Origin of the sequence: Enterobacter sp. GD03975 (genome assembly GCF_029838645.1) — a bacterium.
GTDB classification, from domain to species: Bacteria; Pseudomonadota; Gammaproteobacteria; order Enterobacterales; family Enterobacteriaceae; genus Enterobacter; species Enterobacter quasihormaechei.
The window spans coordinates 1-47,723 of the sequence record NZ_JAOBZC010000020.1 but is presented as its reverse complement, the minus strand read 5'-3'; the positions used below and the strand labels follow the sequence as shown (position 1 = coordinate 47,723).

Sequence of the window (47,723 nt, the reverse complement as noted above, 5' to 3'; positions counted from 1 at the left end):
AGGAAATTTAAAAAAAGTTTCTGACCGTGTTTTTTTTCACCAAAAGCGATGAGATCAAGCTACAAATTGTTCTATTTGATGTATCTGCAACCACAATCACACCTGAGATGGCATAATTAGCCGCATCAATATTTAAGGAATAAAAGCGATGCCATTAAGCGCACAACAGTTGGCAGCTCAAAAAAACCTGTCGTATGTGCTGGCAGAAAAGCTGGCCCAGCTGATCTTAGCGGGTAAATATGCCCCAGGGAGCATCCTGCCCAGCGAGATGGAACTGGGGGATCGGTTTGGCGTAAGCCGTACCGCCGTTCGCGAAGCGGTAAAAACATTAACGGCGAAAGGAATGGTGCTTCCACGCCCGCGCATTGGCACCCGCGTTATGCCTCAGGGGAACTGGAACTTTCTCGATCAGGAATTACTCACCTGGTGGATGACCGAAGATAACTTTAATCAGGTCGTTGATCACTTTCTGGTCATGCGCAGCAGTCTTGAGCCTCAGGCCTGCCTGCTTGCCGCCACGCTCGGCACGGCAGAGCAAAAAGCGCAGCTCAATACATTAATGGAAGAGATGGTGTTTCTGAAAAAGCACTTTAACCGCGAACGCTGGATAGAGGTCGATATGGCCTGGCACGAACATATCTATAATATGAGTGGAAATCCTTTCCTGACCTCCTTTGCTTCTTTATTCCATTCTGTGTACCACACTTACTTTACCTCTATCACACAAGATGAGGTGGTGAAGCTGGATCTGCATCAGGCGATAGTCGATGCCATTCAGGAGAGCGACGGGCAGCGAGCCCTGAGTGCGTGCCAGGCGTTGCTGGCCGCGCCAACCCACCAGCAGGTAAATAAATGACTGAGAAAAAAGCACGCAGTATGGCCGGATTGCCGTGGATTGCAGCCATGGCGTTCTTTATGCAGGCACTGGATGCCACTATCCTCAACACCGCCCTTCCCGCCATAGCCCAAAGCCTTAACCGCTCCCCGCTGGCGATGCAATCCGCCATCATCAGCTATACCCTGACGGTGGCGATGCTTATTCCGGTCAGCGGCTGGCTGGCCGATCGTTTCGGCACGCGTAAAGTGTTCATGCTGGCGGTGACGCTGTTCACCCTCGGTTCTCTGGCGTGCGCCCTCTCCACTTCTCTGACGGAACTGGTTATCTTCCGCGTCCTACAGGGGATAGGCGGCGCGATGATGATGCCCGTCGCGCGTCTGGCGCTCTTACGCGCCTATCCGCGCAGCGAACTGCTCCCGGTGCTCAACTTTGTGACCATGCCGGGGCTGGTTGGGCCGATACTTGGCCCGGTACTCGGCGGGGTACTGGTGACCTGGGCAAGCTGGCACTGGATCTTCCTGATTAACATTCCGATTGGTGTGGCAGGGCTGATTTACGCCCGCAAATATATGCCAAACTTCACCACGCCACGGCGCAGCTTCGATATGGGCGGCTTCTTCCTGTTTGGCCTGAGCCTGGTCCTGTTCTCCAGCGGGATGGAGCTGTTTGGCGAGAAAATCGTAGCGACGTGGCTGGCGCTGGCCGTCATCCTCAGCGGTATACTGCTGTTCCTTCTTTATATACGCCATGCGCGTCGCCACCCGACGCCGCTTATCTCTTTATCTCTCTTTAACACCCGAACGTTCTCCGTCGGGATCGCGGGCAATATAGCTTCACGTCTCGGCACGGGCTGTGTGCCTTTCCTGATGCCGCTGATGCTTCAGGTCGGTTTTGGCTATCCGGCGCTGATTGCCGGCTGCATGATGGCCCCCACGGCGATGGGCTCTATCCTGGCAAAATCGACGGTCACGCAGGTGCTGCGCTGGTTTGGCTATCGTAAGACGCTGGTTGGCGTGACGGTATTTATCGGATTGATGATTGCGCAGTTCTCCCTGCAATCTGCGGCGTTACCGATATGGATGCTGATCCTGCCGCTGTTTGTGCTGGGGATGGCTATGTCGACGCAGTTCACGTCGATGAACACGATTACGCTTGCGGATCTCACCGATGAGAACGCCAGCAGCGGCAACAGCGTACTGGCGGTGACCCAACAGCTGTCGATCAGCCTCGGGGTAGCCGTGAGCGCGGCGGTGCTGCGGTTTTATGAAGGGTTTGACGGTACGAATACCGTTGAGCAGTTCCACTATACCTTTATCACCATGGGCGCACTTACCGTGGTATCGGCGGTGGTCTTTATGTTGTTAAAGCCGAAAGACGGCCGGAACCTGATTAAAGAGCGTCACAAAGAAAAGGCTAAACCGAACCGCGTTCCATCAGAACAGGAGTAAGTTGCAAACGTTGCTGTTGCAGCGTGGGCTGCGCCATACGGTGGATCAACACGTCGATGGCCAGCTCACCCAGCTCATCCTTCGGCTGATGGATTGTGGTCAGCGGCGGCGTCATGTAGCGCGCCAGTTCGATATCATCGTAACCGACGATCGCCATATCGTCCGGAACACGTAACCCCGCCTGATACAGCGCCTGGTAAGCTCCGAATGCCATCGCATCGTTACCAATAAACACGGCCTGCGGGCGCGGCTCTTGCGCCAGCAGTTTCTGCATTGCTTCAAATCCACCATTAAATTCGAAATCGCCGGTGATGCGATAGCCATCAGGAATGGCAAGCCCTGCCCGCTCCATTGCCGAAAGATAGCCTTCCAGACGCAGGCGCGCCGGGGTTTTATCCAGCGGGCCGGTAATACAGGCAATGCGGGTATGACCTTTATCAATCAGGTGCTGGGTCGCCATATCGCCGCCCAGCAGGGAGTTATCCTGAATCAGATCGCTGGTCCCGTCGAACGGCGCCCAGTCCATCATTACCGTGGGAATAGAAGGGTAGCGCTGAATGATCTCTTTCGAGGGCTGATGCGTTTCGGTACAGAGAAGCAGCAATCCGTCGACGCGTTTTTGCATGAGCGTCTCCAGGTTACGGTTCATGCGCTGCTCATCCCCTTCGGTATTGCACAGCACCAGGCTATAGCCGCGCTCGAAGCAGCTGCGCTCCACGCCGCGCACCAGTTCAGAATAGAAAGGATTGGTACTGGCCGTGATCAGCATGCCGATGGTGCGCGTCTGGTTAAGCTTCAGGCTGCGCGCCAGCGCGGACGGTGCATAGTTGAGTTCTTTAATTGCAGCGTCAACTTTCTCCCGAATCGCCTCGCTGACGAAGCGATCGTTATTGATAACGTGGGAGACGGTCGAGGTAGAAACGCCCGCCATACGGGCGACATCTTTCATTGTGGCCAAGCATTACCCCTGCTGACTTAAGAATTCATCAATCTCTTTACGCCATGGAACAGAAGGCTGAGCGCCTTTACGCGTCACTGCAATCGCGGCGGCGGCATGCGCAAAGCGGATCGCGTCATCCATTGCTTTTCCTTCCAGCAATGCCGTTACCAGCGCACCGTTGAAGGTGTCGCCTGCGGCGATGGTATCAATGGCTTTGACCTTAAAGCCCGGTACGCGACGGCCTTCGCCATTGACGCTAGCCCACACCCCACGGCTGCCGAGGGTGATTATCACGGTTCCAATGCCTTTTTCGTGCAGCGCACGCGCCGCACGCGCCGCATCGTCATCATTTTCGACACGGATACCCGTCAGCTTTTCCGCTTCGGTTTCGTTCGGGGTGATGATATCCACCAGCGCCAGCAGTTCGTCTGTTAATACACGGGCAGGCGCAGGGTTAAGTACGACAGTGGTATGATTTTCATGCGCAATTTTCGCGGCGGCCAGCACGCTTTCAACCGGAGACTCCAGCTGCATCAGCAGGGCTTCCGCTCCGGCGATGATCCCACGCTGCGCTTCGACGCGTTCAGTCGTTAACGCGGCGTTAGCCCCCGCATGAATACCGATGACATTCTCACCTTCCGCATTGACGAAGATCAGCGCCACGCCGGTAGATTCCCCTTCAACAACGCTGACGGGTGCAGTATCGATGTTGTCGCTTGCCAGCTGTTTACGTACGCGCTCGCCGGTATCGTCATCACCCGTACAGGCGATAAACGCGATATTCGCCCCGCTGCGCCCGGCGGCAACCGCCTGGTTTGCGCCCTTACCGCCGAACGCGACCTGATACTGATTGCCGGTGACGGTTTCGCCCGGCGTGGGGAACGTTTCAAGGTTAAGAATGTGATCGGCATTGATACTGCCAAGGACGACGAGGTTGCCTGCGGTTTTCATGTATTGAGGTGTCCATCTGAGAGCGCCACCGGTATTACCCGGTGGCGTATGCCACACTTTTCTTTTATTTGGTGTCCCTCAGGCAGCCAGCGACTGCCTGAATCGCCTTTACTGCTTAATGACCAGCTTCAGGTCAACAGGGTATTTGGCCTGAACTTTTTCGCCCTTCAGCACTTTATCGGCAGTTTGCACGCCAGTCGCGCCAATCTGCTCAGGCAGCTGAGCGATGGTCGCAGCCAGTTTGCCATCATTTACTGCTTTTTCACCATCCGGCGTGCCGTCAAATCCGACAACCATCACATCTGATTTACCCGCAGTCTGGAGCGCACGCAGCGCACCGAGCGCCATTTCGTCGTTCTGTGCAAATACCGCCTGCACATCAGGATGCGCGGTCAGCAGGTTCTGCATAACGTTCAGACCCTTAGTACGGTCGAAGTCTGCCGGCTGGCTCGCCAGTACGTTAAATTTATGCGCCGCGACAGCCTGCTGGAAGCCTTCACCACGTTCACGGGCCGCGGAAGTCCCGGCGATACCCTGCAATTCGATCACTTTCGCGCCTTCACCGGCTTTCTTCGCGATGTAGTCACCGGCGATTTTTCCGCCCAGTACGTTATCAGACGCAATGTGGCTGACCACGTCGCCTTTCGTCGCCTGACGGTCCAGGGTGATCACCGGGATCTTCGCCTGGTTTGCCATCTTCACGGCGTTACCGACCGCGTCGGAATCCGTTGGGTTGATCAGCAGGATTTTCGTACCGCGTACGGTTAAGTCCTGAACGTTAGCCAGCTCTTTCGCCGGGTTGTTCTGTGAATCCAGCACCACCAGGTTGTAGCCCAGTTTGTCTGCTTCTTTCTGCGCACCGTCCTTCAGAGAGACGAAGAACGGGTTGTTCAGGGTAGAGACAACCAGCGCGATGGTATCTTTCGCCATGGCGTTAGCACTTACGGTTGCGCTCAGCGCGACAGCAGAAACCAGGGTAGCCAGTTTTTTCATGTTCATATCTAAGATGTCCTGTAGTGTCGTCAGTTACTGTTTTTTGTTGTCTACCAGTACCGCCAGCAAAATCACCACTGCCTTAACGATCATCTGGTAATAGGAGGAAACACCTAACAAATTCAAACCATTATTCAGGAAACCGAGGATCAGTGCGCCGATCAATGTCCCAACAATGCGACCTTTACCGCCCGCAAGGCTCGTACCGCCCAGAACCACCGCCGCGATGGCATCCAGCTCGTACCCCGTTCCCGCCGTTGGCTGTGCGGAAGAGAGGCGCGCCACTTCGATGATGCCCGCCAGAGAGGCCAGCAGGCCGCACAGGGAGTAAACGATAATTTTGACTTTATTGACGCTGATGCCGGACAGACGCGTGGCCGCTTCATTACCGCCCAGCGCATAAATATAACGACCCAGGCGGGTATGGTGCAGCATGTACCACGCCGCCAGGAAGACGATAGCCATGATCCAGACCGGCGTCGGGATGCCCAGCGGGCGACCGATACCGAACCAGCCAAACAGATCGGCGTTATCCGTAAACCCGGTATTCACCGGGCTGCCGTTGGTGTACACCATGGTCACGCCGCGCAGCAGCAACATCATCACCAGCGTGGCGATAAACGCCTGAACGCGACCTTTCGCTACTATCACACCGGTGACGGCGCCAATCGCTGCGCCTGCCGCCAGGGCAGCGGCAACGGCCACCAGCGCGTTAACTTCAATGCCGACAATCGACGCGGCGATCGCACCGGTGAGCGCCAGCAGGGAACCGACGGACAGATCGATACCCGAGGTCAGAATCACCAGCGTCATCCCCACCGCCATAATGGCGTTGACGGAAGTCTGCTGAAGAATATTGAACAGGTTATTGACGGTAAAAAAGTTCGGGCTCATGGTCGAGACAATCGCGATCAGCACCAGCAGGGCAATCAGCGATTTTTGTTCCATCAGCCATGCCTTTGTGAAATAGCGGCGACCAGAAACAGCCTGGGTAGTCATCTTCTTACTCCTGATTCACGCGATTAAGCTTGCCCACAGCGGCAGCCATCAGAACTTCCTGGGTGGCCTGCTCGCGAGTGAATTCACCGCCGAGATGCCCTTCATGCATGACGATAATGCGATCGCTCATGCCTAATACTTCTGGCATCTCGGAAGAGACCAGAATGATGCTCAGACCGTCGGCCTTGAACTGGTTAATCAGCTGATAGATCTCTTTTTTCGCGCCCACGTCCACGCCGCGGGTTGGCTCGTCGAGGATCAGCACTTTCGGGCGCGTCATCAGCCCGCGGGCAATCGCCACTTTCTGCTGATTCCCGCCGGACAGCAGGCCAATCGCCTGCTCCATCGACGGCGTTTTAACGTTAAAGAGACGGATAAAATCGCTGACCGCCTGCTGTTCGTCTTTGTGCTTGAGGCTGCCGCCGCTGCGGCTGAAATAGCGCAGCGCGGTCAGGGACATGTTCTCTTTCACCGACATGCCCAGCACTAAGCCGTCGCGCTTGCGGTCTTCGGAGATATAGACGATGCCGTTCGCCAGCCCGTCCTGCGGCGAGCGGGTGACCACTTCATGACCGTCAAGGGTAACGTAACCGCTGGTGCGTGGCAGTGCGCCATACAGCACTTTCATCAGTTCGGTACGGCCCGCGCCCATCAGGCCCGCGACGCCCAGGATCTCGCCCTGGCGCAGGGTAAAGGTCACATCGTTAACGCCCGGGCCGCAGAGGTTATCTACCTTCAGGCGGATCTCGCCCGGCGCTTTGTCCAGATGCGGATACTGATCTTCGAGCTTACGTCCCACCATCATTTCGATCAGCGTATCTTCGGTCAGCGTCGCCACTTCGCGCTCGGCGATAAACTGCCCGTCGCGGAAGACGGTCACGTCGTCGCAAATTTCGAAGATCTCTTTCATGCGGTGAGAGATATAGACAATGCCGCGCCCCTGCGCTTTCAGCTCGCGGATCACGCGGAACAGGGATTCGGTTTCGGTATCGGTCAGGGCGTCGGTCGGTTCATCCATAATGATGACCTTCGACTCAAAGCTCAGCACCTTCGCGATTTCCACCATCTGCTGATCGCCGATGGAGAGGTCGCCCACCAGGCGGTCGCTCTTGAAGCGCAGGTTCAGCTTCGCCAGCAATTTGTCCGCTTCGGCATACATGGTTTTCCAGTCGATTTTGCCAAACCGGTTCACGAACTCGCGGCCCAGGAAGATGTTCTCCGCAATGGTCAACTGCGGGATCAGGTTTAACTCCTGGTGAATAATGCCGATGCCCGCTTCCTGTGAGGATTTCGGGCCGCTGAAGGTGGTCTCTTTACCCAGCCATAAGAGCGAACCGGCATCGCGTTGGTAGATACCGGTCAGCACTTTCATCATGGTAGATTTGCCGGCGCCGTTTTCGCCCACCAGCGCCATTACGCGCCCGGAATAGACGTTCAGCGCCGCGCCGGAGAGGGCTTTAACGCCCGGGAACGACTTATCGATCCCTTTGAGTTGGAGTAATGCGTCCATGATGGCCTCAGAAGGTGACGCCAGCACAGAGAATGATATTCGCATACGGGGAACACTCCCCGCTGCGAATCACCGCCTGACTGTCTGCGGTTTGTTGTTTGAACTGCTCGTGCGTTGTGTAACGAATTTCTATGGTGTTTCCCTGGCGTTGTTGCAGTTGCTCAATGTGGCTGAGCAACGTTTCGTGGAGTTGCGGATTATGTTGTTTGATTTCCGCGGCGAGAATGGCCGTCTCAACCTGCATTTCCGCGGTCACCACCTCCAGTACCTGCATGAACGAGGGCACGCCCTGCGTTAACGCCATATCGATACGGGTTGTGCTGCGCGGAACCGGTAAGCCTGCATCGCAAACCACCAGCGTATCGGTATGCCCAAGACGGGAAATAACCGATGAGATTTCTGAGTTGAGTACCGTGCCTTTCTTCATTTTTTGCTCCACTAGCGAAACGTTTCGCTAAAAACAGTGTAGCCGCAAAAATGTTCAGAAAACCATCATGACGTAACGGATTTGTGATCAACGTCGAAACGTTTCGCTAAGTGAAATATTGAGGTGATTTTGGCGGATATGTTGAGGATCTGGTAGGCCGGGTAAGCACAGCGCCACCCGGCATTTTTAGAAGGACTTAAATCTCGACCTGCGTCCCCAGCTCAATCACGCGATTAGGCGGGATCTCAAACTGGTCAGGCGCACGCAGAGCGTTACGTTGCAGGATGAGATACAACTTACCGCGCAGACGTAGATACCATGGGCGCTTGCCGATGATCAGCGACTCGTGGGACATAAAGAACGACGTCTCCATCATGCGGCAGCTCAGCCCTTCCAGACCGCAGCGGTGGAATACTTCTTCTACGTTCGGCGTTTCGCGCCAGCCGTAGCTCGCCACCACGCGCCAGAAGGTTGGCGACAGTTGCTCGATCTGTACGCGGCGCACGTTGTGAACGTACGGCGCATCTTCGGTGCGCAGCGTCAGCAGGATCACGCGCTCGTGCAGCACTTTGTTGTGCTTAAGATTATGCATCAGCGCAAACGGGATCACGTTCAGCGCACGAGACATATACACCGCCGTGCCCGGCACGCGCACCGGCGGGGATTTCTCCAGCGAGGCGATCATCGCCTCCAGAGAATTACCGTGCTCATGCATACGACGCAGCAGGCGGAAACGTTCGCTCTTCCACGTCGTCATCACGATGAACATCACCAGACCCAGCGTCAGCGGCAGCCAGCCACCGGAGACAATCTTGTCGAGGTTCGCAGAGAACAGCGGCACATCGATGCAGAGGAAACCAACCAGGATCAGCCCCACGAGGAACTTATTCCAATGCCAGTTACGGTACGCCACGGTGGTGGAGAGAATAGAGGTCAACACCATCGTTCCGGTCACCGCGATACCGTACGCCGCCGCCAGGTTACTGGAGTGCTCGAAGCTGACGATAACAATCACAACCGCGAAATAGAGCAGCCAGTTGACGAACGGAATGTAGATCTGGCCTGACTCCATCTCAGAGGTATGAATAATGCGCATTGGCGAGAGATACCCCAGACGCACGGCCTGACGCGTCAGGGAGAAGACGCCGGAAATAACGGCCTGAGAGGCAATGACCGTCGCCAGCGTCGCCAGGATCAGCATCGGAACCAGCGCCCAGTCCGGCGCCAGCAGGAAGAACGGGTTTTTAATCGCTTCAGGATGGGCAAGCAGCAGCGCGCCCTGGCCGAAGTAATTCAGCACCAGTGAAGGCAGGACAACGCTAAACCAGGCGACGCGAATAGGGAGTTTCCCGAAGTGGCCCATATCCGCATACAGCGCTTCAACACCGGTAATGGAAAGCACCACCGCGCCCAGCGCTACAAACGACACCACTTTATATTCAAGGAAGAAATGAACCGCCCACATCGGGTTCAGCGCGTGCAGGACATCCGGGTTGGCAATAATGCTGCGCAAGCCCAGCGCCGCCAGGATCAGGAACCAGGCCAGCATGATAGGCGCAAACAGCTTACCCACCAGCCCGGTACCGTGTTTTTGTATGGCAAACAGCAATGTCAGCACGATAATAGCGAGTGGCACGACCCACGTATCAAGCTGCGGCGCGACAATCTCCAGCCCCTCTATGGCCGACATCACCGAAATCGCCGGCGTAATCACCACTTCCCCATAGAAGAAGCTGCCGCCAATCAGGCCGATAATGACCAGCACAGAGGTCATTCTTGCAGAGGTATTGCGCCCGGCAAGGGACATCAGGGTCAGAATACCGCCCTCGCCCGCGTTATCAGCCCGCATAACGAAGGAGAGATACTTCAGGGAGACCACCAGGATCAGCAGCCAGAAGATGAGCGAGAGAAAACCAAATACGGCGTCACGCTCTACACCAAAACCAAACTGACCGGACAGACATTCACGAAGCGTATAAAGCGGGCTGGTGCCGATATCACCGTAGACAACCCCGATCGCCGCAAGCGTTACTGCGGGTAATGATTGCTTATTATCAGTGCTCATAGACTAGTCTTTTCGTTTGAATAACAAATGTGTGCTTAGTCCCTTGGCCCACAAAAAGCGCACAGTATGCACGATTCAATGCAAAATCGTACCCCTAAATGCAGCCGCATTAATGTAGCGCAAAGAAAATAGCGCCGCACTTCAGCCTATTACCAGGCCAGACCGAAACGTCTATACTCGCTTCAATTAGCCGCCACCACGGTGAAAGGATGCAAAACTATTATGGCTCACTCACATTTATTAGCAGAAAGAATTTCCCGCCTCAGCAGCGCGCTGGAGAAAGGCCTTTACGAGCGTAGCCACGCCATTCGCCTCTGTTTACTGGCGGCGTTGAGCGGGGAAAGCGTGTTTCTGCTGGGCCCGCCGGGCATTGCCAAAAGTCTGATCGCACGCCGCCTCAAGTTCGCTTTCCAGAACGCTCGCGCGTTTGAGTATTTGATGACGCGCTTCTCCACGCCGGAAGAAGTTTTCGGCCCGCTCTCCATTCAGGCGTTAAAAGACGAGGGACGCTACGAGCGTCTGACGGCCGGCTATCTCCCGGAAGCGGAAATCGTCTTTCTTGATGAGATCTGGAAAGCCGGCCCGGCCATTCTGAACACCCTGCTGACGGCAATCAACGAACGCCGCTTCCGCAACGGCGCGAGCGAAGAGAAGATCCCCATGCGCCTGCTGGTGGCCGCGTCAAACGAATTGCCCGAAGCCGACAGCAGCCTGGAAGCGCTGTACGACCGCATGCTGATCCGCCTGTGGCTGGATAAGGTCCAGGATAAATCGAACTTTCGTTCAATGCTGGTGAGCCAGCAGGACGAAAACGAAAACCCGGTGGCAGCATCGTTACAGGTCACGGACGAGGAATATCACCAGTGGCAGGAGGATATCGGCAAGATAAAACTGCCTGATACCGTATTTGAGCTGATCTTCATGCTGCGCCAGCAGCTTGATTTACTGCCCTCCGCGCCGTACGTCTCCGACCGTCGCTGGAAAAAAGCCATTCGCCTGCTCCAGGCAAGCGCCCTGTTCAGCGGCCGCGATGCTGTTGCCCCTATCGATCTGATCCTGCTGAAAGACTGTCTGTGGCACGACGCAGAAGGGATGAATCTGATGCAGCAGCAGCTGGACGTTTTGATGACCGGACACGCGTGGGGCCAGCAGTCGATGCTCAATCAGCTGGGGGCGATTGCCCAACGTCGCCTTCAGCTCCAGCAGCAGCAAAGTGACAAAACCGCGCTGAAGGTGAACCGTCTCGGCGGGATGTTTGCCCGTAAGCCACACTACGAACTGCCCGCCGGGCTGACTGACGCCTCGCTCACGCTCCTCCTCCAGCAGCCGCTTAAGCTTCATGATATGCAGGTGGTGCACGTGACGATCGAACGCGTTGCGCTGGTTCAGTGGCTGGATAAGGGCGGTGAGATCCGCGGTAAACTCAACGGTATCGGCTTTGCACAGCCGCTGTCGCTGGAAGTCGATAGCAGCCAGCATCTGGTGATCCGCGACGTCAGCCTTCAGGGATCGCGCCTGGCGCTGCCGGGAACGGCCTCCGACAGCCTTCCGGAGGAAATCAAGCAGCAGCTCGACGCGCTGGATAACGAATGGCATCAGCAGCACACGCGCTTCAGCGAGCAGCAGAAATGCCTCTTTATTCATAGCGACTGGTTAGGCCGCATTGAAGCCAGCTTGCAGGATGTCAGCGCGCAGATCAAACAGGCGCGTCAATGCTAACGCTGGATACGCTCAACGTCATGCTGGCGGTTAGCGAGGACGGTTTAATCGAAGAGGTCGTCATTACCCTGCTCGCTTCACCGCAGCTGGCGGCCTTTTTTGAAAAATTCCCGAAGCTCAGAAAGGCAATGACGGACGATCTTCCCCGCTGGCGCGATAGCCTGCGACAGCGGTTTAAGGAGACGGAAGTCCCGCCGGAACTGACAGAGGAAGTGGCTGGTTACCAGCAGTGCCAGCGGCTTTCAACGCCGCAGTTTATTGCCCAGCTTCCGCAAACCCTGACATTGCTTGATAACGTTCATTCCCCGTTTGCCAGCCAGGCCAGAGCGCTGGTCACGGACAACCCGAGCTTTACTCCCGCCCTGCACACCCTGTTTTTACAGCGCTGGCGGCTCAGCCTTGTCGTTCAGGCCACCTCGCTCAACCAGCAACTGCTGGACGAAGAGCGCGAACAGCTGTTGAGCGAGGTTCAGGAGCGGATGACGTTAAGCGGCCAGCTAGAACAGGTGCTGGTGGAGAATGAAAACGCTGCCGGACGCCTCTGGGATATGAGTGCCGGTCAGCTAAAGCGCGGCGACTATCAGCTGATCGTCAGGTACGGCGACTTTCTGGCGCAACAGCCGGAGCTGATGAAGCTCGCGGAACAGCTTGGGCGCTCCCGGGAGGCAAAATCGGTCCCAAAGAACGATGCGCCGATGGAAACCTTCCGCACCCTGGTGCGTGAACCCTCCACCGTGCCGGAGCAGGTTGACGGGCTACAGCAAAGCGATGACATCCTGCGCCTGCTGCCCACGGAACTCAGCACGCTGGGAATGACCGAGCTGGAGTATGAATTTTATCGTCGGCTGGTGGAAAAACAGCTGCTCACCTATCGGCTGCACGGCGAAGCCTGGCGCGAGAAGATCAGCCAGCGTCCGGTGGTGCATCAGGACTTTGATGAGCAACCGCGCGGCCCGTTCATTGTTTGCGTCGATACGTCCGGATCGATGGGGGGGTTTAATGAACAGTGCGCAAAAGCGTTCTGCCTGGCCCTGATGCGCGTGGCGCTCGCCGATCGTCGTCGCTGCTACATCATGTTATTTTCCAGCGAAGTGGTCGGGTATGAACTTACCGGCTCACAGGGGCTGGAGCAGGCGATCCGCTTTTTAAGCCAACGCTTTCGCGGCGGCACCGATCTGGCCAGCTGTTTTCGCAGCATCATTGAGCGTATGCAGGGCGGCGACTGGTACGACGCGGATGCAGTGGTGATTTCCGATTTTATTGCCCAGCGGCTGCCGGACGACGTGGTGAGTAAAGTGAAGGAGATGCAGCGCGTGCACCAGCACCGCTTTCATGCCGTGGCGATGTCCGCACATGGAAAACCCGGCATCATGCGTATCTTCGATCACATCTGGCGCTTTGATACCGGATTGCGTAGCCGCCTGCTCAGACGCTGGCGACGTTAATTAAAGAAGAGAACCGACGCTTTCACGTACCTGCTGCGGCCAGACCCCACACTGCACCTGACCAATGTGGGACAGTTGCAGCAGCAGCATGGTCAGACGAGACTGGCCAATACCGCCGCCGATGGTCTGCGGCATTTCACCACGCAGCAGCGCCTGGTGCCATTCCAGTTGCAGACGATCTTCATCACCGGTCACGGCCAGCTGACGCTTCAGTGCTTCAGCATCCACGCGGATCCCCATAGAAGAGAGTTCAAACGCATCTTCCAGAACCGGGTTCCAGACCAGAATATCGCCGTTCAGTCCGGCATATTCGCTTTCGCCCACGGTGCTCCAGTCATCGTAATCCGGCGCACGGACGTCGTGACGTTTACCGTCAGACAGTTTTCCGCCAATGCCGATCAGGAATACCGCGCCCAGCGCTTTGGCGATCGCGCGTTCACGGCCTTTCGCATCCAGATCCGGATAACGGCTCAGCAATTCCTGGCTGTGAACAAAGTGGATCGTTTCCGGCAGGAACGGTGCCAGACCAAACTCTTTGCTCACGGCTGCTTCGGTTGCTTTGATCCCCGCGTAGATCGCCTCTACGGTAGATTTCAGCGTACCGACATGACGCTCGCCGTCACCCATTACGCGCTCCCAGTCCCACTGGTCAACGTAGACAGAGTGAATTGGGGAGAGACGGTCTTCATCGGGGCGAAGGGCTTTCATGTGCGTGTAAAGCCCTTCGCCCGCGCTGAAGTCGTGTTGTCCCAGGGTTTGACGCTTCCACTTCGCCAGGGAATGCACCACTTCGAACTGGGCATCTGGCAGTGTTTTCACTTTTACCTGTACCGCTTTTTCGCAACCAGACAGGTTATCCTGCGTCCCGTCACCCACGCGGCTCAGAATCGGCGCCTGAACTTCAATAAGGCCAAGCTTCTCTTCCAGCTGGCGGGAAAAATGGGATTTTACGAAACTGATCTGGCGTTGTTTTGCGATGTAAGCGGTTTTCATTATTTATACTCCTGCGTCCTGTTGGTATTGATTAAGCAACAAAAATGGCACCTTATTCAATAACCCATCAACAAAAAGCCGACTTCACTTTTGATTCGATAAAATTAGCCGCTAGAATAGAGGGAATCATCAATCTTCATAAGAAAAAGCTATGGAAAATTATCAGATCGACAATCTGGACCGCGGCATCCTGGAGGCGCTGATGGCCAATGCGCGCACCGCGTATGCCGAACTGGCGAAGCAGTTTGGCGTCAGCCCGGGGACGATTCACGTCCGCGTAGAGAAAATGAAGCAGGCCGGGATCATCACCGGCGCACGCATTGACGTCAGTCCGAAGCAGCTCGGCTACGACGTTTGCTGCTTCATTGGCATCATTCTTAAAAGTGCAAAAGATTACCCCTCCGCGCTGGAGAAGCTGAACGCGCTGGATGAAGTCACCGAGGCGTACTACACCACCGGGCACTACAGCATCTTTATTAAGGTAATGTGCCGATCCATCGATGCCCTCCAGCAGGTACTTATCAACAAGATCCAAACAATCGATGAAATTCAGTCCACCGAAACCCTGATCTCCCTGCAAAACCCGATCATGCGTACCATCCGCCCGTGATCGGGCAATTTCATTCCCACATTTTCCACAGGTAGATCCCAGCTCGTTCACAGCGTACAATGGCCGCCTCTTTATATGAGCGAGCGATCAATGGCGGACATTACTCTTATCAGCGGCAGCACCCTGGGCGGTGCGGAATACGTAGCGGAACATCTGGCTGAGAAGCTGGAAGACGCGGGCTTTTCAACGGAAACCCTGCACGGCCCGCTGCTGGAAGATCTCCCGACTGATGGGGTCTGGCTGCTGATCACCTCCACGCACGGCGCGGGCGATCTGCCGGATAACCTGCAACCTTTATATGACGAACTGCTGGAACAGCAGCCCAGTCTGTCAAACGTCCGGTTTGGTGCGATCGGGATCGGCAGCCGTGAATATGACACCTTCTGCGGTGCAATAGAGAAAGTAGAAGCCGCTGTAACCGCCTGCGGAGCAAAACAGCTGGGTGAAACCCTGAAGATCAACATCCTCGATCATGATATTCCGGAAGATCCAGCCGAGATCTGGCTCGCAGAATGGAAAAATTTACTCAAAAACGATTAAAGATCGTGCGATCAGATGTGGATAACTCTGGTTAAAAGCTCGTATTAACCCGTAGTTATCCAAAGAACAACGTTGGTTTAGTTTTTGACCTGTGGATAAAGCGGCGATCTGATCCCAGCTTATACTGTCCAGGATCACCGATCATTCACAGCAAACGATCCTTCCTAACTGCATGATCTTATTTATGGGATCGGACTTATCCACAAAGGTCTGCGATCCTAATAAGAGATCACAATAGAACAGATCTCTAAATAAAAAGATCTTCTTTTTAATAGCCCAGGATCCCAATGCTTTCTCGAAAGACTAAAGTTGAGTAGAATCCACGGCCCGGGCTTCAATCCATTTTCATACCGCTTTACGCGAGGCAGACCACCATGTTTTATCAGGATCCTTTTGACGTCATCATCATTGGCGGGGGTCATGCAGGCACTGAGGCCGCAATGGCCGCAGCGCGAATGGGTCAGCAGACCCTGCTTTTGACACACAATATCGACACGCTGGGACAAATGTCCTGTAATCCGGCGATTGGCGGCATTGGGAAAGGACACCTGGTAAAAGAAGTGGATGCACTTGGCGGCCTGATGGCGAAAGCGATCGATCATGCGGGCATTCAGTTTAGGATACTAAACGCGAGTAAAGGCCCTGCTGTCCGCGCCACTCGTGCGCAGGCAGACCGCGTGCTTTACCGTCAGGCTGTCCGCACCGCGCTGGAGAACCAGCCGAACCTGATGATCTTCCAGCAGGCGGTAGAAGATCTTATCGTGGAGAACGATCGTGTTGTCGGTGCTGTGACCCAGATGGGCCTCAAGTTCCGCGCAAAAGCGGTTGTACTGACGGTCGGGACATTCCTGGACGGCAAAATCCATATCGGTCTGGACAACTACAGCGGTGGCCGTGCTGGCGATCCGCCGTCCATTCCGCTGTCTCGTCGTCTGCGTGAGCTGCCGCTGCGCGTAAGCCGTCTGAAAACCGGTACACCGCCGCGCATTGATGCGCGCACCATCGACTTCAGCGTGCTGGCACAGCAGCACGGCGATAACCCAATGCCGGTGTTCTCGTTCATGGGCAATGCGGCACAACATCCGCAGCAGGTGCCGTGCTATATCACGCACACCAATGAGAAAACGCACGACGTGATCCGCAATAACCTCGATCGCAGCCCAATGTACGCGGGCGTGATCGAAGGGATCGGCCCGCGCTACTGCCCGTCGATCGAAGACAAGGTGATGCGCTTTGCCGATCGTAACCAGCACCAGATCTTCCTGGAGCCGGAAGGACTGACCTCTAACGAAATTTACCCGAACGGCATCTCCACCAGCCTGCCGTTCGACGTGCAGATGCAAATTGTTCGCTCAATGCAGGGCATGGAGAACGCGAGAATCGTTCGTCCTGGCTACGCCATTGAGTACGATTTCTTCGATCCGCGTGACCTGAAGCCCACCCTGGAGAGCAAATTCATCCACGGTCTGTTCTTCGCGGGCCAGATTAACGGCACCACCGGGTACGAAGAAGCCGCGGCGCAAGGGCTGCTGGCCGGTCTGAACGCCGCCCGCTTCTCCGCCGAGAAAGAGGGCTGGGCGCCGGCGCGCTCTCAGGCGTACCTGGGCGTACTGGTCGACGATCTCTGTACGCTGGGGACCAAAGAACCGTACCGCATGTTTACCTCCCGCGCGGAATATCGCCTGATGCTGCGCGAAGACAACGCCGATCTGCGTCTGACCGAAATGGGTCGAGAGCTGGGTCTGGTGGATGACGAACGCTGGGCGCGCTTCAACGAGAAGCTGGAACGCATTGAACAGGAACGTCAGCGCCTGAAAACCACCTGGGTAAACCCGCAGGCGGAAACCGCTGCCGAAGTGAACGCTCACTTAACAGCGCCGCTTTCGCGCGAAGCCAGTGGCGAAGATCTGCTGCGCCGTCCTGAAGTCACCTACGAGAATCTGGTCAAACTGACCGCGTTCGCACCGGGCCTTGAAGACGCTGAAGCGGCTGAGCAGGTCGAGATTCAGGTGAAATACGAAGGCTACATTGCGCGTCAGCAGGATGAGATCGAAAAACAGCAGCGTAATGAAAATACGCTGCTGCCGGAAATGCTGGACTATCGTCAGGTGACGGGCCTTTCCAACGAAGTGATCGCTAAGCTGAACGATCATAAACCGGTGTCGATTGGCCAGGCCTCGCGGATCTCCGGCGTCACGCCTGCCGCGATTTCAATTCTGCTGGTGTGGCTGAAAAAGCAGGGTATGCTGCGCCGCAGCGCGTAACGTTTGAACATTGCCCGGTGGCGCTGCGCTTACCGGGCCTACAGAACCCCGTAGGGCGGGTAAGCGAAGGGCCACCCGCCAGTAAGTATCTCAACAGGTATCCACCGTGCTCAATAAACTCTCTCGTCTGCTGGATGAAGCAGGTATTTCGCTCACCGATCACCAGAAAAACCAGCTGGTGGCCTATGTCGATATGCTGAATAAATGGAACAAAGCGTACAACCTGACCTCGGTGCGCGATCCCAACGAGATGCTGGTTCGCCATATTCTCGATAGCATCGTGGTGGCGCCGTACCTGAAAGGTGAACGTTTTATCGACGTTGGCACCGGTCCGGGGCTGCCGGGGATCCCGTTGTCTATTGTCCGCCCGGAGAGCCATTTCACGCTGCTGGACAGCCTGGGCAAGCGCGTGCGCTTTTTACGCCAGGTACAGCATGAGCTCAAGCTGGAAAACATCACGCCGGTGCAGAGCAGGGTAGAGGCGTTCCCGGCAGAGCCGCCGTTTGACGGCGTTATCAGCCGTGCCTTTGCATCGCTCAACGACATGGTGAGCTGGTGTAAACACCTGCCGGCGGAAAATGGCCGCTTTTATGCCCTGAAAGGGCTGGTGCCTGAAGATGAGATTCAACAGCTGCCAGCGGATTTTGCTGTTGAATCAATCGAGAAGTTACAGGTTCCTCATCTCGACGGTGAACGGCATTTGGTGATTCTTAAGCCAAACAAATTTTAAAAATTAAATAAAAAATGGGGAATTTGTGCTGTTCTTATTGTGTTAAAAAACAGCACACCCATGAGGATAATTCTGAAGTCATTTTAACCTTGTGTTCACCATGGTTTTTCTTGCGGTTAACCTGAGCTGATTCATTCACCGCAATGATAATCAACTATGAAAATATCAGTCTGCTAAAAGTGGGCTGTAGCAACCAGAATGCAATGTTAAATATTTATTAAAAATGTCAATAAAAGGTTTTTGTTGTATATAGGGCTGTTTTAGAAATAGTTGCGATTTTTTGGCTTTAAATTCATGAAGATGAAATAAAACGTTTTACGTGTTTGATAATTACCGCTTTATCGCAAATGTGCATTTTGTGATCTCGTGCACGCTTTATCGCCAACGTTTTCGCGCTGTTTGCAGTTTCGCCTGAAGGTCGACGCATTGGTCAAAAGTTGAAAAATAGCGCTGGGGAAAAATATTTAAACATTTATTCACCTTTTCGCTACTTAATGTTTGAAATCACGGGTACGCACCGTATAATTTGACCGCTTTTTGATGCTTGACTCTGAGCCTTAAAGGACGTTTTATACGACACGCGGCATACCTCGAAGGGAGCAGGAGTAAAAACGTGATGTCTGTGTCGCTCTTGAGTAGAAACGTTGCTCGTAAGCTTCTGTTCATTCAGTTTCTGGCGGTAATAGCAAGTGGACTGCTGTTTAGCCTCAAAGACCCCTTCTGGGGCATCTCCGCCGCGTGCGGAGGTTTGGCGGTTGTGCTGCCAAACGTGTTGTTTATGATTTTTGCCTGGCGTCATCAGGCGCATACACCCGCCAAAGGCCGCGTGGCCTGGTCCTTCGCTCTCGGCGAAGTGTGTAAGGTGTTGCTGACCTTTGCTCTACTGGTGATGGCGCTGGCGGTTTTGAAAGTGGTATTCATGCCGCTGATAGCAACGTGGGTTTTGGTGCTGGTGGTACAAGTTCTGGCTCCAGCTGTAATCAATAACAAAGGGTAAAAGGCATCATGGCTTCAGAAAATATGACGCCGCAGGATTACATAGGTCACCATCTGAATAACCTTCAGCTGGACCTGCGTACATTCTCGCTGGTGGATCCACATAACCCCCCGGCCACCTTCTGGACGATCAACATCGACTCCATGTTCTTCTCGGTGGTTTTGGGTCTTCTGTTCCTGGCCATGTTCCGCAGCGTTGCTAAAAAGGCGACCAGCGGTGTTCCAGGGAAATTCCAGACGTTCGTTGAGATGATCATCGGCTTCGTCCATGGCAGCGTGAAAGACATGTACCATGGTAAGAGCAAGCTGATTGCTCCGCTGGCCCTGACCGTGTTCGTTTGGGTCTTCCTGATGAACCTGATGGACCTGCTGCCAATTGACCTGCTGCCGTTCATCGGCGAGCACATCTTCGGCCTGCCTGCGCTGCGTGTTGTACCGTCTGCGGACGTGAACATCACCCTGTCGATGGCGCTGGGCGTGTTTATCCTGATTCTTTTCTACAGCATCAAAATGAAAGGCGTAAGCGGCTTTGTGAAAGAGCTTACCTTGCAGCCGTTCAACCACTGGGCGTTTATTCCGGTCAACCTGATCCTGGAAGGCGTTAGCCTGCTGTCCAAACCTGTTTCACTGGGTCTGCGACTGTTCGGCAACATGTATGCGGGTGAGCTGATTTTCATTCTGATCGCGGGTCTTCTGCCGTGGTGGTCACAGTGGATTCTGAATGTGCCATGGGCCATTTTCCACATCCTGATCATTACGCTGCAAGCCTTTATCTTCATGGTTCTGACGATCGTCTATCTGTCGATGGCGTCTGAAGAGCACTGATTTTTTACCAACACTACTACGTTTTAATTGAAACAAACTGGAGACTGTCATGGAAAACCTGAATATGGATCTGCTGTACATGGCTGCCGCTGTGATGATGGGTCTGGCGGCTATCGGTGCTGCGATCGGTATCGGCATCCTCGGGGGCAAATTCCTGGAAGGCGCTGCGCGTCAACCTGATCTGATTCCTCTGCTGCGTACTCAGTTCTTTATCGTTATGGGTCTGGTGGATGCAATCCCAATGATCGCTGTAGGTCTGGGTCTGTACGTGATGTTTGCTGTCGCGTAGTAGTTGTTTTAAAACCCCAAGCCACAGAAATTTAAGAGGTATTGTGCTGTGAACATGAACGCAACAATCCTCGGCCAGGCCATCGCGTTTATTCTCTTTGTCTGGTTCTGCATGAAGTATGTATGGCCGCCTTTAATGGCTGCCATCGAAAAACGTCAGAAAGAAATTGCTGACGGTCTGGCTTCCGCAGAACGCGCTAAGAAAGATTTGGACCTTGCACAGGCCAACGCGACAGACCAGCTGAAAAAAGCGAAAGCTGAAGCTCAGGTAATCATTGAACAGGCTAACAAACGCCGTTCTCAGATCCTGGACGAAGCCAAAGCTGAAGCAGAACAGGAACGTACTAAGATCGTGACACAGGCTCAGGCTGAAATTGAAGCTGAGCGTAAACGTGCTCGTGAAGAACTGCGTAAGCAGGTTGCGATTCTGGCTGTTGCTGGCGCCGAGAAGATCATCGAACGTTCCGTGGATGAAGCTGCTAACAGCGACATCGTGGACAAACTTGTCGCTGAACTGTAAGGAGGGAGGGGCTGATGTCTGAATTTGTTACGGTAGCTCGCCCCTACGCCAAAGCAGCTTTTGACTTTGCTGTCGAACACCAAAATGTCGATCGCTGGCAGAATATGCTGGCGTTTGCCGCTGAGGTGACGAAAAACGAACAAATGGCCGAGTTGCTTTCCGGTGCGTTAGCGCCTGAAACCCTCGCCGCGTCGTTTATCGCCGTGTGCGGAGAGCAACTGGATGCCAACGGCCAGAACCTGATTAAGGTCATGGCAGAAAATGGTCGTCTCCGTGTGCTCCCGGATGTTCTTGAGCAGTTTGAGCACTTACGTGCCCTCAGTGAAGCTACCGCTGAAGTTGAAGTAACTTCCGCAACTGAACTGAGTGATGAACAGCTTGCGAAAATCACCGCCGCGATGGAAAAACGTCTGTCACGCAAAGTTAAGCTGAATTGCAAAATCGATAAGTCTGTAATGGCAGGCGTAATCATCCGCTCGGGTGATATGGTCATTGATGGCAGCGTACGCGGCCGTCTTGAGCGCCTTGCAGACGTCTTGCAGTCTTAAGGGGACTGGAGCATGCAACTGAATTCCACCGAAATCAGCGAACTGATCAAGCAGCGCATTGCTCAGTTCAGTGTTGTGAGTGAAGCTCACAACGAAGGTACTATTGTTTCTGTAAGTGACGGTGTTATCCGCATCCACGGCCTGGCCGATTGTATGCAGGGTGAGATGATTTCCCTGCCGGGTAACCGTTACGCTATCGCACTGAACCTGGAGCGCGACTCCGTAGGTGCCGTTGTGATGGGTCCATACGCTGACCTCGCCGAAGGCATGAAGGTTAAGTGTACTGGCCGTATTTTGGAAGTGCCGGTTGGCCGTGGCCTGCTGGGTCGTGTTGTTAACACCCTGGGTGCGCCAATCGACGGTAAAGGTCCGGTTGATAACGATGGCTTCTCGCCAATCGAAGTTATCGCACCGGGCGTTATCGACCGTCAGTCCGTTGATCAGCCTGTGCAGACGGGTTATAAGTCCGTTGATGCCATGATCCCAATCGGTCGTGGTCAGCGTGAACTGATCATCGGTGACCGTCAGACCGGTAAAACCGCGATGGCAATCGACGCCATCATCAACCAGCGTGACTCCGGCATCAAATGTGTGTACGTGGCTATCGGCCAGAAAGCGTCCACCATTTCCAACGTGGTTCGTAAACTGGAAGAGCACGGCGCACTGTCTAACACCATCGTTGTGGTAGCAACCGCGTCTGAATCTGCTGCACTGCAATACCTGGCGCCATACGCCGGTTGCGCAATGGGCGAATACTTCCGTGACCGCGGTGAAGATGCACTGATCGTATACGATGACCTTTCTAAACAGGCTGTTGCGTATCGTCAGGTTTCCCTGCTGCTCCGTCGTCCACCAGGACGTGAAGCATTCCCGGGCGACGTATTCTACCTCCACTCTCGTCTGCTGGAGCGTGCTTCCCGCGTTAACGCGGAATACGTCGAGAACTTCACCAAAGGTGAAGTGAAGGGTAAAACGGGCTCTCTGACCGCGCTGCCGATCATTGAAACCCAGGCGGGTGACGTTTCTGCGTTCGTTCCGACCAACGTAATCTCCATTACCGATGGTCAGATCTTCCTGGAAACCAACCTGTTTAACTCCGGTATTCGTCCGGCAGTTAACCCGGGTATCTCCGTATCCCGTGTGGGTGGTGCTGCTCAGACCAAGATCATCAAGAAACTGTCCGGTGGTATCCGTACCGCGCTGGCACAGTATCGTGAACTGGCTGCGTTCTCTCAGTTCGCATCCGATCTGGACGAAGCAACCCGTAAACAGCTGAGCCACGGTCAGAAAGTGACCGAGCTGCTGAAGCAGAAACAGTACGCGCCAATGTCTGTTGCTCAGCAGGGCCTGGTACTGTTCGCGGCTGAACGCGGTTACCTCGAAGATGTGGAACTGGCGAAAATCGGTAGCTTCGAAGCCGCTCTGCTGGCTTACGCTGACCGTGATCACGCTCCGCTGATGCAAGAGATCAACCAGACCGGTGGCTATAACGACGAAATCGAAGGCAAGCTGAAAGCTATCCTCGATTCCTTCAAAGCAACCCAATCCTGGTAATCGTCCGGCGGCTTGTCTTAGGACAAGCCGTCTGGCATTGAGGAGAAGCTCATGGCCGGCGCAAAAGAGATACGTAGTAAGATCGCAAGCGTCCAGAACACGCAAAAGATCACTAAAGCGATGGAGATGGTCGCCGCTTCCAAAATGCGTAAATCGCAGGATCGCATGGCGGCCAGCCGTCCTTATGCAGAGACCATGCGCAAAGTGATTGGTCACCTTGCAAACGGTAATCTGGAATATAAGCACCCTTACCTGGAAGAACGCGACGTTAAGCGCGTGGGCTACCTGGTGGTGTCGACTGACCGTGGTCTGTGTGGCGGCTTGAACATTAACCTGTTCAAAAAACTGCTGGCGGATATGAAAGTCTGGTCCGATAAAGGCGTTCAGTGCGATCTGGCACTGATTGGCTCTAAAGGCGTCTCTTTCTTTAACTCCGTTGGCGGCAACATTGTCGCTCAGGTGACCGGTATGGGTGATAACCCGTCCCTGTCCGAACTGATCGGCCCGGTTAAAGTGATGTTGCAGGCCTACGATGAAGGCCGTCTGGACAGACTGTACGTTGTCAGCAACAAATTTATTAACACCATGTCTCAGGTGCCTACGCTCACTCAAATGCTGCCGTTACCGGCATCAGAAGATGACGAGCTGAAACAGAAAGCCTGGGATTACCTGTATGAACCCGATCCGAAACCGCTGCTGGATACCCTGCTGCGTCGTTACGTTGAATCTCAGGTTTATCAGGGCGTTGTAGAAAACCTGGCCAGCGAGCAGGCCGCACGAATGGTGGCGATGAAAGCCGCGACCGATAATGGCGGCAGCCTGATTAAAGAGCTGCAGTTGGTTTACAACAAAGCTCGTCAGGCCAGCATTACTCAGGAACTCACCGAGATCGTCTCGGGGGCCGCCGCGGTTTAACCAGGTTTACGAATTACGTAGAGGATTCAAGATGGCTACTGGAAAGATTGTCCAGGTAATCGGCGCCGTGGTGGACGTCGAGTTCCCTCAGGACGCCGTACCACGCGTGTACGACGCGCTTGAGGTACAGAATGGTAACGAGAGCCTGGTGCTGGAAGTTCAGCAGCAGCTCGGCGGCGGTATCGTGCGTACCATCGCCATGGGTTCTTCCGACGGTCTGCGTCGTGGTCTGGAAGTTAAAGACCTTGAGCACCCGATCGAAGTCCCGGTAGGTAAAGCAACGCTGGGTCGTATCATGAACGTATTGGGTCAGCCAATCGACATGAAAGGCGACATCGGTGAAGAAGAGCGTTGGGCTATCCACCGCGCGGCACCTTCCTACGAAGAGCTGTCCAGCTCTCAGGAACTGCTGGAAACCGGCATCAAAGTTATCGACCTGATGTGTCCGTTCGCGAAGGGCGGTAAAGTCGGTCTGTTCGGCGGTGCGGGTGTAGGTAAAACCGTAAACATGATGGAGCTGATCCGTAACATCGCGATCGAGCACTCCGGTTACTCCGTGTTTGCGGGCGTAGGTGAACGTACTCGTGAGGGTAACGACTTCTACCACGAAATGACCGACTCCAACGTTCTGGATAAAGTATCCCTGGTTTACGGCCAGATGAACGAGCCACCAGGAAACCGTCTGCGCGTTGCGCTGACTGGCCTGACAATGGCTGAGAAATTCCGTGACGAAGGCCGTGACGTTCTGCTGTTCGTTGATAACATCTATCGTTACACCCTGGCCGGTACCGAAGTATCTGCACTGCTGGGTCGTATGCCTTCAGCGGTAGGTTATCAGCCTACGCTGGCGGAAGAGATGGGTGTTCTTCAGGAACGTATCACCTCGACCAAAACCGGTTCTATCACCTCCGTTCAGGCGGTATACGTACCTGCGGATGACTTGACTGACCCATCTCCAGCCACCACCTTTGCGCACTTAGACGCAACCGTGGTACTGAGCCGTCAGATCGCGTCTCTGGGTATCTACCCGGCCGTTGACCCGCTGGATTCCACCAGCCGTCAGCTGGATCCACTGGTTGTTGGCCAGGAACACTACGACACCGCGCGTGGCGTACAGTCCCTGCTGCAACGTTACCAGGAACTGAAAGACATCATCGCCATCCTGGGTATGGATGAACTGTCTGAAGAAGACAAACTGGTGGTAGCACGTGCGCGTAAGATCCAGCGCTTCCTGTCCCAGCCGTTCTTCGTTGCGGAAGTATTCACCGGTGCGCCGGGTAAATACGTTTCCCTGAAAGACACCATCCGTGGCTTTAAAGGCATCATGGAAGGCGAATACGATCACCTGCCAGAGCAGGCGTTCTACATGGTTGGTTCCATCGAAGAAGCCGTGGAAAAAGCCAAAAAACTTTAACGCCTTAATCGGAGGGTGATATGGCAATGACTTACCACCTGGACGTCGTCAGCGCAGAGCAACAAATGTTCTCTGGTCTGGTCGAGAAAATCCAGGTAACGGGTAGTGAAGGTGAACTGGGTATTTTCCCGGGTCACGCACCGCTGCTCACCGCCATTAAGCCTGGTATGATCCGCATCGTTAAACAGTTCGGTCACGAAGAGTTTATCTATCTGTCCGGCGGCATTCTTGAAGTGCAGCCTGGCAGTGTGACCGTTCTGGCCGATACCGCTATTCGTGGCCAGGATCTCGACGAAGCGCGAGCCCTGGAATCGAAGCGTAAGGCTGAAGAGCACATTAACAGCTCTCATGGTGACGTGGATTACGCTCAGGCGTCTGCGGAGCTGGCCAAAGCGATCGCGAAACTGCGCGTTATCGAGTTGACCAAAAAAGCGATGTAACACCGGCTTGAAAAGCACAAAAGCCAGTCTGGATCCCAGGCTGGCTTTTTTTTTCGGCCTTAATTCATGATGAAAAAGATGTAGAATTTTAAGCATCAAACGTTTTTACTTCTCACACAAACTACCGTCAGGATGCGTATGTTAAACAGTGCGATGAGCGTGGTGATCCTTGCCGCAGGTAAAGGTACCCGCATGTATTCCGATCTGCCTAAGGTGCTCCACACGCTGGCAGGAAAGCCAATGGTGCAGCATGTTATTGATGCAGCTAATGAATTAGGCGCCAGCCAGGTGCATCTGGTTTATGGACACGGCGGCGATCTGCTGAAAAAAACGCTGCGTGACGACAATCTCAACTGGGTACTACAGGCAGAACAGCTGGGTACCGGTCATGCAATGCAGCAGGCTGCACCCTTCTTCTCTGATGATGAAGACATCCTGATGCTCTACGGCGACGTCCCGCTGATCTCCGTTGAAACCCTCACTCGTTTGCGTGAAGCCAAACCGCAGGGCGGCATTGGGCTGTTAACCGTCGTGCTGGACGATCCGAGTGGCTATGGCCGCATTACCCGTGAAAACGGCAACGTGACGGGGATTGTTGAGCATAAAGATGCCAGCGAAGCGCAGCGTCAGATTCAGGAGATCAACACCGGTATCCTGATTGCGAACGGTGCTGATATGAAGCGCTGGCTGTCTAAGCTGAATAACAACAACGCACAGGGTGAGTATTACATCACCGATATTATTGCGATGGCGTACCAGGAAGGGCGTGAGATTGCCGCCGTTCACCCGGCACGCATCAGCGAAACGGACGGGGTAAACAACCGTCTTCAGCTTTCCCGTCTGGAGCGCATTTACCAGTCCGAGCAGGCAGAGAAGCTGCTGCTCGCAGGCGTCATGCTGCGCGATCCGGCACGTTTCGATCTGCGCGGTACGCTGTCCCACGGGCGCGACGTTGAAATTGATACTAACGTTATCCTGGAAGGTAACGTCACGCTGGGTAACCGCGTCAAAATCGGCGCTGGCTGCGTGATTAAAAACAGCGTTATCGGCGACGACTGCGAAATCAGCCCGTACAGCGTGGTGGAAGACGCGCGTCTTGATGCGGCGTGTACCATCGGCCCGTTTGCGCGTCTGCGCCCGGGCGCTGAGCTGCTGGAAGGCGCACATGTTGGTAACTTCGTTGAAATGAAAAAAGCCCGTCTGGGTAAAGGCTCCAAAGCGGGTCATTTAACCTATCTGGGCGATGCAGAAATTGGCGACAACGTGAATATTGGTGCAGGTACCATCACCTGTAATTATGACGGTGCCAATAAGTTTAAAACCATCATCGGCGATGACGTGTTTGTGGGTTCTGACACGCAGCTGGTGGCGCCCGTCACCGTGGGTAACGGTGTGACCATTGCCGCCGGAACGACCGTCACGCGCGACGTAGCGGATAACGAGCTGGTGTTAAGCCGCGTGCCGCAGGTCAGCAAGCAGGGCTGGCAACGTCCGGTGAAGAAAAAGTAACCCTAAGGCGGGTGGCGCTGCGCTTACCCGCCCTACGATTGAGTAGGCCTGATAAGGCGTAGCCGTCATCAGGCAAACCCGGGAGAGGAGATAAAGATATATCTCCCCCCACAAGCAGTACCCATAAAAATAACCCCACTCTCTACAAGGCTCGGGGTGCCCGGAAAGGGCGTTACCCAAAGGATTTCGCGTTGTGGCAAGGCGGCAAGCGTATGAGTCCATGGGAGCTTACTTAAGTAAGTGACCGTGGCGAGTACGAGAAGCCAACGCAGCCGCAGCGTGAAAGACGCAGGGGAAATACAGGTCAGCGACAACGCAGGCATAATGCCTAAATTCGGAATCTAAATTATGTGTGGAATTGTTGGCGCAGTTGCGCAGCGTGATATTGCTGAAATCCTTCTCGAAGGTTTACGTCGTCTGGAATACCGTGGCTATGACTCTGCCGGTCTGGCTGTCGTGGATGCAGAAGGTCATATGACCCGTCTGCGCCGTCTCGGTAAAGTGCAGATGCTGGCCCAGGCCGCGGAAGAACATCCGCTGCACGGGGGAACCGGTATTGCGCACACCCGCTGGGCGACGCACGGCGAACCGTCTGAAGGTAACGCGCACCCGCATGTGTCTGAACACATCGTGGTGGTGCATAACGGCATTATCGAAAACCACGAACCGCTGCGCGAAGAACTGAAAGCGCGCGGCTATACCTTCGTCTCTGAAACCGACACCGAAGTGATTGCTCACCTCGTACACTGGGAACTGGCACAGGGCGGTACGCTGCGTGAGGCAGTGCTGCGTGCTATTCCTCAGCTGCGCGGCGCCTACGGTACGGTGATCATGGATTCTCGCGATCCATCTACCCTGCTGGCCGCGCGTTCCGGTAGCCCGATGGTTATCGGTCTGGGCATGGGCGAGAACTTTATCGCGTCCGATCAGCTGGCGCTCCTGCCGGTTACCCGTCGCTTTATCTTCCTGGAAGAGGGCGATATCGCGGAAGTGACGCGCCGCAGCGTGACCGTCTTTGATACCAAAGGCGAGCAGGTGAAGCGTCAGGAGATCGAATCCAACCTGCAATACGACGCGGGCGACAAAGGCGCTTACCGTCACTATATGCAGAAAGAGATCTACGAGCAGCCTAACGCCATTAAAAACACCCTGACCGGGCGCATTAGCCATGGCGAGGTGGATCTGAGCGAGTTGGGGGCGAACGCCAACGAGCTGCTCGGCAAGGTTGAGCATATTCAGATTGTGGCCTGCGGGACCTCATACAACTCCGGTATGGTCTCTCGCTACTGGTTTGAATCACTGGCGGGCGTGCCGTGCGATGTCGAAATCGCGTCTGAGTTCCGCTATCGTAAATCCGCTGTGCGCCGTAACAGCCTGATGATCACCCTTTCCCAGTCTGGCGAAACGGCGGATACCCTGGCGGCGCTGCGTCTGTCTAAAGAGTTGGGTTACCTGGGCTCTCTGGCCATCTGTAACGTACCGGGCTCCTCGCTGGTGCGTGAATCCGATCTGGCACTGATGACCAAAGCGGGCACCGAAATCGGCGTGGCCTCCACCAAAGCGTTTACCACGCAGCTGACCGTTCTGCTGATGCTGGTGGCGAAGCTGGCGCGTCTGAAAGGTGAAGATGCTTCCGTTGAGCATGACATCGTTCACGGTCTCCAGGCGCTGCCGAGCCGTATCGAGCAGATGCTGTCTCAGGACAAACGCATTGAGGCGCTGGCTGAAGACTTCTCTGATAAGCACCACGCTCTGTTCCTGGGCCGTGGCGATCAGTACCCTATCGCGCTGGAAGGCGCACTGAAGCTGAAAGAGATCTCCTACATCCACGCGGAAGCCTACGCGGCAGGCGAGCTGAAGCACGGCCCGCTGGCGCTGATTGACGCGGATATGCCGGTGATCGTTGTTGCACCAAACAACGAACTGCTGGAAAAACTGAAGTCTAACATCGAAGAAGTCCGCGCCCGCGGCGGCGTGCTGTACGTCTTCGCGGATAAAGACGCCGGTTTCGTCAGCAGCGACAACATGCACATCATCGAGATGCCGCATGTGGAAGAGGTGATTGCGCCGATCTTCTACACCGTTCCGCTGCAACTCCTGGCTTATCACGTGGCGCTGATCAAAGGCACCGACGTTGACCAGCCGCGTAACCTGGCGAAGTCGGTTACCGTAGAATAATCGTCCCGACACATAATGGAAAAAGCCTCGCATGAAAATGTGAGGCTTTTTTATTACGACCTAAATTTATTCCTAAAAAGTATTAAGTGTTATTTGTGTATGTTTCTGAATATGTCTTTTTAGCTAATATAAAGAAAGTTAACTTCTTATAAATCTCTAATTAATCAGCATTTATTTTATCAAGTTAATTTATTTACCTTTTCATTTAACTTGTGCTTACCTGCTCCAGATTTTGTCTGTTAATCTTAATAAAATATAATCTCATTCAGGCGAGGAATTCTTTCGCTGATATTTGTTTTATGAATGAATTAATCATGATTTAACGGAGTGGTAATGAAACGTAATTGGATTACAGGTTCTTTTGTTCTGTGCTCACTGTTTATGGCAAACCAGGCGCTCGCGTCTGATGGCGTGGTGCATTTTACCGGTGAGGTTATTGACAGCACTTGTGAAGTCACCACGGATACTATTGGCCAGACCGTTGCTCTGGGTAAAGTTAATAGATCTGCTTTTAGCACGGTAGGCACCACGGCGGCCCCCACAGAATTTAGCATTAAGCTGGAAAAATGCCCGGCCACATACACTCAGGCGGCAGCGCGTTTTGACGGCACCGAAGCCTCTGACGGCAACGGCGATTTGGCCATCGGCACCCCGATAACTGCATCGACGCCAGGCGACTATACCGGTGAGGGTACAGAGACTGCGGCGACGGGCGTGGCAATTCGTATCTATAACCGCGCTGATAATTCACAGGTTAAGCTGTACAAAGATTCCGCTTATACAACCATTGATTCAGGAAATGCTGAGCTGAAATTTATCGCGCGTTATATCGCGACTTCTGCCGATGTTACGCCAGGCACGGCTAACGCTGATTCACAGTTCACCATCGAATACATGAAGTAATCGATTTTCGCCCGGGCCTGCTGAAGTTAAAAGCGAGAGTACTGGCGAATTTTCCTTTAGCAGGCTCATTTCACGGATGAAATTATGTTGTGCAACCTTATTAAGTCGCTGTTCGTTGTTATTTGTCTTTTGAATATGTCTTCGTCTTGGGCTGGGGTCATTATCGGCGGCACCCGCGTGATTTTTAATAGCGATCGCGCTGATGAAACGTTTTCTATCTTCAATAAAGAAACAAACGTTCCCTACCTGATCCAGGTTTGGGTTGAGCCATTTGATAAAAAAGAGACTACCCCACCTCCCTTCACGGCTATTCCACCGGTTTCACGTCTGGAGCCGCAGCAGGAAAAAATCCTGCGCATTATTAAAACCAAGGGTGCGCTTCCCGAAGATCGGGAATCGGTTTTCTGGCTGAATATCAAAAATATTCCACCATCCGGGAGCAGTGCGGATAGCAACACGATGGAAATTGCCATAAAAACCCGAATCAAACTTTTCTGGCGCCCGGTGGCGCTCAATATGACGCCCGAAAAAGCGTATATGAAGGTGAAATGGCATCGCGTGGGAAACCATCTGCAAATAGAAAACCCAGCTCCAATTCATATCAACGTGATGGATGTGTTCGTCGACGGCAAAGAAGTTCCGCTCAATATGCTTAAACCCTTCGAGAAGCTAGAGCTGCCTTTACCCGCAGGTGCGGCTGGCAAAACGCTTCATTGGCGTTTTATCAATGACTACGGTGCGATTAGCGAGCCTCTGAATCTCTCCCTTTAAGTGCAAAACAAGGAATGATGCGAGATGGCCGGTTCACCTGTTCACGTTCTCTTTGCCTCCGGGGCGCTGCTCCTGCTGGCTTGCCAGCTACAGGCGAAAGAAGCCTTCTTTAACCCCGCCTTGCTGGAGATTGACCATCCGGCGGGTATCGATATTCATCAGTTCGATCGCGCAAACACGCTACCACCCGGCACGTACAAAGTGGATATCCTTATTAACGGGAAAAAACGTGAGCGGCGCGAGGTCACATTTATAGCGGATAAGCCGGAGGGGGAGATTCAGCCCTGCTTCACCCACCTGTCCAGCCAGCTGAAAGCGTTCGGTGTAAAAGCGGATGCCATCAAAGCGCTTACAAACATTGATGACGATGCCTGCGTCGCGCCGGGGCCGCTTGTTGAAGGTTCCGTATGGCAGTTCGATACGGACAAGCTGACGCTCAATATTGTGATACCGCAGATTTGGCTGGACAACTATGCCATGGGCTATATCAGTCCCGAACGCTGGGACCAGGGGATCAATGCGCTTTCGGTTAATTATGATTTTTCAGGCTCCCATACCGTACGCTCTGACTACGACGACACGGCGGATAGCTATTACCTCAACCTGCAAAATGGTCTGAATCTCGGTGCCTGGCGGGTACGCAACTACAGCACGTTCAGCTCTGAAGGCGGCAATGCAGAATATCACTCCGTCAGTTCGTGGCTACAGCGTGATATTCCCGGGCTGCGCAGCCAGTTCATGGTGGGCGATACCTGGTCGGCAAGCGATGTTTTTGAGGGGGCCAGACTGCGCGGGGTGCGGCTTTACACCGATGATGACATGCTGCCCGCCAGCATGAACGGCTTCGCACCCGTGGTGCGCGGCGTAGCGAAAAGCAACGCCATGGTGACGATCAAGCAAAACGGTTACGTCATCTATCAGTCTGCCGTGCCGCAGGGGGCGTTTGCCCTTACCGATCTCAATACCACCAGCTCGGGTGGGGATCTGGACGTGACCATCAAAGAAGAGGACGGCAGCGAGCAACATTTTATCCAGCCTTATGCTTCACTGGCCATTCTGAAACGTGAAGGACAAACCGACTTCGACGTCAGCATTGGCGAAATGCGGGAAGACACTCGCTTTACCCCAAACGTCATGCAGGCGCAAATCATGCGCGGGCTGCCAGCCGGCGTCACGCTTTATGGTGGCGTGCAGCTGGCGGACGAGTACCGCGCGGCGGCGCTGGGCGTGGGTAAAGATTTGGGCACGTTTGGTGCGCTTTCTATGGACGTGACGCAGGCGAAAGCCCGGTTTGATGAGGGCGATGAATCCCAGGGGCAATCCTATCGTTTCTTATACTCCAAGCGTATTGATGCCACCGACACGAATTTCAGGCTGGTGGGCTACCGCTATTCTACCCAGGGTTTTTATACCCTCAACGAGTGGTCATCGCGTCAGGGAGATGAAAGTGATTTTTGGGAAACGGGCAACCGCCGTAGCCGTCTGGAGGGAACATGGACGCAGTCTTTTGGACGCGGCTGGGGGAACGTTTATCTGACGCTGAGCCGTCAACAGTACTGGCAAACCGACGCGGTAGAGCGCTTGATCCAGACGGGCTACAGCAACAATCTCGGCATGGTTTCCTGGAACGTGTCGTGGAGCTACACCGATAGCGCGACGCACCACGACAGCGCCAGCGAAGATGAGGATAACAACGGGGGTGAAAATATCTTTATGTTTTCTCTTTCGGTTCCGCTGTCCGGCTGGGCGAAAAACAGTTACCTCAACTACGCCATGACGCAAAACGACAACGCGCAGGCATCCCATCAGGTGGGGTTAAGCGGAACGCTGCTGGAACGCGATAATCTCTCGTATAACCTGCAACAATCCTGGACAGGCGATAGCGCAGCGGATGCCAGCAACCTTGCGATGACCTATAACGGCACTTACGGCACGCTGGACGGCAGCTACGCCTACAGCGCAAACGCCGAACACCTTAATTTCGGCGCGCGCGGGGGCGTTATTGTGCACGGTGAAGGCGTCACGTTCTCGCAGCAGCTTGGAGAGACGGTTGCGCTGATCAAAACGCCTGGCGCGTCGGGGCTAGCCGTTGAAAACACCTCTGGCGTAGCCACCGACTGGCGCGGTTATGCGGTGAAAACCCAGCTTAATCCTTATGACGAAAACCGTGTTGCCATCGACAACGACTATTTCTCCCGAGCCAACGTGGAGCTTGAAAACAGCGTGATCGATCTTGTTCCGACCCGCGGTGCGATTGTCAAAGCAGAGTTTCTGACCCACCTGGGTTATCGGGTGCTATTCAACGTCATACTGGCAAACGGCAAGCCTGCACCGTTTGGTGCCGTCGCGAACGGCGAAAGTAAAGGTGAGCTGTTGACGGGCATCGTGGGAGAAAACGGGCAACTTTACCTGTCTGGCGTTCCGGAAGAGGGTACTTTTGCGCTGCGGTGGGGTACGGGTAACGGCGTGGAATGCCGGGCACCGTTCCATATTTCCCCTCAGACCGGAGCATCGCTGGTCCAACAAACCGTAGTATGTAACTAAAAAGGATTTTAGATGAAGAGCTTACTTATCGCCGGCCTGCTGATATTGGCCAGCCCGACGGCGTTCGCTGAGGTGGCAGGAACCTGCACGACCACTTCAGGCACGCATGTGCTTAACCTGAATTTTCCCCAAACGAGTATTAGCGCTAAAGATAACGTTCCGGGAAAGACGATGGTGGATGTCGCCGAGGCGACGGCCAGCGACAGCTACCAGGTCAATTGTTCCTGCGATTCAAAGCACCGGCTTAATAAGGGCTTTTCGGCAATCTACTACACGGCGGACCCAACTGGCGGTCTCGTATTTGATAAAAAGGTTGGTGAGGTCTCTTATTACAATTTAAATGAATATCTCGATGTCGGCGTAAAGATCTTCATCAAAAACGTGGGTTATACGGCGATTCCTTTTGAGCACGTTTCTAATCGCAGTACGGCCTCTCACACCTGTGGTTCGTCAAACGATATTACGCTTGATACCGGAACGTCTTCAATGCTCTCGTTTTATATTCGAAAATCGATCACCGGATTGGTCACGATTCCCCTGACCGATGTCGCCCTCGTCTACGGCGGAATATCTAATGATTTGCCCAGGGGAGAGGCGATCGCAAAAGTCAGGATTAAAGGCTCAATCATTGCGTCCCAGCAGTGCGAAATTAACGACGGGCAGGTGATTAATATCGATTTTGGTCAGATCCCCGCCTCTGAATTTTCCGCCACGCCCGGCACATCGATAACCAGTAAAAAAATTGAGAAAACCGTTACGGTGAGCTGTTCCGGTCTGGACCGCTCGCAAAAGGTGAACGCTGATTTTAACGCTACGGCAGCCAGCGCCGACAGCACGATGGTTTCAACGTCAAACAACGACGTGGGGATCAAAATCTATGATACAAACGGCGACCCGGTAATGGTGAACGGCGGCGCGCTCAAAACGGAGATGGGTTCTACCAGCATTATTGGCGGAAGAAGTAATGGCACTATTACGTTCTCTGCCGCCCCGGCCAGCGCTACCGGAGCGAGACCAACGCCCGGCACGTTTAACGCGGATGCCACCATAACTCTGGAATTTTCTAACTGATCTCACGACGGCTGTTTATGACAGCCGTTGTCATATTCCCGTCTTTGAACCAGGCTTAACGCATCTCAGTGTGACATTATCATGACAAGGATGTGATTTTATTTATATTTAAATCATGCACTTAACGCAAATGCGTTGATTGTCATAAAACTGTCATAATTCGTACATTTATCTGTCACCTGTTTGTCCTATTTTGCTCATCGTAGCCACTTAAACAATGATTTACGAAATCCTTGCAGGAGACATTATGAAAGTTATGCGTACCACTGTCGCAACTGTTGTCGCCGCGACCTTATCTCTGAGCGCTTTCTCTGCCTTCGCAGCAGCAAGCCTGACTGGCGCTGGTGCAACCTTCCCTGCGCCGGTGTATGCCAAATGGGCGGATACCTACCAGAAAGAAACCGGCAACAAGGTTAACTATCAGGGTATCGGCTCCTCCGGTGGCGTAAAACAAATTACCGCGAATACCGTTGATTTCGGCGCATCCGACGCTCCGCTGTCTGATGAAAAACTGAATCAGGAAGGCCTGTTCCAGTTCCCGACCGTGATCGGCGGCGTTGTGCTGGCCGTTAACATCCCTGGCCTGAAATCAGGCGAGCTGGTGCTGGACGGCAAAACCCTGGGCGACATCTACCTGGGCAAAATCAAAAAATGGGACGACGAAGCCATCACTAAGCTGAACCCGGGCGTTAAGCTGCCTTCGCAGAACATCGCTGTGGTTCGCCGCGCTGACGGTTCCGGTACCTCCTTCGTGTTCACCAGCTACCTGGCAAAAGTGAACGAAGAGTGGAAATCTAAAGTCGGTTCCGGCTCTACCGTTAACTGGCCAACCGGTCTGGGCGGTAAAGGTAACGACGGCATCGCTGCCTTCGTACAGCGTCTGCCGGGCTCTATCGGTTACGTAGAATACGCTTACGCGAAGCAGAACAACCTGGCTTATACCAAACTGGTTTCTGCTGACGGCAAACCGGTTAGCCCGACCGAAGAGAACTTCGCTAACGCCGCAAAAGGCGCTGACTGGAGCAAATCCTTCGCGCAGGACCTGACTAACCAGAAAGGCGACGATGCGTGGCCAATCACTTCTACCACCTTCATTCTGGTCCACAAAGATCAGAAGAAACCTGAGCAGGGTGCAGAAGTGCTGAAATTCTTCGACTGGGCATACAAAAACGGCGGCAAACAGGCTAACGACCTGGACTACGCCAGCCTGCCGGACAGCGTGGTTGAGCAGATTCGCGCTGCATGGAAAACCAACGTGAAAGACAGCAGCGGTAAAGCGCTGTACTAACAGGATATTTTTGACGAAGATGGCGGGTGGCGCGCAGCGATCCCGCCCTACGGTTCATCCTGTAGGCCCGGTAAGCGCTAGCGCCACCGGGCATATTCGTAAGACGTCTCAAAAAGAAGAGTAATTTATGGCTGCAACCAAGCCTGCATTTAACCCTCCGGGTAAAAAAGGTGACATGATTTTCAGCGCCCTGGTGAAACTGGCTGCGCTGATTGTGCTATTGCTGCTGGGCGGCATTATCGTGTCCCTGATCTTTTCCTCCTGGCCGAGCATTCAGAAATTTGGTTTCGCCTTCCTGTGGACCAAAGAGTGGGATGCGCCGAACGATATCTACGGTGCGCTGGTGCCGATATACGGCACGCTGGTAACCTCCTTTATCGCCCTGCTGATTGCGGTGCCGGTAAGCTTCGGTATTGCCCTGTTCCTGACGGAGCTGGCGCCGGGCTGGCTGCGACGCCCGCTGGGTATCGCCATCGAACTGCTGGCGGCCATTCCAAGTATCGTTTACGGCATGTGGGGCCTGTTTATCTTTGCTCCGCTGTTTGCAACGTACTTCCAGGAGCCGGTCGGTAACGTGCTTTCTGCCGTTCCGTTTGTGGGCGCCCTGTTCTCCGGCCCGGCATTCGGTATCGGTATTCTGGCGGCTGGCGTGATCCTCGCCATCATGATTATTCCGTACATTGCGGCGGTTATGCGCGATGTCTTCGAACAAACCCCGGTGATGATGAAAGAGTCGGCCTACGGCATCGGCTGCACCACCTGGGAGGTTATCTGGCGCATCGTCCTTCCGTTCACCAAAAATGGGGTGATCGGCGGCATCATGCTGGGCTTAGGCCGCGCGCTGGGTGAAACCATGGCGGTGACCTTTATCATCGGCAACACCTACCAGCTCGACAGCGTCTCTCTGTACATGCCGGGCAACAGCATTACCTCTGCGCTGGCGAACGAATTCGCCGAAGCGGAATCCGGGCTGCACGTTGCCGCGCTGATGGAGCTGGGCCTGATCCTGTTTGTTATCACCTTTATCGTACTGGCTATCTCCAAGCTGATGATTATGCGTCTGGCTAAAAACGAGGGGGCACGCTAATGGCGACTCTCGACATGCAAAACACCGCTCAGCTTGCGGAATCCCGTCGCAAAATGCAGTCAAAGCGCCGGATTAAAAACCGCATTGCGCTGACGCTTTCCATGGCCACGATGGCGTTCGGCCTGTTCTGGCTGATCTGGATCCTAATGTCCACCATCACCCGCGGCATCGATGGAATGTCCCTGGCGCTGTTCACCGAGATGACGCCACCGCCGAACACGGCGGGCGGTGGTCTGGCAAACGCCCTGGCGGGTAGCGGCCTGCTGATCCTGTGGGCGACCGTTTTCGGTACGCCGCTGGGCATCATGGCGGGTATCTATCTGGCGGAGTATGGACGTAAATCCTGGATCGCTGAAGTCATCCGTTTTATTAACGACATTCTGCTGTCTGCCCCATCGATTGTTGTGGGTCTGTTTGTTTACACCATCGTGGTGGCTCAAATGGAACACTTCTCCGGCTGGGCGGGTGTGATTGCGCTGGCGCTTTTGCAGGTGCCTATCGTTATTCGTACCACTGAAAACATGCTGAAACTGGTGCCGGACAGCCTGCGTGAAGCGGCTTACGCGCTGGGCACGCCGAAATGGAAGATGATTTCGGCGATCACCCTGAAAGCGTCCGTCTCGGGGATCATGACCGGTATCCTGCTGGCTATCGCCCGTATTGCCGGTGAAACCGCACCGCTGCTGTTTACCGCGCTCTCCAACCAGTTCTGGAGCACGGACATGATGCAGCCGATCGCCAACCTGCCGGTGACGATCTTTAAATTTGCGATGAGCCCATTCGCGGAATGGCAGCAGCTGGCCTGGGCCGGGGTGCTGATCATCACCCTTTGCGTACTGTTGCTGAACATTCTGGCGCGCGTCATTTTCGCGAAGAAGAAACACGGTTAAATTTTTACGGCGCGGCACATCGCGGCGCCGAATGAGGAAATGAGTCAATGAGTATGGTTGATACTGCCCCGGGTAAGATTCAGGTTCGTGATTTGAACTTCTACTACGGCAAATTCCATGCCCTGAAGAATATCAACCTGGATATCGCGAAGAACCAGGTCACGGCATTTATCGGTCCGTCTGGCTGTGGTAAATCCACGCTGCTGCGCACCTTCAACAAAATGTATTCGCTCTATCCGGAGCAGCGTGCGGAAGGTGAAATTCTGCTGGACGGTGACAACATCCTGACCAATACCCAGGATATCGCCCTGCTGCGCGCGAAGGTGGGGATGGTGTTCCAGAAACCCACGCCGTTCCCGATGTCGATCTATGACAACATCGCCTTTGGCGTGCGTCTGTTTGAAAAGCTCTCACGTGCGGACATGGACGAGCGCGTGCAGTGGGCGTTGACCAAGGCCGCATTATGGAACGAAACCAAAGATAAACTTCACCAGAGCGGGTACTCTCTCTCCGGTGGTCAGCAGCAGCGTCTGTGCATTGCGCGCGGTATCGCCATTCGCCCGGAAGTATTGCTGCTGGATGAGCCGTGCTCAGCGCTGGACCCGATCTCAACCGGGCGTATTGAAGAGCTGATCACCGAGCTGAAGCAGGATTACACCGTGGTGATCGTCACCCACAACATGCAGCAGGCTGCCCGTTGTTCTGACCACACGGCGTTTATGTACCTGGGCGAGTTGATTGAGTTCAGCGATACGGACGCGCTGTTCACCCGGCCCGCGAAGAAACAAACCGAAGATTACATTACTGGCCGCTACGGTTGATTTGCCTTAGTGCATGTGGAGAAACCATGGACAACCTCAATCTTAATAAACACATTTCCGGCCAGTTTAACGCAGAGCTGGAAAGCATTCGCACCCAGGTGATGACCATGGGCGGCATGGTCGAGCAGCAGCTTTCTGATGCGATCACGGCGATGCACAACCAGGACAGCGAGCTGGCGAAGCGCGTTATCGAAGGCGATCACAACGTCAATATGATGGAAGTCGCCATCGACGAAGCGTGCGTGCGCATCATTGCCAAGCGTCAGCCGACCGCGAGCGACCTGCGTCTGGTCATGGCGATCATCAAAACTATCGCCGAGCTGGAGCGTATTGGCGACGTCGCGGATAAAATCTGCCGCACCGCGCTGGAGAAATTCTCCCAGCAGCACCAGCCGCTGCTGGTCAGCCTGGAGTCTCTCGGTCGTCACACCGTGCAAATGCTGCACGACGTGCTGGACGCTTTCGCGCGCATGGATCTGGACGAAGCGGTTCGTATCTATCGTGAAGACAAGAAAGTTGACCAGGAATACGAAGGCATTGTGCGTCAGCTGATGACCTACATGATGGAAGATTCCCGTACCATTCCAAGCGTGCTGACCGCGCTGTTCTGCGCGCGCTCAATCGAGCGTATTGGCGACCGCTGCCAGAACATTTGCGAATACATCTTCTACTTCGTGAAGGGGCAGGACTTCCGTCACGTGGGCGGCGACGAGCTGGACAAGCTGCTGGCGGGTAAAGATCCGAAAGAGTGATGTTTGTGGCGGGTGGCGCTGGCGCTTACCCGCCCTACGTTAGCTTAACGCGTAATATCCCACCCGCGCGCCTTCCACAACTCTGGCAATTGTGCCAGGTCGGTAAAGGTCGTCACTTTTGGATGATCGATCGGCTTGTTGTGCGGGTCGGCACAGTAGTAAAACACCTCCATCCCCGCATCAATCCCCGACTGCGCGCCCGCAGACGAGTCATCCACCAGAATGCAGTTCTCCACGTTGACGTTCATCGCCTTCGCCGCGTGGAACATCAATGCCGGATCGGGCTTCCAGCGCTGAATATCGTAGCCGCTGAACAGTTTTTCCGGGAAGTGGTGCAGCATGTCCAGCTTGCCGAGCGAATGCTGCATTTTGCTGACCGGGCCGTTAGAGACCACGCAGATCGGCACCGTCATCGCATCCAGCAGCGCGTTAGCACCGGCGATAACCTCCAGCTCGGCGTCGAAGAGGCGTGCGACCTCGGCGCGGTACACCGGTTCCAGATCCGCTTTCGCCAGATCCACCCCGTGCTCTTCGTTAATGATGTCGATGATCTCGTACAGCTTCACGCCCTTAAAGCGTTTGAACACCTCTTCGAGATCGAGCGTAATGCCAAATTCCTGGAACATGGCGACATACGCGCGGGAACAAATGACCTCACTGTCGACCAGCGTACCGTCACAGTCGAAAAATACCGCTTCAATTCCGGACATGCCCTTCCCTTTTAACAAGTTTAACGTTTACGTACGACAGATTTACGAGACGCAATCGTTGCCGTATAAGCAAAATCAATGAAAAAAGTATCCCGTAACCGCCACTATTGTCGCATTTTGGTATAGGATAGCGACGAATTTTCCCTCCTTGTTCGGAAATTGATGATGAGTCAACAACACACAACCCAGACATCTGGTCAGGGTCTGCTTGAGCGCGTATTCAAACTGCGCGAGCACGGCACAACGGCACGCACCGAAGTGATCGCCGGTTTTACTACCTTCCTGACGATGGTCTACATCGTTTTTGTGAACCCGCAAATTCTGGGCGTGGCTGGCATGGACACCAGCGCCGTCTTTGTTACCACCTGTCTGATCGCGGCCCTTGGCAGCATTCTGATGGGCGTTTTCGCTAACCTGCCCGTGGCGCTGGCCCCGGCGATGGGTCTGAACGCGTTCTTCGCGTTCGTGGTGGTTCAGGCGATGGGCCTGCCGTGGCAGGTTGGTATGGGTGCTATCTTCTGGGGCGCGGTCGGCCTGCTGCTGCTGACCATCTTCCGCGTCCGCTACTGGATGATTGCCAATATCCCGGTGAGCCTGCGCGTGGGTATCACCAGCGGTATCGGTCTGTTCATCGGCATGATGGGGCTGAAAAACGCCGGTGTGATCGTGGCGAACCCGGAAACGCTGGTGAGCATCGGTAACCTGACCTCGCACAGCGTGCTGCTGGGCGTGCTGGGCTTCTTCATCATCGCGATCCTGGCGTCGCGCAACATCCACGCTGCGGTGCTGGTCTCTATCATCGTGACCACGCTGCTGGGCTGGATGCTGGGTGACGTGCATTACAGCGGTATTGTCTCTGCGCCGCCGAGCGTCTCTACCGTGATTGGTCACGTTGATCTGGCGGGTTCTTTGAACCTGGGCCTGGCGGGGGTGATCTTCTCCTTCATGCTGGTCAACCTGTTTGACTCCTCCGGTACGCTGATTGGCGTGACGGACAAAGCGGGTCTGGCGGACGAGAAAGGCAAATTCCCGCGCATGAAGCAGGCGCTGTATGTGGATAGCATCTCTTCCGTTGCGGGTTCTTTCATCGGCACCTCGTCTGTTACCGCTTACATTGAATCCTCTTCCGGCGTCTCCGTGGGCGGCCGTACCGGCCTGACGGCGGTGGTGGTGGGTCTGCTGTTCCTGCTGGTGATCTTCCTCTCTCCTCTGGCGGGTATGGTTCCACCGTATGCGGCTGCCGGCGCGCTGATTTACGTGGGCGTGCTGATGACCTCGAGCCTGGCGCGCGTGAAGTGGGAAGATTTAACCGAAGCGGTGCCAGCCTTTATTACAGCCGTGATGATGCCGTTCAGCTTCTCGATCACCGAAGGGATCGCGCTGGGCTTTATCTCTTACTGTGTGATGAAGATCGGTACCGGTCGCTTCCGCGAACTCAGCCCGTGCGTGATGATTGTGGCGCTGCTGTTTGTGCTGAAGATTGTGTTTATTGACGCGCACTAAGGTGCGGTTTGTGGTGTCAGGTGGCGCTTCGCTTACCTGACCTACTGACGCGTGTAGGCCCGGTAAGCGCTAGCGCCACCGGGCTTTTTTATCAGGCTTTAACCCGCTTAATATAATCCCCAAACGCCGTCAGCTGGCCAGAGAGATGGTCACGCGTACTCTGATCCACCACTTCACCCGTCTGCGGGTCGACCTTGTTCTGAATCACACCGCCCATAAATTCCGGCTTGTTCATGACCATCGCATCCAGGAACACCAGGATCTGACGCAGGTGATACTGGCAGCGCGCGCCGCCGATGGCGCCCATTGAGCTGGTCTGGATCAGCACCGGTTTGCCTGACAGCGGCTGCTCCGGTAAACGGGATAACCAGTCAATCGCGTTCTTCAGGCCACCCGGCACCGAGTAGTTATACTCTGGCGTTACAATCACCACGCCGTCAGCCTGGCGGATCTGCTCGGCTATCGCTTCCACGCTCTGCGGAAACCCTTCTTCCTGCTGAACGTCAGCATCATAAAGCGGGATGTCGCCAATAGACGGCAGGGCACTGATTTCCATTCCCGCAGGCGCCAGCTGCGGCAGCGTGCGTGCAACCATCCCGTTAAAAGAACCTTTGCGCAGGCTTCCCAGTAACGTAACAACTTTCAACGTATCAGACATGATTACTCCTGTTTCATCATGATGATCCTGGACGGATCAGCTATGGGTGTATGCTTTTTCTGCCGGTAAACTGGTTAATCGCATCAGGCGCGCGGCGGGCTCGTTGGCGCGCTCGGGGACATCCGGAAGACTACGCCAACCGCGAATACTGTCAAATTCCCAGATTTTCAGCCGTTCGATGGCGGGACTCACCGCAACAGACCAGATCAACACGTCTTCAGCGTCGCTGAGCGCCTCTACCAGCGAGGCTTTTGTGGCCCGCAGGCGGCCGGAGCCAGGCAGCAGCTGCAACAGGCTGGCGTCGTCTGACGCCGCACCGCTCAGTTTGCGGATGCTCTGGCGAAGGGTAATGAGCTGCGCTCTGGCTTCAACGGGGTCGTTCTGGTTACGTATCCACAGCATTTCATTGCTGGAGAGCGGGTATTCATCAAGCGCGTTAGCCCCGTGGAAGCTGCGCGTGACGCGTTGCAGCTCCATATCCAGCCCGCAATCGCCTTCGGTGGTCAGCGCGACGCCAACAATGTTGCCGGTGTACGCAATGGAAAAATGGGGGAGTGCCGGGTCCGCAAAAACCGGGCGACCTTCTGGCTGGGTGAGTATGTCCGGTAATTCGCTGGTGCCGTACAGCATAAAAAGCAGTTCTGCGAGAAGTGCTCTGGAGGCTAAAAACCGCGTCCTGCGGTGTTCAGGTAGCTTGAGCGCCTCACTGTGGCAGGCTGAAGACATTCTGGCCGATACGAGATGCCCTTCCGCTAATGTTCCTCGTGCAAAGTGCGTAGCCATTTTTCGCTCCTTGATAATGGTCGTAGTCGGTTAAACGGTTACATGATTATCGCTTAACTCAGCTTCTGTTTTAATCAGTAAATAGAAATAAGAGAAGCCTGAGGACCGAACTTTACATTATCTTAGGCAAAAACCTGACCTGGCGCGGTATACAGGGCTTTTATGGTTTCGCGCAGCCAGATAATTTTCGGATTATGGCTGTTCCGTTTATGCCAGATGAGCGTGAAGGGGACAGTCAACTTTTCTGCCTGTGCCTCATCGATAGGAATGGGAAGGCAGACCAGTTTACGCTGGTGGAGTTGATTATAGTGATGGCAGTAGTAAGGCGCAGTGGCAATGCAGTTGTGGTCCGGCTGGGCCGCCACAAACATCGACTGTTCAAAGCCGGGCAGGCACATGGCGACGTTGCGCTCGCGGCCCATCTCCTTTAGCACCTCATCAAGCGCCCAGGTATCGCTGCGCTCCCAGAAGATGCTGATGTGCGGGTAGCGCAGAAACGTCTCGAGGTTCCACGCTTCGCGAAGTGCCGGATGGTCTTCTCGCAAATAGACGCACGGACGGTCGCTGAATAGGATTTCGTAGTCAATAAACCACGGCATCAGCTTCAGCAGCTCGCGGGAGCGCGGGTGCGTTTCGCGGCCGGTAAAACCGAGATCAACCTCCCCGCGCGTAATGGCGTCCAGCGAATCGTAATCCCACTGGCGCAACTTCACCGTCGCCTGCGGGTAGCGCTGATTCACCTGCTCCAGCAGGGTGTTAAAGCGAATCAGCATCAGCGGCGTTTCGGCGGCGAGCACAAACTTGAGCCCGCCAGGAGAGCTGTGATGAGATTTATCGACGATCTGATTACCAATCTGCATCCAGTCGGCCAGGTCCTGTTCCAGGCTCACCGTCAGCGGCGTGGGCAGTAGCCCTAAAGGCGTTTTCACAAACAGCGGATCGTCGAACCAGTCGCGCAGCTTCGCCAGCGATTTACTCACCGCGGACGGCGTCACGTTCATCCGCTTCGCGGCTTTGGTGACGCTGCGCTCCTGCAACAACAGTTGCAGGCAAAGTAAAAGATTAAGATCGAGACTGCTGATGGGCTTCTTCATAGTGCGCCGCGGGCTGGATGACCATAAGTAAGATAATGCTAAGTATGCTACAGCCAATCAGCACCCCGATCAGCATATTCAGCGCGTGAAGGCCGATCACCGCCGCCAGCCAAATCCACAGCGACGAACCGCAGACCTGCGCAATGCCCAGCACCGAGCTTGCCACGCCAGCCCGCAGTGAGAACGGGCCAAGCGCCTGACTCATTGCCACGCCGAAGCCGCCGGAGAATCCGGCGCAGATCAGGGTCATACTCACCAGCATCAGCGCGTGTGAGGTGGCGGTCGCCAGAATCACGCCGGCGGCGAGAAACAGCGTCTGTGAAGTGAGCATCATCGTGCGCTGGCGGAAAATATTGAGCGCAAAGGGCATCGAGAATGAAACCACCATGCTGACCATCGCATTGAGCGCCATCATCGTCGAATACTCACCGCGATCGAAGCCCATCGTTTCCATCAATAACACCGGGGAAACGTTTACATAGGTGAGGATCACCGCCACGCTGAGCGTGATGATGGTCAGGCGGCTCAGGAAAAAGCGATTCAGAAGCTTTTCAGCCGAATGAAAGGTTGCAGCGTGGTGCATCTGCTGCGAACCGGGATGGGTCTCTTTCAGCACCGTCACGGACAGAATAAAGACCATAGTGCCCATGGTGGCCATGGTCCAGAAAAGGCTCTGCCATGGAAATTTCAGCATGATCAGGTAGCCCACGACCGGCGCCAGCACCGGGATGATGCACGTAATGCCGTTCAGCATCGACAGCACCCTGGCGCGGCGCTGGGCGCTTAAGGTATCGCGAAGAATGGCAAACGCCACCACGTAGCATCCGCCCGCGCCAATGCCCTGAATAAAGCGCCCTGCCAGGAACATTGTGCTTTCCTGAGCCATTGAACACAGTACCGATGCCAGCGCAAAGATAACCGCACCCGTAATGGCGACGGGCTGACGACCGGCTTTATCCGCGATTTTCCCGGCAAACACCATCGACGACGCCATCCCCCCAAGGTAGGCCGAAAACGCGATGTGCAGCTGCGCCTCGCTGGCCCCCAGATCGCGGGCAATATGCGGTAGCCCTACCAGATACATATCAATGCCGGATGGATAAAGCAGAACGAGTGCAAAACTACAGAACAGAAAACGAGCCATAAATCCCCCATGGATGCAGGCATGCAGGATAGGGGGCATGGAGGGGATAAAGCGAGTTGCCATTTGGACAATGGTGATTTCCCGAAAGGAAAAAATAACCATCAGCGTAACCGGCAGCCTATCTTGCTAAGGACTCTAAAATCGTGATGAAAGTTGAGCATAATCGCAAGGGCATTTTTGAGTTTCAGTTAGCTATAACGCTTTGGCCCATACTGTCCTCTTTTAGCGTAATCAAATCACAGTTTTTCAGCAATAATGTGTAAAACACCTATGCTATATCATGCATTATTCTTGGTTCGAATTTGTTATATATGTCGTTGTTTTTATTATGTATTAATTAATGGATTTTTGGGATTTTACTAAGTCCAGCAATGTTAATTTTGCTATGTATTTTTAGGTGGCAATTTTTAATAAATTGTAAAAAGCTACTGAGAACCATGCATAAAAATTTAGAGGGTTTTTAGTAATGCATGTAAATCATGGAGTATAATATTCTTGGGTTATTTGGGGTGTCAAATATGCTTGAGAAGCAGAGGTGTGCAATAATTAAAATGCTTATTTTGTTCAAGAGTTAGGTTGTCCAGTTGTTTAGAGTGAAATGATTCTAGTGAGTTTATTACGCTTACTGATTTAAGGTTTCTATTTTACGATATCATGTTGCATCTTGGATATAACATCTCAGTGATGTCTATCCATGATTATAAATGTGATTTGGATTATACATGGCTATGTAATTGTATGATCCCGCAGCGATCATAAATATTTTTCGCGGCCCGCACTCGTTTATCGAAAGATGGGCCAGCGAGTTATAAAGTTAACGGCTTTCCAGCAGTGCAGCTCCCTGTTATTCACAGCGGTAATGTACCAGCCGATGCTGGTTATCATAATAATAGTGGTGGCTATGGCTACAGCCTTCGAGGATTAGGCATTCAACCTTTTTTGTCAGCCTGCCGTGTTCTTCATAATGGTAAATGAACGCTGCGTCTTTGCTGTTACTGTTATCCCACCGCTAAAACAAGAGTTATTTATCTTTTTCCTTACGCTAGAACAAGCGAGATTGAGTTGGTAACTCCTAAAAATATCCTCTTTGAGAATTCTGTATCTGGTGTACAGTTACAATTGGCATTCAACTCCTAATTGATCGAATCATACCTATAACTTTTTAGCTTAACTTTTTTATCTTCGAGTTCAAAAACAAAAATTTCTTGGACAATCCTTCTGGAATATTCTGAAAAATAAATCAATGAGATTTCATCATTTGCAAAGAAACTATGTGTGATTTTCTCTGTTTTTAAAGTCGACTTTTTATAATCCCCGAGATGATTTTCTTTTGCCTCTTTCATTATTCTGATAAAGTGCTTTTCTGATGTTGCCATCTGAAAGGCACTTGACGCGGATTTATATATATCATTGTATTTTTCGGTATGATATAAATCACGAAAATTTTCAACCTCCAATTTAGCTGGACCTACGTCCACTGGAGAACAGCCACACATTAAGAACAATGCTAAAAAAATATATTTTTTCATATTTCCTCTTATTAGTTTACTAAGCATTCTTGCCACGTCCTGCACGCCAAGACCATAACCGACGCGTCAACACCGACACCAACACCAACAGATTCGGTCGACAATTCTGGATTGCCAACATCGGCCACATAAGAATACGCAAGATGGCCCACTACGCCTCCTCCAGCAGTTGCACCTATTGAATTGCTAACTCCCGAGGCAGGTAAAGATCTGGTCTCAGAATATGTGATTGCTGCATTTAACCCACCACCAATTCCTGCATGTCCACATGCTGTGGCATAAATACAGATATCTGATAACATCTCACCTTTCTTTTTAGCTAATGCAATACCGACTCCAGCATGACCACCTAATGATATTACATCTCCACTAGCAGTAATATCAATTGATGATGTTCCATATGAATCATCATGCCAAATGTCATATAACAATTCATATAAATTATACAGGCCCAAAGGATCAATTTGCTGAACGGGGTTCATTGTATACCCGAACAAATTCCATCCGCCCCGCAAC

General features: G+C 54.0%; 43 protein-coding genes and 1 pseudogene. 29 read left to right on the top strand and 15 right to left on the bottom strand.

What is annotated here, in order from left to right:
- The first annotated feature begins 148 nt into the window (after positions 1-148).
- Both N5C09_RS20900 and mdtD read left to right on the top strand, forming a co-directional pair.
- Entirely contained in the window at positions 149-856 is a 708-nt protein-coding gene (locus N5C09_RS20900; RefSeq protein ID WP_064910073.1) for a FadR/GntR family transcriptional regulator, read from the top strand.
- Positions 853-2,286 carry a multidrug transporter subunit MdtD gene (mdtD, locus tag N5C09_RS20895; protein ID WP_063452027.1) on the top strand — a complete coding sequence of 478 codons (1,434 nt, stop codon included), beginning with the start codon at positions 853-855 and terminating at the stop codon, positions 2,284-2,286. Before N5C09_RS20900 ends, mdtD begins: the two co-directional genes overlap by 4 nt.
- Here the strand turns inward: mdtD and rbsR are convergent.
- The 7 genes from rbsR to kup all read right to left on the bottom strand — a co-directional run bounded on the left by rbsR (position 2,252) and on the right by kup (position 10,171).
- The gene (gene rbsR, locus N5C09_RS20890) at positions 2,252-3,244 is read right to left on the bottom strand and encodes a ribose operon transcriptional repressor RbsR (protein ID WP_003862402.1); all 993 of its coding nucleotides are present in this window, start codon (positions 3,242-3,244) and stop codon (positions 2,252-2,254) included. The two genes, mdtD and rbsR, sit on opposite strands and share 35 nt — an antisense overlap.
- Before the next feature lie 3 nt (positions 3,245-3,247).
- Positions 3,248-4,177 (bottom strand): ribokinase, encoded by a 930-nt coding sequence (gene rbsK, locus N5C09_RS20885; RefSeq protein ID WP_279749802.1) that lies wholly within the window; start codon positions 4,175-4,177, stop codon positions 3,248-3,250.
- 108 nt (positions 4,178-4,285) lie between these two features.
- Positions 4,286-5,176, bottom strand: coding sequence for a ribose ABC transporter substrate-binding protein RbsB (gene rbsB / locus N5C09_RS20880; protein ID WP_003862397.1), 891 nt, complete (start codon positions 5,174-5,176; stop codon positions 4,286-4,288).
- Between the two features lie 27 nt (positions 5,177-5,203).
- The gene (rbsC, locus tag N5C09_RS20875) at positions 5,204-6,169 is read right to left on the bottom strand and encodes a ribose ABC transporter permease (protein WP_047360514.1); all 966 of its coding nucleotides are present in this window, start codon (positions 6,167-6,169) and stop codon (positions 5,204-5,206) included.
- Between the two features lie 4 nt (positions 6,170-6,173).
- Positions 6,174-7,679, bottom strand: coding sequence for a ribose ABC transporter ATP-binding protein RbsA (gene rbsA, locus N5C09_RS20870; RefSeq protein WP_107534287.1), 1,506 nt, complete (start codon positions 7,677-7,679; stop codon positions 6,174-6,176).
- A 7-nt stretch (positions 7,680-7,686) separates the two neighbouring features.
- Positions 7,687-8,106, bottom strand: a complete 420-nt coding sequence (gene rbsD / locus N5C09_RS20865; protein ID WP_063868573.1) for a D-ribose pyranase — start codon at positions 8,104-8,106, stop codon at positions 7,687-7,689.
- A 196-nt stretch (positions 8,107-8,302) separates the two neighbouring features.
- The gene (kup, locus tag N5C09_RS20860) at positions 8,303-10,171 is read right to left on the bottom strand and encodes a low affinity potassium transporter Kup (protein WP_006808744.1); all 1,869 of its coding nucleotides are present in this window, start codon (positions 10,169-10,171) and stop codon (positions 8,303-8,305) included.
- A 222-nt stretch (positions 10,172-10,393) separates the two neighbouring features.
- On the opposite strand from kup, the gene ravA reads away from it, so the two are divergent.
- Both ravA and viaA read left to right on the top strand, forming a co-directional pair.
- Complete coding sequence (gene ravA, locus N5C09_RS20855; protein ID WP_112792443.1) at positions 10,394-11,890, top strand: ATPase RavA; 1,497 nt, start codon at positions 10,394-10,396, stop codon at positions 11,888-11,890.
- On the top strand, positions 11,884-13,335 hold the full coding sequence (gene viaA, locus N5C09_RS20850; protein WP_107534293.1) for an ATPase RavA stimulator ViaA: 1,452 nt from the start codon (positions 11,884-11,886) through the stop codon (positions 13,333-13,335). The genes ravA and viaA overlap by 7 nt, the downstream gene beginning before the upstream one ends.
- Here viaA and asnA read toward each other — a convergent pair whose 3' ends face one another.
- The gene (asnA, locus tag N5C09_RS20845) at positions 13,336-14,328 is read right to left on the bottom strand and encodes an aspartate--ammonia ligase (protein WP_107534295.1); all 993 of its coding nucleotides are present in this window, start codon (positions 14,326-14,328) and stop codon (positions 13,336-13,338) included.
- Between the two features lie 151 nt (positions 14,329-14,479).
- Here asnA and asnC point away from each other — a divergent pair, with 151 nt between their 5' ends.
- The 24 genes from asnC (at position 14,480) to phoU (ending at position 39,786) form a co-directional block, all read left to right on the top strand.
- Positions 14,480-14,938: a transcriptional regulator AsnC gene (asnC, locus tag N5C09_RS20840; RefSeq protein ID WP_003862383.1), complete on the top strand. Its 459-nt coding sequence runs from the start codon at positions 14,480-14,482 to the stop codon at positions 14,936-14,938.
- A gap of 90 nt (positions 14,939-15,028) precedes the next feature.
- Complete coding sequence (gene mioC / locus N5C09_RS20835) at positions 15,029-15,478, top strand: FMN-binding protein MioC (protein ID WP_063452035.1); 450 nt, start codon at positions 15,029-15,031, stop codon at positions 15,476-15,478.
- A gap of 374 nt (positions 15,479-15,852) precedes the next feature.
- Positions 15,853-17,742 carry a tRNA uridine-5-carboxymethylaminomethyl(34) synthesis enzyme MnmG gene (gene mnmG / locus N5C09_RS20830; protein WP_107534297.1) on the top strand — a complete coding sequence of 630 codons (1,890 nt, stop codon included), beginning with the start codon at positions 15,853-15,855 and terminating at the stop codon, positions 17,740-17,742.
- Between the two features lie 106 nt (positions 17,743-17,848).
- Positions 17,849-18,472: a 16S rRNA (guanine(527)-N(7))-methyltransferase RsmG gene (gene rsmG, locus N5C09_RS20825; RefSeq protein WP_063452037.1), complete on the top strand. Its 624-nt coding sequence runs from the start codon at positions 17,849-17,851 to the stop codon at positions 18,470-18,472.
- Positions 18,473-19,088: 616 nt separating this feature from the next.
- A complete protein-coding gene (gene atpI, locus N5C09_RS20820) occupies positions 19,089-19,469 on the top strand; it encodes a F0F1 ATP synthase subunit I (RefSeq protein WP_003862375.1) in 381 nt (126 codons plus the stop codon).
- A gap of 8 nt (positions 19,470-19,477) precedes the next feature.
- Complete coding sequence (gene atpB, locus N5C09_RS20815) at positions 19,478-20,293, top strand: F0F1 ATP synthase subunit A (RefSeq protein ID WP_014881883.1); 816 nt, start codon at positions 19,478-19,480, stop codon at positions 20,291-20,293.
- A 49-nt stretch (positions 20,294-20,342) separates the two neighbouring features.
- Positions 20,343-20,582: a F0F1 ATP synthase subunit C gene (gene atpE / locus N5C09_RS20810; RefSeq protein WP_000429386.1), complete on the top strand. Its 240-nt coding sequence runs from the start codon at positions 20,343-20,345 to the stop codon at positions 20,580-20,582.
- 48 nt (positions 20,583-20,630) lie between these two features.
- Entirely contained in the window at positions 20,631-21,101 is a 471-nt protein-coding gene (atpF, locus tag N5C09_RS20805) for a F0F1 ATP synthase subunit B (RefSeq protein WP_003862370.1), read from the top strand.
- Positions 21,102-21,115: 14 nt separating this feature from the next.
- On the top strand, positions 21,116-21,649 hold the full coding sequence (gene atpH, locus N5C09_RS20800; RefSeq protein ID WP_003862369.1) for a F0F1 ATP synthase subunit delta: 534 nt from the start codon (positions 21,116-21,118) through the stop codon (positions 21,647-21,649).
- Between the two features lie 12 nt (positions 21,650-21,661).
- On the top strand, positions 21,662-23,203 hold the full coding sequence (atpA, locus tag N5C09_RS20795) for a F0F1 ATP synthase subunit alpha (protein ID WP_063452038.1): 1,542 nt from the start codon (positions 21,662-21,664) through the stop codon (positions 23,201-23,203).
- 51 nt (positions 23,204-23,254) lie between these two features.
- Positions 23,255-24,118 (top strand): F0F1 ATP synthase subunit gamma, encoded by an 864-nt coding sequence (atpG, locus tag N5C09_RS20790; RefSeq protein ID WP_063452039.1) that lies wholly within the window; start codon positions 23,255-23,257, stop codon positions 24,116-24,118.
- Between the two features lie 31 nt (positions 24,119-24,149).
- A complete protein-coding gene (gene atpD, locus N5C09_RS20785) occupies positions 24,150-25,532 on the top strand; it encodes a F0F1 ATP synthase subunit beta (protein ID WP_015570150.1) in 1,383 nt (460 codons plus the stop codon).
- 20 nt (positions 25,533-25,552) lie between these two features.
- Positions 25,553-25,972 carry a F0F1 ATP synthase subunit epsilon gene (locus N5C09_RS20780; RefSeq protein WP_003862360.1) on the top strand — a complete coding sequence of 140 codons (420 nt, stop codon included), beginning with the start codon at positions 25,553-25,555 and terminating at the stop codon, positions 25,970-25,972.
- A gap of 138 nt (positions 25,973-26,110) precedes the next feature.
- Entirely contained in the window at positions 26,111-27,481 is a 1,371-nt protein-coding gene (glmU, locus tag N5C09_RS20775) for a bifunctional UDP-N-acetylglucosamine diphosphorylase/glucosamine-1-phosphate N-acetyltransferase GlmU (protein ID WP_279749801.1), read from the top strand.
- Positions 27,482-27,829: 348 nt separating this feature from the next.
- Positions 27,830-29,659 (top strand): glutamine--fructose-6-phosphate transaminase (isomerizing), encoded by a 1,830-nt coding sequence (gene glmS / locus N5C09_RS20770; RefSeq protein ID WP_063452041.1) that lies wholly within the window; start codon positions 27,830-27,832, stop codon positions 29,657-29,659.
- A gap of 333 nt (positions 29,660-29,992) precedes the next feature.
- Complete coding sequence (locus tag N5C09_RS20765) at positions 29,993-30,562, top strand: chaperone-usher fimbrial major subunit (RefSeq protein WP_063868590.1); 570 nt, start codon at positions 29,993-29,995, stop codon at positions 30,560-30,562.
- Between the two features lie 84 nt (positions 30,563-30,646).
- Entirely contained in the window at positions 30,647-31,333 is a 687-nt protein-coding gene (locus N5C09_RS20760; RefSeq protein WP_279749800.1) for a fimbrial chaperone, read from the top strand.
- Positions 31,334-31,357: 24 nt separating this feature from the next.
- Positions 31,358-33,877 carry a fimbrial biogenesis outer membrane usher protein gene (locus tag N5C09_RS20755; protein WP_279749799.1) on the top strand — a complete coding sequence of 840 codons (2,520 nt, stop codon included), beginning with the start codon at positions 31,358-31,360 and terminating at the stop codon, positions 33,875-33,877.
- A gap of 12 nt (positions 33,878-33,889) precedes the next feature.
- On the top strand, positions 33,890-34,948 hold the full coding sequence (locus tag N5C09_RS20750) for a fimbrial protein (protein WP_279749798.1): 1,059 nt from the start codon (positions 33,890-33,892) through the stop codon (positions 34,946-34,948).
- Between the two features lie 247 nt (positions 34,949-35,195).
- Positions 35,196-36,236, top strand: a complete 1,041-nt coding sequence (gene pstS / locus N5C09_RS20745; RefSeq protein WP_063452042.1) for a phosphate ABC transporter substrate-binding protein PstS — start codon at positions 35,196-35,198, stop codon at positions 36,234-36,236.
- Between the two features lie 127 nt (positions 36,237-36,363).
- Complete coding sequence (gene pstC / locus N5C09_RS20740) at positions 36,364-37,323, top strand: phosphate ABC transporter permease PstC (RefSeq protein WP_022649877.1); 960 nt, start codon at positions 36,364-36,366, stop codon at positions 37,321-37,323.
- Complete coding sequence (pstA, locus tag N5C09_RS20735) at positions 37,323-38,213, top strand: phosphate ABC transporter permease PstA (protein WP_003861156.1); 891 nt, start codon at positions 37,323-37,325, stop codon at positions 38,211-38,213. Before pstC ends, pstA begins: the two co-directional genes overlap by 1 nt.
- 47 nt (positions 38,214-38,260) lie before the next feature.
- Positions 38,261-39,034 carry a phosphate ABC transporter ATP-binding protein PstB gene (gene pstB, locus N5C09_RS20730; RefSeq protein WP_003861154.1) on the top strand — a complete coding sequence of 258 codons (774 nt, stop codon included), beginning with the start codon at positions 38,261-38,263 and terminating at the stop codon, positions 39,032-39,034.
- Positions 39,035-39,060: 26 nt separating this feature from the next.
- On the top strand, positions 39,061-39,786 hold the full coding sequence (phoU, locus tag N5C09_RS20725) for a phosphate signaling complex protein PhoU (protein ID WP_003861153.1): 726 nt from the start codon (positions 39,061-39,063) through the stop codon (positions 39,784-39,786).
- Between the two features lie 44 nt (positions 39,787-39,830).
- On the opposite strand, the gene yieH is transcribed toward phoU, so the two are convergent.
- Entirely contained in the window at positions 39,831-40,496 is a 666-nt protein-coding gene (yieH, locus tag N5C09_RS20720) for a 6-phosphogluconate phosphatase (protein WP_279749797.1), read from the bottom strand.
- Positions 40,497-40,661: 165 nt separating this feature from the next.
- On the opposite strand from yieH, the gene adeP reads away from it, so the two are divergent.
- Positions 40,662-41,999, top strand: a complete 1,338-nt coding sequence (gene adeP / locus N5C09_RS20715; RefSeq protein WP_139152660.1) for an adenine permease AdeP — start codon at positions 40,662-40,664, stop codon at positions 41,997-41,999.
- A gap of 91 nt (positions 42,000-42,090) precedes the next feature.
- Here the strand turns inward: adeP and N5C09_RS20710 are convergent, their stop codons facing one another.
- The 6 genes and pseudogenes from N5C09_RS20710 to N5C09_RS20685 all read right to left on the bottom strand — a co-directional run.
- Positions 42,091-42,657 (bottom strand): NADPH-dependent FMN reductase, encoded by a 567-nt coding sequence (locus tag N5C09_RS20710; RefSeq protein WP_003861147.1) that lies wholly within the window; start codon positions 42,655-42,657, stop codon positions 42,091-42,093.
- Positions 42,658-42,693: 36 nt separating this feature from the next.
- Entirely contained in the window at positions 42,694-43,440 is a 747-nt protein-coding gene (locus tag N5C09_RS20705; protein ID WP_063868604.1) for a hypothetical protein, read from the bottom strand.
- A gap of 122 nt (positions 43,441-43,562) precedes the next feature.
- Entirely contained in the window at positions 43,563-44,534 is a 972-nt protein-coding gene (yidZ, locus tag N5C09_RS20700; RefSeq protein ID WP_063868605.1) for an HTH-type transcriptional regulator YidZ, read from the bottom strand.
- A complete protein-coding gene (locus N5C09_RS20695; protein WP_279749795.1) occupies positions 44,503-45,678 on the bottom strand; it encodes an MFS transporter in 1,176 nt (391 codons plus the stop codon). Before N5C09_RS20695 ends, yidZ begins: the two co-directional genes overlap by 32 nt.
- Positions 45,679-46,811: 1,133 nt before the next feature.
- The gene (locus N5C09_RS20690) at positions 46,812-47,207 is read right to left on the bottom strand and encodes a type IV secretion protein Rhs (RefSeq protein WP_279749803.1); all 396 of its coding nucleotides are present in this window, start codon (positions 47,205-47,207) and stop codon (positions 46,812-46,814) included.
- Positions 47,208-47,218: 11 nt separating this feature from the next.
- Positions 47,219-47,723, bottom strand: a pseudogene (locus N5C09_RS20685) (hypothetical protein); the annotation flags it as partial.

What these genes read in the sequence shown, in the direction of transcription:
- N5C09_RS20900 (WP_064910073.1), top strand. Translation starts at nt 149, where the DNA reads ATGCCATTAAGCGCACAACAGTTGGCAGCTCAAAAAAACCTGTCGTAT.
- mdtD (WP_063452027.1), top strand. Translation starts at nt 853, where the DNA reads ATGACTGAGAAAAAAGCACGCAGTATGGCCGGATTGCCGTGGATTGCA.
- rbsK (WP_279749802.1), bottom strand. Translation starts at nt 4,177, where the DNA reads ATGAAAACCGCAGGCAACCTCGTCGTCCTTGGCAGTATCAATGCCGAT.
- rbsB (WP_003862397.1), bottom strand. Translation starts at nt 5,176, where the DNA reads ATGAACATGAAAAAACTGGCTACCCTGGTTTCTGCTGTCGCGCTGAGC.
- rbsC (WP_047360514.1), bottom strand. Translation starts at nt 6,169, where the DNA reads ATGACTACCCAGGCTGTTTCTGGTCGCCGCTATTTCACAAAGGCATGG.
- rbsA (WP_107534287.1), bottom strand. Translation starts at nt 7,679, where the DNA reads ATGGACGCATTACTCCAACTCAAAGGGATCGATAAGTCGTTCCCGGGC.
- rbsD (WP_063868573.1), bottom strand. Translation starts at nt 8,106, where the DNA reads ATGAAGAAAGGCACGGTACTCAACTCAGAAATCTCATCGGTTATTTCC.
- kup (WP_006808744.1), bottom strand. Translation starts at nt 10,171, where the DNA reads ATGAGCACTGATAATAAGCAATCATTACCCGCAGTAACGCTTGCGGCG.
- ravA (WP_112792443.1), top strand. Translation starts at nt 10,394, where the DNA reads ATGGCTCACTCACATTTATTAGCAGAAAGAATTTCCCGCCTCAGCAGC.
- viaA (WP_107534293.1), top strand. Translation starts at nt 11,884, where the DNA reads ATGCTAACGCTGGATACGCTCAACGTCATGCTGGCGGTTAGCGAGGAC.
- asnA (WP_107534295.1), bottom strand. Translation starts at nt 14,328, where the DNA reads ATGAAAACCGCTTACATCGCAAAACAACGCCAGATCAGTTTCGTAAAA.
- asnC (WP_003862383.1), top strand. Translation starts at nt 14,480, where the DNA reads ATGGAAAATTATCAGATCGACAATCTGGACCGCGGCATCCTGGAGGCG.
- mioC (WP_063452035.1), top strand. Translation starts at nt 15,029, where the DNA reads ATGGCGGACATTACTCTTATCAGCGGCAGCACCCTGGGCGGTGCGGAA.
- mnmG (WP_107534297.1), top strand. Translation starts at nt 15,853, where the DNA reads ATGTTTTATCAGGATCCTTTTGACGTCATCATCATTGGCGGGGGTCAT.
- atpI (WP_003862375.1), top strand. Translation starts at nt 19,089, where the DNA reads ATGTCTGTGTCGCTCTTGAGTAGAAACGTTGCTCGTAAGCTTCTGTTC.
- atpB (WP_014881883.1), top strand. Translation starts at nt 19,478, where the DNA reads ATGGCTTCAGAAAATATGACGCCGCAGGATTACATAGGTCACCATCTG.
- atpE (WP_000429386.1), top strand. Translation starts at nt 20,343, where the DNA reads ATGGAAAACCTGAATATGGATCTGCTGTACATGGCTGCCGCTGTGATG.
- atpH (WP_003862369.1), top strand. Translation starts at nt 21,116, where the DNA reads ATGTCTGAATTTGTTACGGTAGCTCGCCCCTACGCCAAAGCAGCTTTT.
- atpA (WP_063452038.1), top strand. Translation starts at nt 21,662, where the DNA reads ATGCAACTGAATTCCACCGAAATCAGCGAACTGATCAAGCAGCGCATT.
- atpG (WP_063452039.1), top strand. Translation starts at nt 23,255, where the DNA reads ATGGCCGGCGCAAAAGAGATACGTAGTAAGATCGCAAGCGTCCAGAAC.
- atpD (WP_015570150.1), top strand. Translation starts at nt 24,150, where the DNA reads ATGGCTACTGGAAAGATTGTCCAGGTAATCGGCGCCGTGGTGGACGTC.
- N5C09_RS20780 (WP_003862360.1), top strand. Translation starts at nt 25,553, where the DNA reads ATGGCAATGACTTACCACCTGGACGTCGTCAGCGCAGAGCAACAAATG.
- glmU (WP_279749801.1), top strand. Translation starts at nt 26,111, where the DNA reads ATGTTAAACAGTGCGATGAGCGTGGTGATCCTTGCCGCAGGTAAAGGT.
- glmS (WP_063452041.1), top strand. Translation starts at nt 27,830, where the DNA reads ATGTGTGGAATTGTTGGCGCAGTTGCGCAGCGTGATATTGCTGAAATC.
- N5C09_RS20765 (WP_063868590.1), top strand. Translation starts at nt 29,993, where the DNA reads ATGAAACGTAATTGGATTACAGGTTCTTTTGTTCTGTGCTCACTGTTT.
- N5C09_RS20760 (WP_279749800.1), top strand. Translation starts at nt 30,647, where the DNA reads ATGTTGTGCAACCTTATTAAGTCGCTGTTCGTTGTTATTTGTCTTTTG.
- N5C09_RS20755 (WP_279749799.1), top strand. Translation starts at nt 31,358, where the DNA reads ATGGCCGGTTCACCTGTTCACGTTCTCTTTGCCTCCGGGGCGCTGCTC.
- N5C09_RS20750 (WP_279749798.1), top strand. Translation starts at nt 33,890, where the DNA reads ATGAAGAGCTTACTTATCGCCGGCCTGCTGATATTGGCCAGCCCGACG.
- pstS (WP_063452042.1), top strand. Translation starts at nt 35,196, where the DNA reads ATGAAAGTTATGCGTACCACTGTCGCAACTGTTGTCGCCGCGACCTTA.
- pstC (WP_022649877.1), top strand. Translation starts at nt 36,364, where the DNA reads ATGGCTGCAACCAAGCCTGCATTTAACCCTCCGGGTAAAAAAGGTGAC.
- pstA (WP_003861156.1), top strand. Translation starts at nt 37,323, where the DNA reads ATGGCGACTCTCGACATGCAAAACACCGCTCAGCTTGCGGAATCCCGT.
- pstB (WP_003861154.1), top strand. Translation starts at nt 38,261, where the DNA reads ATGAGTATGGTTGATACTGCCCCGGGTAAGATTCAGGTTCGTGATTTG.
- phoU (WP_003861153.1), top strand. Translation starts at nt 39,061, where the DNA reads ATGGACAACCTCAATCTTAATAAACACATTTCCGGCCAGTTTAACGCA.
- yieH (WP_279749797.1), bottom strand. Translation starts at nt 40,496, where the DNA reads ATGTCCGGAATTGAAGCGGTATTTTTCGACTGTGACGGTACGCTGGTC.
- adeP (WP_139152660.1), top strand. Translation starts at nt 40,662, where the DNA reads ATGAGTCAACAACACACAACCCAGACATCTGGTCAGGGTCTGCTTGAG.
- N5C09_RS20710 (WP_003861147.1), bottom strand. Translation starts at nt 42,657, where the DNA reads ATGTCTGATACGTTGAAAGTTGTTACGTTACTGGGAAGCCTGCGCAAA.
- N5C09_RS20705 (WP_063868604.1), bottom strand. Translation starts at nt 43,440, where the DNA reads ATGGCTACGCACTTTGCACGAGGAACATTAGCGGAAGGGCATCTCGTA.
- yidZ (WP_063868605.1), bottom strand. Translation starts at nt 44,534, where the DNA reads ATGAAGAAGCCCATCAGCAGTCTCGATCTTAATCTTTTACTTTGCCTG.
- N5C09_RS20695 (WP_279749795.1), bottom strand. Translation starts at nt 45,678, where the DNA reads ATGGCTCGTTTTCTGTTCTGTAGTTTTGCACTCGTTCTGCTTTATCCA.
- N5C09_RS20690 (WP_279749803.1), bottom strand. Translation starts at nt 47,207, where the DNA reads ATGAAAAAATATATTTTTTTAGCATTGTTCTTAATGTGTGGCTGTTCT.